The organism is Pseudoalteromonas sp. T1lg76, from assembly GCF_002964725.1.
GTDB lineage: Bacteria > Pseudomonadota > Gammaproteobacteria > Enterobacterales > Alteromonadaceae > Pseudoalteromonas.
The window spans coordinates 1-57,671 of sequence record NZ_PQCE01000035.1; the positions used below are offsets into that span (position 1 = coordinate 1).

Annotated in this window: 51 protein-coding genes, 1 other RNA gene and 1 pseudogene (1 of these 53 running past the window's edge); 15 read left to right on the forward strand and 38 right to left on the reverse strand. The window is 49.5% G+C overall.

What is annotated here, in order from left to right:
- Positions 1–258 precede the first annotated feature (258 nt).
- From purM to C2M35_RS13100, 3 genes are read left to right on the forward strand one after another with little or no spacing between them, the layout of a single operon-like run.
- Positions 259–1,311 carry a phosphoribosylformylglycinamidine cyclo-ligase gene (gene purM / locus C2M35_RS13090; RefSeq protein ID WP_105265535.1) on the forward strand — a complete coding sequence of 351 codons (1,053 nt, stop codon included), beginning with the start codon at positions 259–261 and terminating at the stop codon, positions 1,309–1,311.
- Positions 1,311–1,982, forward strand: a complete 672-nt coding sequence (gene purN, locus C2M35_RS13095) for a phosphoribosylglycinamide formyltransferase (protein ID WP_105265536.1) — start codon at positions 1,311–1,313, stop codon at positions 1,980–1,982. The genes purM and purN overlap by 1 nt, the downstream gene beginning before the upstream one ends.
- Positions 1,915–2,715 carry a DUF3108 domain-containing protein gene (locus C2M35_RS13100; protein ID WP_105265537.1) on the forward strand — a complete coding sequence of 267 codons (801 nt, stop codon included), beginning with the start codon at positions 1,915–1,917 and terminating at the stop codon, positions 2,713–2,715. The genes purN and C2M35_RS13100 overlap by 68 nt, the downstream gene beginning before the upstream one ends.
- Before the next feature lie 51 nt (positions 2,716–2,766).
- Here C2M35_RS13100 and C2M35_RS13105 read toward each other — a convergent pair whose 3' ends face one another.
- The 6 genes from C2M35_RS13105 to C2M35_RS13140 all read right to left on the reverse strand — a co-directional run bounded on the left by C2M35_RS13105 (position 2,767) and on the right by C2M35_RS13140 (position 7,964).
- Positions 2,767–3,381, reverse strand: a complete 615-nt coding sequence (locus C2M35_RS13105; protein WP_105265538.1) for a hypothetical protein — start codon at positions 3,379–3,381, stop codon at positions 2,767–2,769.
- Positions 3,381–4,001, reverse strand: coding sequence for an RNA polymerase sigma factor (locus C2M35_RS13110; RefSeq protein ID WP_105265539.1), 621 nt, complete (start codon positions 3,999–4,001; stop codon positions 3,381–3,383). The genes C2M35_RS13105 and C2M35_RS13110 overlap by 1 nt, the downstream gene beginning before the upstream one ends.
- 58 nt (positions 4,002–4,059) lie before the next feature.
- On the reverse strand, positions 4,060–4,743 hold the full coding sequence (locus tag C2M35_RS13115; RefSeq protein ID WP_105265540.1) for an energy transducer TonB: 684 nt from the start codon (positions 4,741–4,743) through the stop codon (positions 4,060–4,062).
- Between the two features lie 1,535 nt (positions 4,744–6,278).
- Positions 6,279–6,482 carry a helix-turn-helix domain-containing protein gene (locus C2M35_RS13130; RefSeq protein WP_234000067.1) on the reverse strand — a complete coding sequence of 68 codons (204 nt, stop codon included), beginning with the start codon at positions 6,480–6,482 and terminating at the stop codon, positions 6,279–6,281.
- Positions 6,483–6,784: 302 nt separating this feature from the next.
- An RNA gene (gene ffs, locus C2M35_RS13135) (signal recognition particle sRNA small type) lies at positions 6,785–6,881 on the reverse strand.
- Between the two features lie 240 nt (positions 6,882–7,121).
- Positions 7,122–7,964, reverse strand: coding sequence for a DUF3014 domain-containing protein (locus tag C2M35_RS13140; protein WP_105265541.1), 843 nt, complete (start codon positions 7,962–7,964; stop codon positions 7,122–7,124).
- A 147-nt stretch (positions 7,965–8,111) separates the two neighbouring features.
- Between C2M35_RS13140 and C2M35_RS13145 the strand changes: the two genes are divergently transcribed.
- Complete coding sequence (locus C2M35_RS13145) at positions 8,112–9,251, forward strand: patatin-like phospholipase family protein (RefSeq protein WP_105200514.1); 1,140 nt, start codon at positions 8,112–8,114, stop codon at positions 9,249–9,251.
- Between the two features lie 16 nt (positions 9,252–9,267).
- Here the strand turns inward: C2M35_RS13145 and C2M35_RS13150 are convergent, their stop codons facing one another.
- From C2M35_RS13150 to lpxB, 7 genes are all read right to left on the reverse strand, one after another.
- Entirely contained in the window at positions 9,268–11,235 is a 1,968-nt protein-coding gene (locus tag C2M35_RS13150; RefSeq protein WP_105265542.1) for a monovalent cation:proton antiporter family protein, read from the reverse strand.
- 195 nt (positions 11,236–11,430) lie between these two features.
- Positions 11,431–11,811 carry a hypothetical protein gene (locus C2M35_RS13155; RefSeq protein WP_105200516.1) on the reverse strand — a complete coding sequence of 127 codons (381 nt, stop codon included), beginning with the start codon at positions 11,809–11,811 and terminating at the stop codon, positions 11,431–11,433.
- A complete protein-coding gene (gene tilS / locus C2M35_RS13160; protein WP_158677983.1) occupies positions 11,769–13,103 on the reverse strand; it encodes a tRNA lysidine(34) synthetase TilS in 1,335 nt (444 codons plus the stop codon). The genes C2M35_RS13155 and tilS overlap by 43 nt, the downstream gene beginning before the upstream one ends.
- 64 nt (positions 13,104–13,167) lie before the next feature.
- Entirely contained in the window at positions 13,168–14,124 is a 957-nt protein-coding gene (accA, locus tag C2M35_RS13165; RefSeq protein ID WP_105200518.1) for an acetyl-CoA carboxylase carboxyl transferase subunit alpha, read from the reverse strand.
- A gap of 16 nt (positions 14,125–14,140) precedes the next feature.
- The gene (gene dnaE / locus C2M35_RS13170; RefSeq protein WP_105265544.1) at positions 14,141–17,632 is read right to left on the reverse strand and encodes a DNA polymerase III subunit alpha; all 3,492 of its coding nucleotides are present in this window, start codon (positions 17,630–17,632) and stop codon (positions 14,141–14,143) included.
- Between the two features lie 3 nt (positions 17,633–17,635).
- A complete protein-coding gene (gene rnhB / locus C2M35_RS13175; protein WP_105265545.1) occupies positions 17,636–18,232 on the reverse strand; it encodes a ribonuclease HII in 597 nt (198 codons plus the stop codon).
- The gene (gene lpxB, locus C2M35_RS13180) at positions 18,222–19,379 is read right to left on the reverse strand and encodes a lipid-A-disaccharide synthase (protein WP_105265546.1); all 1,158 of its coding nucleotides are present in this window, start codon (positions 19,377–19,379) and stop codon (positions 18,222–18,224) included. The genes rnhB and lpxB overlap by 11 nt, the downstream gene beginning before the upstream one ends.
- A gap of 284 nt (positions 19,380–19,663) precedes the next feature.
- On the opposite strand from lpxB, the gene C2M35_RS13185 reads away from it, so the two are divergent.
- Genes C2M35_RS13185 through cydC form a run of 5 tightly spaced genes read left to right on the forward strand, consistent with a single transcriptional unit; the run spans position 19,664 to position 26,003 of the window.
- Positions 19,664–21,238 carry a cytochrome ubiquinol oxidase subunit I gene (locus C2M35_RS13185; protein ID WP_105258380.1) on the forward strand — a complete coding sequence of 525 codons (1,575 nt, stop codon included), beginning with the start codon at positions 19,664–19,666 and terminating at the stop codon, positions 21,236–21,238.
- Positions 21,235–22,374, forward strand: a complete 1,140-nt coding sequence (gene cydB, locus C2M35_RS13190) for a cytochrome d ubiquinol oxidase subunit II (protein WP_105215531.1) — start codon at positions 21,235–21,237, stop codon at positions 22,372–22,374. The genes C2M35_RS13185 and cydB overlap by 4 nt, the downstream gene beginning before the upstream one ends.
- A gap of 9 nt (positions 22,375–22,383) precedes the next feature.
- Complete coding sequence (gene cydX, locus C2M35_RS13195) at positions 22,384–22,509, forward strand: cytochrome bd-I oxidase subunit CydX (protein ID WP_105190793.1); 126 nt, start codon at positions 22,384–22,386, stop codon at positions 22,507–22,509.
- A gap of 4 nt (positions 22,510–22,513) precedes the next feature.
- Positions 22,514–24,292, forward strand: a complete 1,779-nt coding sequence (gene cydD / locus C2M35_RS13200) for a thiol reductant ABC exporter subunit CydD (protein WP_105265547.1) — start codon at positions 22,514–22,516, stop codon at positions 24,290–24,292.
- The gene (cydC, locus tag C2M35_RS13205) at positions 24,285–26,003 is read left to right on the forward strand and encodes a thiol reductant ABC exporter subunit CydC (protein ID WP_105265548.1); all 1,719 of its coding nucleotides are present in this window, start codon (positions 24,285–24,287) and stop codon (positions 26,001–26,003) included. Before cydD ends, cydC begins: the two co-directional genes overlap by 8 nt.
- Positions 26,004–26,115: 112 nt before the next feature.
- On the opposite strand, the gene lpxA is transcribed toward cydC, so the two are convergent.
- From lpxA to rpsB, 13 genes and pseudogenes are all read right to left on the reverse strand, one after another.
- Complete coding sequence (gene lpxA, locus C2M35_RS13210) at positions 26,116–26,886, reverse strand: acyl-ACP--UDP-N-acetylglucosamine O-acyltransferase (RefSeq protein WP_105200526.1); 771 nt, start codon at positions 26,884–26,886, stop codon at positions 26,116–26,118.
- A 2-nt stretch (positions 26,887–26,888) separates the two neighbouring features.
- A complete protein-coding gene (gene fabZ, locus C2M35_RS13215; protein WP_105200527.1) occupies positions 26,889–27,341 on the reverse strand; it encodes a 3-hydroxyacyl-ACP dehydratase FabZ in 453 nt (150 codons plus the stop codon).
- Positions 27,342–27,362: 21 nt separating this feature from the next.
- Complete coding sequence (lpxD, locus tag C2M35_RS13220) at positions 27,363–28,388, reverse strand: UDP-3-O-(3-hydroxymyristoyl)glucosamine N-acyltransferase (RefSeq protein WP_105215539.1); 1,026 nt, start codon at positions 28,386–28,388, stop codon at positions 27,363–27,365.
- Positions 28,388–28,906, reverse strand: a complete 519-nt coding sequence (locus C2M35_RS13225) for an OmpH family outer membrane protein (protein WP_105258376.1) — start codon at positions 28,904–28,906, stop codon at positions 28,388–28,390. Before C2M35_RS13225 ends, lpxD begins: the two co-directional genes overlap by 1 nt.
- Positions 28,907–28,916: 10 nt before the next feature.
- Entirely contained in the window at positions 28,917–31,388 is a 2,472-nt protein-coding gene (bamA, locus tag C2M35_RS13230; RefSeq protein WP_105258436.1) for an outer membrane protein assembly factor BamA, read from the reverse strand.
- 202 nt (positions 31,389–31,590) lie between these two features.
- A pseudogene (gene rseP, locus C2M35_RS13235) lies at positions 31,591–32,942 on the reverse strand (sigma E protease regulator RseP).
- Positions 32,942–34,141, reverse strand: a complete 1,200-nt coding sequence (gene ispC / locus C2M35_RS13240) for a 1-deoxy-D-xylulose-5-phosphate reductoisomerase (RefSeq protein ID WP_105258374.1) — start codon at positions 34,139–34,141, stop codon at positions 32,942–32,944. Before ispC ends, rseP begins: the two are co-directional and overlap by 1 nt.
- Positions 34,138–35,004, reverse strand: coding sequence for a phosphatidate cytidylyltransferase (locus C2M35_RS13245; RefSeq protein WP_105200531.1), 867 nt, complete (start codon positions 35,002–35,004; stop codon positions 34,138–34,140). Before C2M35_RS13245 ends, ispC begins: the two co-directional genes overlap by 4 nt.
- A gap of 16 nt (positions 35,005–35,020) precedes the next feature.
- Entirely contained in the window at positions 35,021–35,788 is a 768-nt protein-coding gene (gene uppS, locus C2M35_RS13250; RefSeq protein ID WP_442792518.1) for a polyprenyl diphosphate synthase, read from the reverse strand.
- A 100-nt stretch (positions 35,789–35,888) separates the two neighbouring features.
- On the reverse strand, positions 35,889–36,446 hold the full coding sequence (gene frr, locus C2M35_RS13255; RefSeq protein WP_105200533.1) for a ribosome recycling factor: 558 nt from the start codon (positions 36,444–36,446) through the stop codon (positions 35,889–35,891).
- A gap of 13 nt (positions 36,447–36,459) precedes the next feature.
- Positions 36,460–37,206 (reverse strand): UMP kinase, encoded by a 747-nt coding sequence (gene pyrH / locus C2M35_RS13260; RefSeq protein ID WP_105200845.1) that lies wholly within the window; start codon positions 37,204–37,206, stop codon positions 36,460–36,462.
- 209 nt (positions 37,207–37,415) lie between these two features.
- Positions 37,416–38,267, reverse strand: a complete 852-nt coding sequence (gene tsf, locus C2M35_RS13265; RefSeq protein WP_105265549.1) for a translation elongation factor Ts — start codon at positions 38,265–38,267, stop codon at positions 37,416–37,418.
- A gap of 111 nt (positions 38,268–38,378) precedes the next feature.
- A complete protein-coding gene (rpsB, locus tag C2M35_RS13270; RefSeq protein ID WP_105200535.1) occupies positions 38,379–39,107 on the reverse strand; it encodes a 30S ribosomal protein S2 in 729 nt (242 codons plus the stop codon).
- Positions 39,108–39,408: 301 nt separating this feature from the next.
- On the opposite strand from rpsB, the gene map reads away from it, so the two are divergent.
- From map to C2M35_RS13290, 4 genes are all read left to right on the forward strand, one after another.
- On the forward strand, positions 39,409–40,197 hold the full coding sequence (gene map / locus C2M35_RS13275) for a type I methionyl aminopeptidase (RefSeq protein ID WP_105200536.1): 789 nt from the start codon (positions 39,409–39,411) through the stop codon (positions 40,195–40,197).
- A gap of 30 nt (positions 40,198–40,227) precedes the next feature.
- Complete coding sequence (gene glnD, locus C2M35_RS13280; RefSeq protein ID WP_105265550.1) at positions 40,228–42,858, forward strand: [protein-PII] uridylyltransferase; 2,631 nt, start codon at positions 40,228–40,230, stop codon at positions 42,856–42,858.
- Between the two features lie 22 nt (positions 42,859–42,880).
- Positions 42,881–43,705, forward strand: a complete 825-nt coding sequence (gene dapD / locus C2M35_RS13285; protein WP_105258435.1) for a 2,3,4,5-tetrahydropyridine-2,6-dicarboxylate N-succinyltransferase — start codon at positions 42,881–42,883, stop codon at positions 43,703–43,705.
- 150 nt (positions 43,706–43,855) lie between these two features.
- The gene (locus C2M35_RS13290; protein ID WP_105265551.1) at positions 43,856–44,905 is read left to right on the forward strand and encodes a S66 peptidase family protein; all 1,050 of its coding nucleotides are present in this window, start codon (positions 43,856–43,858) and stop codon (positions 44,903–44,905) included.
- Between the two features lie 236 nt (positions 44,906–45,141).
- On the opposite strand, the gene C2M35_RS13295 is transcribed toward C2M35_RS13290, so the two are convergent.
- The 3 genes from C2M35_RS13295 to C2M35_RS13305 form a co-directional block, all read right to left on the reverse strand.
- A complete protein-coding gene (locus C2M35_RS13295) occupies positions 45,142–45,882 on the reverse strand; it encodes an HvfC family RiPP maturation protein (protein ID WP_105265552.1) in 741 nt (246 codons plus the stop codon).
- Positions 45,883–45,884: 2 nt separating this feature from the next.
- Positions 45,885–46,730: an HvfB family MNIO-type RiPP peptide maturase gene (locus C2M35_RS13300; RefSeq protein WP_105200540.1), complete on the reverse strand. Its 846-nt coding sequence runs from the start codon at positions 46,728–46,730 to the stop codon at positions 45,885–45,887.
- A gap of 78 nt (positions 46,731–46,808) precedes the next feature.
- Complete coding sequence (locus tag C2M35_RS13305) at positions 46,809–47,282, reverse strand: HvfA family oxazolone/thioamide-modified RiPP metallophore (protein WP_105215566.1); 474 nt, start codon at positions 47,280–47,282, stop codon at positions 46,809–46,811.
- Positions 47,283–47,468: 186 nt separating this feature from the next.
- Here C2M35_RS13305 and C2M35_RS13310 point away from each other — a divergent pair, with 186 nt between their 5' ends.
- Both C2M35_RS13310 and C2M35_RS13315 read left to right on the forward strand, forming a co-directional pair.
- Positions 47,469–48,428 carry a tRNA-dihydrouridine synthase gene (locus tag C2M35_RS13310; protein ID WP_105215568.1) on the forward strand — a complete coding sequence of 320 codons (960 nt, stop codon included), beginning with the start codon at positions 47,469–47,471 and terminating at the stop codon, positions 48,426–48,428.
- A gap of 259 nt (positions 48,429–48,687) precedes the next feature.
- Complete coding sequence (locus C2M35_RS13315) at positions 48,688–49,044, forward strand: TraR/DksA C4-type zinc finger protein (protein WP_105200543.1); 357 nt, start codon at positions 48,688–48,690, stop codon at positions 49,042–49,044.
- Here C2M35_RS13315 and C2M35_RS13320 read toward each other — a convergent pair.
- The 9 genes from C2M35_RS13320 to C2M35_RS13360 form a co-directional block, all read right to left on the reverse strand.
- The gene (locus tag C2M35_RS13320) at positions 49,031–50,011 is read right to left on the reverse strand and encodes a hypothetical protein (protein ID WP_158677984.1); all 981 of its coding nucleotides are present in this window, start codon (positions 50,009–50,011) and stop codon (positions 49,031–49,033) included. The two genes, C2M35_RS13315 and C2M35_RS13320, sit on opposite strands and share 14 nt — an antisense overlap.
- 69 nt (positions 50,012–50,080) lie before the next feature.
- Entirely contained in the window at positions 50,081–51,346 is a 1,266-nt protein-coding gene (locus tag C2M35_RS13325) for a tetratricopeptide repeat protein (protein WP_105265554.1), read from the reverse strand.
- A 13-nt stretch (positions 51,347–51,359) separates the two neighbouring features.
- Positions 51,360–51,977, reverse strand: a complete 618-nt coding sequence (locus tag C2M35_RS13330; RefSeq protein WP_105200546.1) for an energy transducer TonB — start codon at positions 51,975–51,977, stop codon at positions 51,360–51,362.
- Positions 51,977–52,378: an ExbD/TolR family protein gene (locus C2M35_RS13335; protein WP_105200547.1), complete on the reverse strand. Its 402-nt coding sequence runs from the start codon at positions 52,376–52,378 to the stop codon at positions 51,977–51,979. Before C2M35_RS13335 ends, C2M35_RS13330 begins: the two co-directional genes overlap by 1 nt.
- 14 nt (positions 52,379–52,392) lie before the next feature.
- The gene (locus C2M35_RS13340) at positions 52,393–52,917 is read right to left on the reverse strand and encodes a MotA/TolQ/ExbB proton channel family protein (RefSeq protein ID WP_105190820.1); all 525 of its coding nucleotides are present in this window, start codon (positions 52,915–52,917) and stop codon (positions 52,393–52,395) included.
- Positions 52,917–54,281, reverse strand: a complete 1,365-nt coding sequence (locus C2M35_RS13345) for a MotA/TolQ/ExbB proton channel family protein (protein ID WP_105200548.1) — start codon at positions 54,279–54,281, stop codon at positions 52,917–52,919. The genes C2M35_RS13340 and C2M35_RS13345 overlap by 1 nt, the downstream gene beginning before the upstream one ends.
- A 6-nt stretch (positions 54,282–54,287) precedes the next feature.
- The gene (locus tag C2M35_RS13350) at positions 54,288–55,058 is read right to left on the reverse strand and encodes a DUF3450 domain-containing protein (protein WP_105200549.1); all 771 of its coding nucleotides are present in this window, start codon (positions 55,056–55,058) and stop codon (positions 54,288–54,290) included.
- A 926-nt stretch (positions 55,059–55,984) separates the two neighbouring features.
- Positions 55,985–56,884 carry a class I SAM-dependent methyltransferase gene (locus C2M35_RS13355; RefSeq protein ID WP_105215574.1) on the reverse strand — a complete coding sequence of 300 codons (900 nt, stop codon included), beginning with the start codon at positions 56,882–56,884 and terminating at the stop codon, positions 55,985–55,987.
- 58 nt (positions 56,885–56,942) lie between these two features.
- Positions 56,943–57,671, reverse strand: the 3' portion of a protein-coding gene (locus tag C2M35_RS13360) for a TonB-dependent receptor (protein ID WP_105215576.1). The gene runs 1,851 nt beyond the window's last position; the window shows 729 of its 2,580 coding nt (coding positions 1,852–2,580); its start codon lies beyond the right edge, outside the window — the gene reads right to left on this strand; its stop codon occupies positions 56,943–56,945.

Genomic DNA, 57,671 nt, shown 5'->3' on the forward strand with positions numbered 1-57,671 from the left:
TCACCTCGCTAAGCTGCGAAGCATTGCTTCGGTCTTGCTCGCCTATGTTCATAGCGAGTAACACAGAGCAGGATGCGTTTAGATGAACCCACAGGGCAGCGTTTGTAGCGCATTTCTACTGTGTTGTTACATGTTTATGTAGAATAACTACACCACACATGTGACGCCTTGTACAAATCTGCTACAAACTGCTGCAGAAACAAACAACAAAGGTCAACAGACCCTGATCACCCCTAAATTAAATTTTGAGGAAACCCTGTGAGCGAACAAAAACAGTCTCTTAGCTACAAAGATGCCGGCGTTGATATCGATGCGGGTAACGCCCTAGTAGAACGCATTAAAGGCGTTGTGAAAAAGACCAAACGTCCTGAAGTGATGGGCGGCATCGGCGGCTTTGGTGCGCTATGTCAGCTACCGACTGGCTACAAAGAGCCTGTTTTAGTTGCCGGTACCGATGGTGTGGGCACTAAATTGCGTCTTGCAATCGACCTTAAAAAGCACGACACCGTAGGCATCGACCTGGTTGCCATGTGTGTTAACGACCTTATCGTTCAAGGTGCCGAGCCACTATTTTTCCTTGATTACTATGCCACCGGCAAACTAGACGTGGACACGGCTGCCGACGTAGTTACTGGCATTGGCGCGGGTTGTGAGCTTTCTGGTTGTGCCCTTATCGGTGGTGAAACCGCTGAAATGCCTGGCATGTACGAAGGCGACGACTACGACATGGCTGGTTTCTGTGTGGGTGTAGTAGAAAAAGAAGGCATTATCGACGGCACTAAGGTTGCTGCCGGTGATCAGCTTATCGCTCTTGCCTCTAGCGGCCCGCACTCAAACGGTTACTCATTGATCCGTAAGGTTCTTGAAGTATCTGGCGCCGACACCAACAGCGAATTTGAAGGCAAAACCCTAGGCGAGCACCTGCTTGAGCCAACGCGCATCTATGTTAAGCCGGTACTAGAGCTACTTAAGCAAGTAGACGTACACGCGCTTTCACACATCACAGGCGGCGGCTTCTGGGAAAACATCCCACGCGTATTGCCTGAGTCGGCTAAAGCCGTGATCAAGGGTGACAGCTGGCAGTGGCCTGCGGTATTCAACTGGCTACAAGACAACGGCAACATCGAAACCCACGAAATGTACCGCACCTTTAACTGTGGTGTAGGCATGGTGCTTGTGGTTCCTGCCGACAAGCTAGAGCAAAGCCTGAGCATTCTTAAAGATGCGGGCGAAAACGCTTGGCACATTGGTGAAATCCAAGATGCAGCCGCTGGCGAAGAGCAAGTTGAAATCCTTGGCGGTGCGCAATAATGACACCAGGCCAGGTACCTGCCCGACTCGTTGTACTTATTTCGGGCAGTGGCTCTAACCTTCAGGCCATCATTGATGCGGTTGCAGCGGGTACCATCCCCGCTGAAATCTGCGCGGTGATCTCTAATAAGGCCGACGCATTCGGCCTTGAGCGAGCTAAAAAGGCTGGCATCGAAGCAAAAGTGTTAGACCACAAGGCGTTTGCCTCACGCGAAGAATATGACGTGGCTCTGGGTGACCTCATTGAGAGTTTTTCACCCGACTGTGTTGTATTAGCTGGATTTATGCGTATTCTAACAGCTGGCTTAGTGCAAAAATTTAAAGGGAAAATGTTGAACATTCACCCTTCCCTGTTGCCTAAGTACCAAGGGCTGAACACCCACCAGCGTGCGTTAGATGCAAACGATAAAGTGCATGGCGTTAGCGTTCATTTTGTGACCGAAGAGCTCGACGGCGGACCTGTGATAGTTCAAGCACAGGTGGCCATCGAAAGTGATGACACGGCTGACAGCTTGGCGCAGAAGGTTCATGCACAAGAACATATTATCTATCCGTTGGTGGTTAAGTGGTTCAGCGAACAACGACTGAAAATGGAAGATAACTATGCAGTGCTCGATAACAACACCCTTCCAAGCCAAGGCGCCGACCTCAACGCGCACTTGGACAGCTAAATTATTGATTGCCGCAGTCCTTGGCTGCGGTATCAATCTTGCTCACGCCGAGCAACAAGACGCCAACCCCGCGCCGCAAATTACCCTCAACGAATACAGCGCCGAATACATAGTGACCCGTCAGGGAGAACGCCATGGTGCCGCGCAACGTAGCCTTACTCGCGTCGATGATAACCTGTATGAATTGAGCTACCACAGCGAAATTGAGTGGATGATCTTCTCCGACGAGCGCCAGGAAAGCAGCCGTTTTAAATTTGTCGACGGCACCGTATTACCCGTTGATTATGTGCTTGAGCGCACCGGGACAGGTCCGGATAAAACCTATAAGATCAGCTTTGATCACCAGCAACAGCAGGTGTTCAGCAACCAGTCCAAATACCCGCTCGAATGCACCTGGAACCAAAACTTCCAGGACGTACTCTCTTACCAGATCTCGCTACGTCAAGCGCTGAGCAAGGGCGAAACCAAGTTCAGCTACCCCATAGTGGATAAAAAAGGCAATGACCGAGAGTATCAATTCGAGGTGGTTGGCAACGAAACCATTACCCTGCCCATAGGCAATGTGGAAACCATTAAGGTGAAACGGGTGTACGACAACGATAAGCGCCAAGCCATTGCCTGGTTTGCACCGAGCATGGACCACATGATGGTGCGCATGTACAAGGGCAAAGACGGCGTAGAACAGTTCCAGGTGGAGTTGGCCAAATACACGTCGGGTACCGCAACCCACTAATCTGAGAACACACAACCAGGCGCTACACTTTAGCGCCTGACCTCTCTTACCTCAGCACTGCTGATGCTTGCCCGCTCCCTGTATTGCCACCAGCTGCCCGTTACTGTCAAAAGACAAGGCCAACAAGGTGCCGGATTGCAATTTCACTCCAGGGTGCTCTACTCGTTTCAACAGTTCCGAGCTCAAGGCGATCAACACCTGTTGCCGACAATCGGCCAACAACCAATCGCCTTTATTTTGCACTAAACGCACTAAACGAACCGGCTCCGTTTCACTGCCAAGCGCATAGGCCTGGTGTTGCACCCGCAGCTGATTTGCCAGCTGCAGCTCGGCTTGATCTATGCTGCGCAATTGCGCTGGCACCGTGTCGCTGATGCGCATGCGCTGCTCGCCACCGGCGAGGTCAAAAATTTCCATGCGCGTATAGCTCTCAACACTATACAGGGGCGCATGCTCTTGCTTTGCCGCCTGCCAGGTGACCGACACCAGGGTTAATAAGGCCACACAGGCCATCAGCCACTGACCCTGATGCCACCAGCTACGGCAATTACGGGGGCTCGAATCGAGGGCCGACAACAAGGCTTTTTTCTCCTGTGCCTGCAGGGCGCTTTGTTGTTTTTGCTGTTGCTGCCATTGGGCCAGTTTGTCTGATCCGCGGTTTGCCATTACTGTGCTCCTTTGACCATGGTGGCGGCGATTTTTGCGCGTGCATAACGCAATCGGGTTTTTACACTCTCTTGGGCGCTGGCGGTGATCTGGGCAATTTCCTGCAAACTAAAACCCTCGAGTTGCAAGGTTAAAACCTCGCGTTGTAAGTGCGGCAAATCTGCTATCGCCGCTGTTAATTGCTGCTCGGTGGCGGCCATGATCAGTCCCTCTATATGCTGGGCGTCGAGGTGCAAATTAGGCTCTTGCAGACATTCTTCTACCGGTAGATGACGCTTTTGCCTGCGGGCATAATCAATCACCTGATTGCGGGCCAGGCTAAATAACCAGGCCTTAAAACTGCCCTGCTGTTGCGGACTAAAGCGTTGTGGCTGGGCCAACCAGCGCAACCACACCTCATGCAATAAATCGAGCGCCAATTGCCGCCGCGTATGACTATCCTCACTTAAGGACACTAACTGGGCCTGCAAAAAATACAGTACATCGTCGCTTAGCCTGAGCACCAAGACATCCCGTGCCTTGGCGCTGTCGGCGGCCAGTTGCGCCAATTGCTCGTCACTATAGTGGCTATAGTTTGGCGACAAGGGCGCAAATATCCGTGTGGCAACCGCTTTTAGCATCTTCACTCCTTAAATCGGCGACACCCTGGGCTCAAATCCAGGGTGGCGCCCTAGGCGACTAATTTTGCAAGTTAAAGTCTAATCTTACCTGTTGATTGGGCTGGCTCCTAGCCACACCCTCCACAACCTTAGGGCTAAACTTCCATTTACTCAGCGCCTTAAGGGCCTCACGATCAAAAATCCGCTTGGGCTCGGCGCTAATTACCTTAGCATTGATAACCTGACCGGTTGGGGAAATATCATAGCTCAGTATGACATAACCTTCGATCCCCTCACGGGCGGCGGTCGCTGGGTATTGCGGCGGTACCCGCACCAAGGGCATGGCGGTATCGCGAGACATGGATGAAAATTCCCCCAAGTCCGACATCTCGGTGCCCACATCCGGCAATGTCGGCGCTAACGTCAGCACCTCACCACCTGGGTCGGCAACCAGGCTTGGCCTTGATTCTGGCCTTGGCTCAACCTTAGGTGGCACCGGCTTGGCTTTTTTGATCACCTTGGTGTGCTTGGGCGGCTCCATGATTTCCACAATGACATCGTCAAACACCTCAATGGGCGCACGTTGCTCTGCGGTCAACAGCGACACCATAAAGCTAAAGGTCGCCAAAGTGATCGCCGCAGCGGCTAAGGCAAAGGCAACCGCCTTAAAACCTGGTGCAATCAGATTATGGCTGGGCTCAAAACCCGGTTCGTATGTGCCACTCTGGTGAGCGCCATGAGTAATATTCAATGTATTTTCCATGCTCTTTCCCCTTAAAAACTGACACCCTGACAAGTAAGGTGCTTACTAAGAAAACGCATGGGGGTATAAAAAGGGGTGAAAATATTTTTAAGACTTTTGCATAGAGCATGCCCTACCCTTACTTGGGTTGAGCTTAAACACAGTTCACACAGCAATTCGTATTGATAGAAGCGTTGAAATTAACACAACAAGGAATTATCCAACGAAGGCATACACAACAACAAACACCATAATTGACCAAAATATAATCTCCTGGAGTTTGTAAGCCATTTTATCCTTGTTGAGTAGAGGCAACACCCATACCAAGAAATAGCCAGTAAACCCACCCACCAGCAAAGGCAATATAATAAGTATATCCAGCAATAAAGGGTCACACGTTGGAAAGAAATCGAGTATAAAAACTGGAGAAATGACACTAAGCAAAAAAATAAAATAGATAAGTGAGTGGGTACCAATGGAAGTATTACATTGAGGGCAACGTAACTTCCTAGGCTTACTTAGTACATCCCAATACTTAATTTCTGTGTAATCACACTCTGGACATTTCATATCCTTTTTCGCGCCCCCATTATTTATTGGTTTTTACTAAAGGTGTTTGTAATTAATCTTAGACCTTATTCGAGTAGGGTTCGGTTGTTTGAAGTGAAAGTTGTCATAAAGCCCATGCCAATTTCAGGCACTTCAGAGGTATTAGTGAAGTAAAAGATGACAAAAACTTTCCCCTGTCCCAATAATGACCTTCGGATGACTCTTTTGTGCCAAAAGCGGACGGTGAGAACGCAAAGCTTTGGGGCGGCTGAAGCGCAGCGTAAGCCGTCCCAGCCACGATAGTGGCAACAACAGCGCCTTGTTATGTGTTTTTACCATTATTTTTTTTACTAATCGTTGATTTAGCTAACGTGACAATTGCGATTAACCCCAGACCCAATAGCACTGCTAGTAGAGTAAAACTAAACTCCTCCCGCGCTTTGAAGATCAGTATTAAGTACACAACTACTATGCAAGCCAAAAATATATTGCTGATTAAACCAACGTATTTTTTCAAAACAACTTTGTCCATGATGTTCAGCTTGAAACACATAACAATTTAATATCGAGCGATTGGGTCGTTTTTCTGCCGCAATCTGTCTCGCTTTTGTCCTATGACCATTGATAGCAAACTTAGGAAGTGCTTGCCAGCATTGAAGTTACGCTACGTTGCTATAAACGTGGACACGACAAAAACGACCCATTGGATCGTTTTCCTGACTATGGGAGAAACTCATCGATTATGGATGTATAAACAGTAAGTTAGGTGGAAGCATGAACGTTAGCTTTTCGCTCAAAATCACCCTTAGAGCATTTATGTTAACTCATTGTGGGGCAGAAATGCGTTAGCCGAACGTCGGCTTTGTAGAATTGAGCAAGTTGCACTAGATGACTGTGAACGTCTCTAGATCGCTCTTTAGTGACATAAAGCAACAGACAAAAATCGGCACCATGAGGTGCCGATTTTTTGATTTAAACTTGTTGCTGCTTTAGTCGCTGTACTTCTTTTAGCGGTGGTAAACCAAACAGATGACTGTACTCTCGAGAGAACTGAGAGGGGCTTTCCCCACAACACCGCTCGATTGGCTTGCATCAAGGCCATTGATTAGCGTTTGCTCTCTCGCCTCTTGCAAGCGTAACGTTTTCAAATACTGCAACGGACTAGTGCCTGTAGTACTTTTGAAATGCTGCCTAAATGACGACGCACTCATATGAGCTTGTTGTGCTAACTCGCTGTGCGTATGCGATGACCTATTGTCTACTGATAGTCTGAATTTTTCGGTAGCAGGGGGTGCGCGATATTTTTAGGGTATTCCTGTTGAGTGAGCAGTTGCTATATAGAGAGAAAGTGAAAAACGTGCGAGAAAAAAGCAAGCCTAAGATGTATGCGGCGATGCAAAACGTGAGAAACATTAAATAAGGATATTTCTCAATTCAAATTTATGTCAGTTTTAAATTAAAACTTGCAGATTTACACTTCAAAAAGCAAGGGGGAGAGAAAGTTGGGTGGTAGCCTTACCAGCCACATCTCGGCACACACATCACACGCTGTGGCTGCTCCCTTCCGGGCCTGACCAGGTTCACATGCTAGTGTTGCGAGAGGACCAATAAGGCCACCATAGTGGGCCTCTTTGGGCGCAGGAGGGATTATCCCGACTTTAACGGCGAGATTCAAGGGAAATCCGTGAATTGCCCAATAAATACAGGTTAACTGCCTAGTAAACAAACAGTTGGTTGTCTGTTAGGCACGAGTTTAGGTTATTGGGCCAGCCTGATGGCCAGCCCACCTCTGTGCTATTGTGCTATCGAGAATCGAATGGCAGTGCCACCCGCTCTCTTATTACCGGCATTTAATCAAGCTGGGTGCGTAACTCGCGTAACACCCCTTTCACCTTGGCCACGTTTTCCGGGCCCATGCGCAGTAATTGCTTTTGCGCCGGCGGCAGGTTCTCCCATTCTGAATAGGCGTACTTATAGGTAACCGAATCGCGCAACAACGGAATTTGTGTGGTCATCTCCGGCGTTGCCAGTACCAGGTCGATGGCCTGCACCAGGCGCTGCTCAAAGCTGGTACCCGGCTCACCTACTTCACCATAAGCTTCGACAAAAAGTGGCTCGAAGCGTTTATAAAGCGCCAAAAGCTGCTCGCTGTCCAGGGCCGTAAGAATGGCCACATAAGGGTCATAGCGTTTAAAACTTTGCGGGTCCATGGTCAGCACATCGCCTTCAACTACGCTGAACGGCTCTTGCAGTTTAGTCACCGGCGAGTGATTAGTGGCAACGCGACCGGCGGCGAGGTTATTAACAAACACCACTGTGCGACGAATTAAATCATCATTAACCAATAGTTCGGCACTGCTGGCGGCCAAGGATTGCTCTACGCGCTCGCTGACTTGGGTATCACTCTCATCCAGGCTTGGTAGGGGCTCTTCCATTACCGGCTCAGGCTCTGGCTGAACGGGCTCGGGCTGAACAGGCTCAGGGGTTGGCTGCGGCTCTAACTCGGGTTCGGGCTCTTGCGGCTCAATAACCACCTCTTTGGGCTCGGCAACAGGTGCCGGCTCAGTCGGTTGCTGCTGATTACTGAGGGCGATAACCACGACAATCATCAACACCACAACAACGATGGCGGCAAATAACAGGGTATTTCTGTTCGGTGTTTTCGTGTCTTGTTCGGGGGGCTGCTCTTTCATAGGTGCTCCGTTAACATAACCACGGTTTCAGCAAGGGCGGTGGCCATCAGTGGCAGTGCCAACATTGACAACGCGCTTGCCTATACGTTTCTTTTTACTGAAGAATCTTTTACATTAAAGCTAGGTCTCCATTTAAGTGCAAATAATATGCGAAAGCAAACTAATTGCGGTCAAAAAGGCACAGCATTGTTTTTAAGCGGCGGTGGCGCTCGTGCGGCTTATCAGGTGGGGGTGCTTAAGGCCCTCACTCATAGCCTACCGCGTACCGCCCCGCTACCGTTTCGTATTATCACCGGCACCTCTGCCGGGGCAATCAATTCCGTGGCATTAGGCTGCTGGGCGTCCTGTGCCCACTTGGCCAGCCGCAAGCTTGATGCTGTGTGGAGCCAATTTCATACCTCGGACGTCTACCGCAGTGACTTTGCCCATGTTTTTGGCCATATCCTTCGCAACATACTTACCAGCTTTCGCTCCGGCCATGCCAACCATGCCCCGGGCAGCCTGTTTAATAACGCGCCTCTTAGGCGCCTGCTGGCCGACGTCCTGCCTATGGAGCGCATCGACCGCAATATTCACCGCGGGATCATAGATGCCTTGGCGGTCACCGCTTCGAATTACAGTAACGGCGATTCCATTACCTTTTTTCAAAGCCATAACGCCGAACCCTGGCAACGGGTGAGACGCCAGGGACTAAAAACCCGTATCCATATGGAACACCTGATGGCCTCCAGTGCCATCCCCGTGGTGTTCCCCAGTGTAAGAATTCGACAGCAATATTATGGTGATGGTTCCATCCACCAAATGTCACCGCTTTCGAGTGCCATTCACCTTGGCGCCGATCGCATTTTTGTTATCGGTGTCGAGGCCCCGAAAGATGAAAACCGCAAGTATGCCCCGCATTATCCGGGTATCTCACATATTGCCGGCCACCTGCTAGACAGTGTGTTCGCCGATACCCTGCAGGCAGATCTGGAACGCGTTGAACGCATTAACCGTACCCTAAGCCTGCTAAAAGACCGTGAAGACCACAAAGAGCTCAAGCATATCGACACCTTTGTTATTAATCCCTCGCACAACTTTAATACCATAAGCAGCGAATATTACGACGATATGCCCCTCGCCATTCGCCTGTTACTGCGTGGCTTTGGTGTGAAGCGCTACAGCGAGTCAAGCTTACCCAGCTACCTGCTCTTTGAGAAACGCTATACCCAACATTTGATCGACCTCGGCTACCAGGACGGACTCGATAAATTACCCGAGCTGCGCCACTTTTTGAGTTTGGATTAGCTCAAGCATGAATTGATCAGGCTTCGCTACCATTGAGTAAGTAACGCTCGGCACGCTCCACCCGGCGCGGCTTGCCCTTAAGCACCAGCACATCCTGACCTTGCAATACAGTATCGGCGCAAGGGTCGTCAATTTCCTCACCATGGCGGCGCATAGCCGCCAGACTAACGCGGCGCAGACCCAGATTTAATTCGGCAATGGTTTTACCCACAGCATAGGCGTTATCCCCTAAGGCCATCACATGCAGATACTCTAAACGGTCGCTGTGAAGCTCTCTGTGTGGGGCCTCATCACTAATATAAAAGCTATGCAATAGGGAATAACGATTTTCCCGCTCCTGACTCACACGCCGTAGGATCCGCTTCATGGGTACGCCACTCATAAATAAAACATGGGAAGAGAGCATCAGGCTCGCCTCGAGCGACTCGGGCACCACCTCGGACACGCCGCATTCTTTAAGCTCTTCAAGGTGCGCATCATCCGGCATGCGCGCTAAAATTTTAACCTCAGGAGCCACCTCTTTAATCACTTCGGTCACTAATTTGACCTTAGCCAGATCGGTGAAGGTGATCACCACGAGGCGCGCATTGGCGGTGCCCGCACGCTGGAGAATCCCCTTTTGTGTGGCATCGCCGAACATCAAGGGATAATTGGCCAAACGCCCTTGCTGCACCAGGTAGGGGTCTAAGTCTATAGCCACAAAGGGCAGCGCTTCGGCACGTAAAAAACGGCTGATATTTTGACCGACTCGACCAGAACCGCAAATGATCACATGTTCGCTCTGGCGCTCATCGACACAATTGATCTGATCCGGCTCGCTTGAAGTTGCAAAGAGGCGGTGCACCCAGCGCGGCGCGCAGTCGATCAGATAAGGGGTGATAGCCATAGACAACACGCCCACAGCAATAAGCAAGGACGCTAACTCGGTAGCCAAAATGCCATGGGTTTTCGCCAAGGCCACCAGCACAAAGCCAAATTCACCCATTTGACAAAGCATGATGGCGGCACTGAAGGCATCGGTTTTACGCTCCCCCAAAAGCTGGGCTATCAGCGCTAGAATCACCCATTTAAGCAACATCATGGCCACCAGCACCGCAAGCACTATATGCAGATTTGAGAACACATACAGCAGGCTCAGCTGCATGCCCACGGTAACAAAAAACAAGCCCATCAGAATGTCGCGAAATGGGCGTATATCGCTTTCCAGTTGATGCCGGTATTGGCTCTCACCAAGCATCATACCGGCCAAAAAGGCTCCCAGGGCCATAGACAGACCAAACCAATAGGTCAATCCACCGGCGAACAGGGTTACCAGCAAGGTGGTGAGTACAAAAAGCTCTTCATTGCGCATCCGCGCCACTTCATTAAAGATAAGCGGCAACAGCCACTTGCCTATGGCCCACAGCAAGGCGCAAACCAAGGCGCCCTTGCCGAGTGCAAAGGCCAGGCTATAAAGTAACGATTGCTCTGTGTCGTTTGCCAATAAAGGGATGGCGATCAGCAAGGGCACCACGGCCAGATCCTGAAATAACAAGACACCCACCGCCAACTGGCCGCGACGCTTTTGCAACTGACCACTGTCTTTAAGGCATTTCACCACCACGGCGGTAGACGACAATGCTACCAGGGTCGCCACCGCAAAAGCACTTAGGGTATCGAAAGAAAATAACCACAGGCAGAAAAAGAAAACGCTCGAGGTCACCAGCACTTGCAATAAACCAACGCCAAATACGATATTGCGCATCGCCAACAAGCGGGGAAAAGAGAACTCCAGGCCCAGACTAAAGAGCAGAAATACGATGCCGAGCTCGGCAATGCCATGCATCTGTGAGCCGCTGGCAAGCCAGTCGAAACCGTGGGGACCGGCCATAATTCCGGTGACCAGATAGGCGAGTATCACCGGCAGACCCAGGCGTTTAAACAGCCATACCAGCACCACAGCGCTGACTAACAAGCCAATAACTTCGATAAACAGCTGCTGCATGGCGCTCCTGTAACGTCAACACCCGACCAACCAATGACCCTTCACTAACTATAGCAAGGCGTTGTTTTATGGCTAGTTTGAATTACAGGCACAGTTCTAGCATGGAAATGCTAGACGAAGTTAGTCTTAACAGCGGTACATACTGAGCGCGCCGATAAGGCCTTAACAGGCCAAATTCAGTGCTCGCAACACCTATCACGGCGCCCCGGGTTTATCTGCCGTGCCATTGACGAGTTTAAGCGCCCATAACGACGACCAAAAACCACAAAAGAACGTCAAAATAAGCTGAAACAGGGAAATAAAGTTTGGCAACTCTGCGAAGATCACGGCCAGCAAGGGCACCAACAAGCCAAGAATAAAATAGATGCCGCCCTTACCCAGCCAATAGGCGAGTAACAAAACACCGCAACCGACTCCGGCAATAAGCGCAATCACCAATACAGACCACATTGGCCCATAAACACCGACCACCACAGCCAGCAAAATCAAGGTAACCAGCGTAGCCAAGGGTGCTTTTTGCACCAAAGATAAACCTACATGAGGGGGCTTTGGGGAAGAGTTGGTTTCAATTGCCATTGCAATCCTTGTTGTGCCAAAAAGTCGTAATTATAAAAGTAACCCACCACTGCCACTAGGGTATCGCCATAAAAAATAAGCGGGATACGTTGGCGCTCCCAGGGCGGTACCTTAAGCTCTTTGAGCCAGTGACTTAGTTTATTGCCATAGGGTTTGTGCTGTGGACGAATACGGGCATTAAGCACACCAAAGCGCACCCAGACCTGCTCATCGGCATTTGGCGCTCTGACTCCCTGCCCCGGCTCACAGGTTAAAACACGTGCATCTTTCAGGGTAAGGGCGCCTGGGCAACTTAGTTGCTGTGCCAATAATTCGACTTGGTTTTCAACCAAGTACAGCTGCTCATTAAAGCGACGTACACTCACCTCAGCGCCACTATGAGTGCGCAGCGATAAACTCGGCTGACTATCGGCACGGGCACTTAACAGCTGCTCGCACAGGCTTTGCAGCTGCAATTGCGAAGGCATGGCCACATCATGGCTTTGCAGCCAGTAGCGCAACACATTATTGGCACGAGCCGCGCCTAAGGCCATTAATGGCGCCAGGCTTAGCTGCTGCGGATTAACAGCCAATTGAGTTAAGTCTTGGGCGGCAATCTCATCAAGCAGGTGCTGCTGTTGTTGCAGTAACTCAGTGGTTTGCGCCACCTTAGCGCTAAAGCCGGGGAAACGTTTGTTAAGTAGCGGCAAGACCTGGTTACGCAGAAAGTTACGGTCGAAGCGGCTGTCATCATTAGACTCATCGTGAATATGCTCAAGGCCATGACTTTCGACATAGTGCTTTAATTGCTTGCGACTAATACCCAGTAAGGGTCTAAGTAAAGGACGTTGTTGCCAGTAGCTTAGCGCCTGCATGCCGCCAAGTCCCTTGAGACCAGCGCCTCGCTTCAAGCGCAGGAAGAAGGTTTCTACCTGGTCGTCACTATGCTGACCCAAAAGCAGCGCATAGCCTGCAGGCAAGGCCATATCCATGGCTTGATAACGAGCCTGGCGCGCCTTGGCTTCAATACCCAGCCTGGTTTTATCCGACAGGGTAACCCGCTCGTTATAAAAGGCAATACCACGCATCCGGCATTGCTCGGCACTAAAGGCCAGCCAATGTTCGGCGTTAGCACTTAAACCATGATGGATATGAATGGCACACAAGGGCATACCCTTGTCCTTGGCATAACGCTGGGCAAGCTCAAGCAACACCATGGAGTCGAGGCCGCCGCTCAGAGCAACCGCCAAGCCTTGGCAGTCGGGCAGCTCATTAAGGAGGTGTGCTAATTGTGTGGCAAAGCGTGTATACATAAGGCTGGCCATTAGGCGATATTAGACTGGCATTAAAAAAGGCCGACTGAGCGGCCTTTTTTGCTTAACAGTAACCGAAGCTCATTAAGCGTTTGTAGCGCAAGTCCAGCATTTCTTCAACGCTGTTTTGACGCAGGTCGGCCAGGTCACGCTTAAGCTGTGCCTTCAGGCTCTTGGCCATGGCATCGTAGTTGCGGTGCGCGCCGCCTAACGGCTCTTCGATAATGTTGTTGATCAAATCCAACTCTTTAACGCGCTGCGCGGTTACACCCATGGCTTCAGCAGCCAATGGTGCTTTCTCAGCACTCTTCCATAGGATTGATGCACAACCTTCTGGAGAAATTACCGAATAAGTGCTGTATTGCAGCATGTTAACGCGGTCACCCACACCAATGGCAAGGGCACCACCTGAACCACCTTCACCGATCACGGTACAGATGGTTGGTACTTTCAACGCTGCCATTACTTTTAGGTTACGGGCGATGGCTTCACTTTGGCCACGCTCTTCCGCGCCTACACCTGGGTAGGCACCCGGAGTGTCGATAAAGGTGAAAATTGGCATTTTAAAACGCTCGGCCATTTCCATCAGGCGCAAGGCCTTACGGTAACCTTCCGGCTTTGGCATACCAAAGTTACGTTTGATCTTTTCAGCTGTGTCACGGCCTTTTTGCTGACCGATAACCATAACCGGCTCACCATCTAAACGCGCTACACCACCAAGAATGGCCGGATCGTTTGCAAATGCACGATCGCCCGCGAGTTCGTCGAACTCGGTAAAAATACGCTCGATGTAATCACGTGTGTAAGGACGCAGGGGGTGACGAGCCAGTTGCGAGACCTGCCAGGCACCTAGTTCAGAAAAGATTTTATTAGTTAGTTCAACACTTTTCTCTTTTAGGCGACCGACTTCTTCTTCCAGCCCTAAATCCAGCTCGCCCGCTCGACTGACGTGACGTAGCTCTTCAATCTTCGCTTCCAATTCGGCAATTGGCAGTTCGAAATCCAAATAATTGAGACTCATGCGCTCATTAACCCATTTAATTAAATTCTAATTCTATATTTTGTGCCGCCATCAGGGATAACTTATGAATTAAGTCATCCGCAGGCGTCACACACCATTGTGTTCCTAGTTCCAGCTCAGCCAAGGCATCTGGTCGCCGGTACAGTATTTTTACCGGACAGGTGCCAAACTTATACGGTTCCAGCACTTTTTCCAACTTTTCGAAGAAGTTGTCGTCAACTTGTGCCATATCCACCGTCATTTTCATCGCTTTAATGCGTTTTTCACGGGCCTCGGCGAGGGTACAGACGTCTCGGGCGGTCATTGTAATGCCGCCAGAGAAGTTATCAAAGCTGACCTGTCCAGTTATCACCAAGATATTGTTGATTTGCAGCAATTCTTGGAACATTTCAAACTGTTCTGGGAATAAGCGTACATCAAGACGGGCACTCTTGTCATCTAAGGTGATTAATCCCCAGCGTTTATTCTTCTTATTTATCAAAGTTCGGGCGCTGATCACCAAGCCCGCCGCCGTGGTTTGCACATCTCGCTCGGTCGGCGTCAGATCGACGAGTTTACCGCTAGTATAGTGCTTAAGTTCGCCACGATACTGATTTATTGGGTGCCCGGTTAGGAATAATCCCAGTGTTTCACGCTCACCGTCAAGCCATTGATTATCGGTAAAGTATGGCACTCGTTTAAAGGCTTGTTCAACCTCTTCCGGCTCAGTGGCAAGCAGGCCAAAGAGATCGCCCTGACCGAGTTGCTCAGCCTTATTGTGCTGCTCGGCGGATTTAATCGCCTCGGGCAATGAAGCCATCAAGATGGCGCGACCACCCTGCACAGGATCCGGTCCCAGCTTATCCATGGCACCGGCCATAATCAGCTTTTCGATAACCCGCTTATTAAGGCGTTTTAAATCAACTCGGGCACAGAAGTCGAACAGATCCTTAAACGGCCCTTCCTGCTCACGGGCGCTCAAAATCGCTTCTACCGGGCCTTCACCCACGCCTTTGATCGCACCTATGCCGTAGACAATCTCGCCTTGCTTGTTCACGGTAAACTTATACAGGCCGGCGTTTACATCCGGTGGCAACAAGGTGAGCTTCATGTTTTCACATTCGTCCACCAGGGTAACGATTTTATCCGTGTTATCCATATCCGCCGACATTACCGCAGCCATAAATTCGGATGGATAATGGGTTTTCATCCACAGGGTCTGATACGACACCAGAGCATACGCGGCGGAGTGTGATTTGTTAAAACCATAACCGGCGAATTTCTCTACCAAGTCGAAGATTTTCATCGCCAGTTCGCCGTCAACGCCATTTTGTATCGCCCCTTCTTCGAAGGTCGAGCGCTGCTTGGCCATTTCTTCCGGCTTCTTCTTACCCATGGCTCGACGTAATAAGTCGGCGCCACCGAGCGAGTACCCGGCGAGAACCTGGGCGATTTGCATAACCTGCTCCTGATACAGGATTACGCCATAGGTCGGCTCCAAAATGGGTTGCAAGCTGGTGTGCTGGTACTGGGCATCTGGGTAAGAGATTTCCTCGTTACCATGCTTACGGTCGATAAAGTTATCTACCATGCCCGATTGCAGTGGCCCCGGACGGAACAGGGCCACCAGGGCTATCATATCTTCGAAGCAGTCAGGCTTAAGACGGCGAATAAGGTCTTTCATACCGCGGGATTCGAGCTGGAATACCGCCGTGGTTTCGGCGCGCAGCAAGAGCTCAATACTGGGTCTGTCATCCAGCGGAATGGCATTGATATCCACCGGCGCTTTGCCCTCACGGGCGAGACGCTCATTGGTCATATCCAGGGCCCACTGCAAAATAGTCAGTGTACGCAGACCCAGGAAGTCGAATTTAACCAGACCGGCGGTTTCTACATCGTTCTTATCGAACTGGGTAACCGGGAACTTGCCCTCTTCATCGCAGTACAGGGCGGCAAAATCTGTGATGGTAGTCGGTGAGATTACAACACCACCGGCGTGTTTACCGGCATTACGAGTACAGCCCTCGAGAATACGGCACATGTCTATCAGGTCGCGTACTTCCTCGTCACCATCATAGGCTTCGGGTAAACGCGGTTCGATTTCAAATGCTTTGGCCAGGGTCATACCCGGATCGCCTGGGATCAGCTTGGAAATTCGGTCGACGAAACCATAAGGGTGACCCAGCACCCGGCCCACGTCACGAATAACCGCCTTGGCCGCCATGGTACCAAAGGTGATAATCTGGGATACCGCATCGCGGCCATACAACTTGGCTACGTGGTCTATTACCTCATCGCGGCGGTCCATACAGAAATCGACGTCGAAGTCGGGCATGGAGACCCGCTCTGGGTTTAGAAATCGCTCGAATAGCAGGTCAAACTGCAACGGATCCAGGTCGGTGATCTTCAGGGCATAGGCCACAAGTGAACCTGCACCCGAGCCCCGCCCCGGGCCCACGGGAATATTGTTATCTTTGGACCACTGGATGAACTCCATTACGATCAAGAAGTAACCGGGGAATCCCATTTGGTTGATTACATCGAGCTCGATTTGCAAACGCTCGTCGTATTCACCGCGGCGCTCGGCACGCACCTGCTCGTCAGGGAATAAAAACTGTAAACGCTCTTCAAGGCCGTCGCGGGATACCTTAACCAGGAAGTCCTCGATTTTCAGCGAACCCGTGGGGTAATCCGGCAAGAAATAGGTGCCCAGTTGCACTGTGACGTTACAGCGCTTGGCAATTTCCACCGTGTTTTGCAGCGCCTCGGGAATATCGCTAAACAGCTCGGTCATTTGCTCGGGCGTTTTTAGGTATTGCTCCTGCGAGAAGCGCTTGGGTCTGCGCTTATCTTCCAGGGTGTAACCATCATGGATGGCCACACGAATTTCATGGGGCTCAAAGTCATCCGGTTTTAAGAAAACCACTTCGTTGGTGGCCACCACAGGCAGCTGATGCGCATAGGCGTGCTCAACCGCCAGGTGTAAATAAGTTTCTTCGTCGGCGCGCGAGGTGCGGATCAGCTCTAAATAATAATCACCGGGAAAATGGGTGCGATAAAACTGGCTGATCTCTTCGATAATACCGGCGTTGCCCTTAAGCAGTGCCTTACCCAAGTCACCGTCTTTACCACCGCTGATAATGATCAGGCCTTCGCCATGCTCCGCCAGCCAGTCTCTGTCGACCATGGCACGGTGCATCACATGACCACGCAAATAGGCCTTGGAAATAAGCAAGGTGAGGTTTTTATAACCTTGATTGTTTTTCGCCAGCAGCAATAAACGACAAGGCTCGTCGGGAAATTCCGGGGTATTGAGCCAGATATCGGCACCGACTATGGGCTTAATGCCGGCGCTATGGGCAGCACCATAAAAGCGCACCAGGCCGCATAGGTTCATTTGATCGGTAATAGCCAGAGCGCTGAGTTGCAACTCCTGCGCCTTGGCGACTATGGGCTTGGTTTTAGCCAGGCCATCGACCATGGAAAAGTCACTGTGAACCCGTAAATGAACGAACTGAGGTGCTGCCATTGCTTATTGTCCTCGCTCGGCCAGTACCCTTTGTACGGGCTTAAAACTTTTTCTGTGCTGCTCAAGGGCACCATGCTCGGCCAAGGCTTCAAAATGCGCCTTGGTCGGATAGCCTTTATGCCCGGCAAAACCGTATTGAGGATACTGGGCATCAAGCTCGATCATTTCCTGATCGCGCGCCACCTTGGCCAAAATGGATGCGGCACTGATCTCTGCCACCAGCGCATCCCCTTTCACCACGGCCTGCGCCGCCATATCGAGCTCTGGCAAACGGTTACCATCAACAAACACAAAGTCGGGGGTAATATCCAAACCGGCTACGGCGCGACTCATGGCCAGCATGGTAGCGTGGAGAATATTGAGCTCGTCAATCTCTTCCACCGTGGCGCGGGCAATACAGTAACTCAGGGCTTTTTCTTTGATTTCTTCGCTCAGTGCCTGGCGCTTTTTATCGCTTAGCTTTTTCGAGTCGGTCAGACCGGCAATGGGCTTTTTGGGGTCGAGGATCACCGCGGCGGTGACCACATCGCCCACTAAGGGTCCGCGCCCTACTTCATCGACACCGGCAATATATTGTACGTCTGGGCGATTAATTTGCATCGATAAGCTCCAATACGGCTTTGGCCGCCTGACGGCTGGCATCACAACGAATATTCTGATGGATTTCGGTAAAACGAGCGATTAAGGCGCTGTTATCACCGTACAGACGCGGCTCCAGCGCCGCACACAAGGCGTCGACATTGCATTCATGTTGCAAATACTCGGGCACCAATTCTTCATCGGCCAGCAGGTTCGGCAGCGAGAAATACTTGATGGTAAAGGTAAAGACGTTTTGCACCATCCAGTAGGTCATAGGTTTAAGCTTATAGCCCACCACCATGGGCTTTTTATACAACATGCCTTCCAATGAGGCGGTCCCGGAGGCCAGCAAAATGGCGTCGCTGGCCTGCATGGCTAAGCTGGACTGACCGTCAAGCAGAATGGCCTTAAGCTTTGGCGCATGCTCCTGTTGCAGTGCTAAAAACTGCTCCTTACGCGCTTCATTAACCAAAGGCACCACCACCTTTAAGTCCGGATTTTGCTGTTGCAAACGCTCAGCGGTTTGCGCATAGGTAGGGGTTAGCAAGCCAACCTCGGAGCCTCGGCTGCCGGGTAGCAAAGCAAGCACCTTATCCTCAGGAGATAAACCTAATTGCTCCCGCGCCTGGGTATTATCCTGTTCAACGGCAATATCATCGGCCAGGGTGTGACCGACAAAGGTGCAGGGCACCTGATGCTCATCGTAAAATGCTTTTTCAAAGGGTAACAGGGACAACACCAGGTTAGTGGCTTTGGCGATTTTATGAATACGTTTTTGTCGCCATGCCCACACCGAAGGGCTGACATAATGCACAGTCGTGATGCCCGCTTCTTTAAGCGGCAGTTCAACACGCAGATTAAAATCCGGCGCATCGATACCGACAAACACATCCGGCGGGTTAGCGATAAAATGCTGCACCAGTCCTTTGCGAATACGCAGCAGGCGAGGCAAACGCGAGAGCACCTCAACCAAGCCCATCACAGACAACTCTTCCATATCAAACAGGCTGTCACAGCCTAGCGCCTGCATACGCGGGCCACCGATGCCGACAAACTCTGCATCCGGGTGAGATTTCAAGATCGCTTTCATCAGGCCTTCGCCGAGAATGTCGCCCGACATTTCTCCGGCAACAATACCGATACGTAGAGGTTTAGCTGCTGCGCTCATCTAAAGGGGGTTTCCCATATACCACTGTTATTATTAACAGCCTAGTCTACCCTGTTTAGGGTGTGCTTAAAACCTTAGCGGAGCACAAATCCACGGCGCTGAAAAATAGCCGATTTTTTCATCCCTTGGCACAGAGCGCAAGCCGGCTGTTTTTTCATCGCAATGAATTTTTTTATAAATTAGCAACTGCTAATGTGTGGTTGACTGTTAACCAATAAGTACGGATACTATGCAAGCTTTCAGTTATTACTGAAAGTTCAAACATCTTACATTAGGGGTAAACCATGATAGATGAATCCTTTGTAGACATATCCCGTCTGCAATTTGCAATAACGGCCTTCTATCACTTTTTATTCGTGCCACTGACGTTAGGGATGACATGGATTTTGGTGATAATGGAATCCGTCTATGTGATGACAGGGCGAGAAATATATCGTGATATGACCAAGTTTTGGGGCAAGTTATTCGGTATCAACTTTGCGCTTGGGGTCGCCACCGGACTGACCATGGAGTTCGAATTCGGTACCAACTGGTCCTACTATTCGCATTATGTCGGCGACATCTTCGGCGCGCCGCTCGCTATCGAAGGCCTGATGGCTTTCTTCCTCGAATCCACCTTTGTTGGCATGTTCTTCCTCGGCTGGGACCGTCTGACCAAGGTGCAACACCTGGGTGTTACCTTTCTCATGGCCATAGGCACCAACCTCTCGGCGCTGTGGATCCTTATCGCCAACGGCTGGATGCAAAACCCAGTGGGCTCAGAATTTAATTACCAAACCATGCGCATGGAAATGCAAAGCTTTGGCGAGCTGGTCTTCAACCCGGTTGCCCAGGTGAAGTTTATTCATACCGTGTCCGCCGGTTATGTCGCCGCGTCCATGTTTGTGCTTGGGATCAGCGCCTATTACCTGCTTAAAGGGCGCGACGTGGCTTTTGCCAAACGCTCGTTTTCGGTGGCCTGTAGCTTTGGTTTAGCCTCGGTGCTCTGTGTCATCTTGCTCGGCGATGAGTCCGGTTATGAGGTCGGCGAGGTGCAAAAGGTTAAACTGGCCGCCATTGAAGCGGAATGGGAAACCGAACCCGCCCCCGCCGCCTTTACTCTGTTCGGTATTCCCGACTCAGAGGCACAGGAAACCCACGCTGCGGTTAAAATCCCCTATGTGATGGGCATTATTGCCACCCGCTCCCTGGATGAAGAGGTCACTGGTATCAAGGAATTACAGCAGCAGCACGAGGTACGGATCCGCAGCGGCATGATTGCCTATCGCTATCTGGAAAAGTTGCGCAATGGTGATACCCGCCCCGAGATCGTTGCCGAATTTGACAAGTACAAGGCCGATCTCGGCTATGGCTTGTTGCTTAAGCGCTATCGCGATGATGTCTATAACGCCAGTGAAGAAGAAATCGCTATGGCGGTGAAGGACTCGATCCCTGCCGTCGGTCCGCTGTTCTGGACCTTCCGCGTTATGGTGGCCTGTGGGATGATCATGCTGTTTATCTTCGCCGCTTCTTTCTATTACAACGCCAAGCGGGTGATTGAGAAAAAACGCTGGCTGCTTAAGGCCGCCTTATTTGCCATTCCCCTGCCTTGGATAGCCATAGAAACAGGTTGGTTTGTGGCGGAATTCGGTCGCCAACCCTGGGCAATTTCCGAAGTGCTGCCCACCTTTATGGCCACCTCCAGCCTGACCTTTAATGATGTGCTGATCTCCCTGACCGGCTTTATTATCTTCTACACCATACTCGCCATTATCGAGGTGTGGTTGATGCTGCACTTTATTAAACAGGGTCCCAGCTCGCTGCACACCGGCAAGTATTATTTTGAACGCCAGGCCGCCCTTAAGGAGACTCAGGTATGATTTTCGATTACGAAACCCTTAAACTGATCTGGTGGCTGTTAATTGGTGCCCTGCTTATCGGCTTTGCCATCACCGATGGCATGGACATGGGCGCCGCGGTCTTGCTGCCCTTTGTCGCCAAAAAAGATGTCGAGCGCCGTGTGGTAATTAACACCGTCGGCGCACACTGGGACGGCAACCAGGTCTGGCTGATCACCGCCGGTGGCGCCTTATTTGCAGCCTGGCCCATGGTGTATGCAGCGGCTTTTTCCGGCTTTTACTTCGCCATGATGCTGGTGCTGTTTGCACTGTTTTTCCGCCCCTTGGCCTTTGACTATCGCTCCAAGCTGGATAACCCGACTTGGCGCAACCGTTGGGACTGGGCACTCTTTGCCGGCAGCTTTATTCCCGCACTCATTTTTGGTGTCGCCTTTGGCAACCTGATCCAAGGGGTGCCCTTGCATATAGATAATCTTATGCGGGTCAGCTATTTGGGCTCTTTCTTTGCCCTGCTCAACCCCTTTGCCCTACTTTGTGGCCTTATTAGCGTGACCATGTTGGTCGCCCATGGCGGTCTCTGGTTGCAACTGCGCACCGTAGATCCGGTCGCCTCACGCGCCGCTAAATTGGGTCGCCTGGCATTGATCCTAGCTCTGGTGGGCTTTGCCATTGCCGGAGTCTGGTTAACGCAAATCGAGGGCATGCAAATTATCACCATGGCCGAGCCCGGTAGCCATGCCGATCCCTTAGCAAAAACAGTGAAAACAGGCACCGGTTTATGGCTCGATGGCTACCAGCAGCGGCCGTGGAGTATGGCCTTCCCGGTACTGGCTTATGTGGCTGGCGTATTGGCTCTACTTTGCTCTTGGCGCAACAAGGCCGGACTGGGCTTTATCCTCACCAGCTTAATGCTGGTTGGCATTATTATGACTTTTGGCGCCAGCCTGTTCCCCTTCATCATGCCTTCAAGCCATGATGCCAATATGAGTCTGACCATTTGGGATGCGGTTTCCAGCCATATGACCCTTAACATCATGTTTATCGTGGTGGCACTGCTGCTGCCCATAGTCCTGAGTTACACCACCTGGTGTTATGTGAAGATGTGGCGTCGAGTCAGTCATGAAGAAATCGAAAACAACTCTCACGGCAGCTATTAAGGAGGCATTATGTGGTATTTCGCTTGGATATTAGGGGTACTCTTTGCCGTTGCTTTCGGCGTAATTAATGTGATGTGGTATGAAATGCAACAGCACACCGACAGTATTGCAGACGACGAGCAGGAGCACTTCTAAGCTCATGAACCCCCAACCAAATCGCGCGCAGCAACTCCAGCTGCGCGCCTTTTTAAAGGAATTTACCCGCCCCCATAACCGCCCTTTGCTGCTAAGCATATTTTTGGGCTTTAGCAGTGGCGTGTTGATGATCATCAGTTGCTATGTGCTGGCGCAGTTGTGCCATAAGGTGATGTTTGCCGGGCAAGACTTAGCCGAGCAGACACAAGCCCTGTACTTGCTGGCGGGATTAGGTCTACTGCGGGCGCTCTTGATAGGAGCCAGTCGCGCCATGGCTGAGCGCAGTGCACTCAATATCAAGCTGGCGATGCGTGAAGCCCTGTGGAAAGCCTTGGTCAAACAGCAAGAAAACGGCTCAGCGAGCCGCCCGGCATCGGAGTGGGTACTCACCCTCAACCAGGGTGTTGAAGCTCTGCACGATTACTTCGCCAAATACCTGCCGGCGGTAGCCTATGCTGGGCTTATTCCCTTTGCCATTATCGCCGTGGTATTTCCCATCGACTGGAAGTCCGGGCTTATTTTTCTTATTACCGCGCCGCTTATTCCATTTTTTATGATCCTCATTGGCTATAAGGCGCAAGCGCTGAATGAGCGAAATTGGCAAAGCCTACAGTATATGGGGCAGTTCTTTTTTGACCGCCTAAACGGCCTGACTCAATTAAAACTATTTAACAGCGCCCAGAGCCAGGTTAAACGCGTTGAGCAGATGGCGGATCAGTTTCGTATATCGACTCTGTCGGTATTACGTATCGCCTTTATTTCCACCCTGGCGCTGGAATTTTTAGCCACTATCAGCATTGCCCTGGTGGCCGTGATCATCGGCTTTCGTTTGTATTTCGGCACCCTGGATTTTGCCACGGGTTTTGTGGTGCTCTTGTTGGCACCTGAGTTTTATCTGCCACTGCGTCAGTTGGGGCAGCATTACCATGCCAAGCTCAAGGGTCTGGCCAGCGCCGACTCCATGCTGGCGCTTTTGAGCACACAAGAGCTGCAGCAAACTCCCCTGCCAAAAAATACGCGGGATAAGGCCAAGCTAGCATCTATCACCAAGTTAGAAGTGCAGGATTTATCCCTGCGACTTGATGAGGGCGCCAATGCGGTGCTAAAAAATATCAGCTTTAGCACCGAAGCTAACGGCATACTCGCCCTGGTAGGCCAAAGCGGCGCCGGCAAATCCACCCTGATGGACTGTTTGATGGGCTTATATCCGCAAGCAAACTCAGCCATACGCATCAATGGCATACCGTTAACGGATATCGATATTGCCAGCTATCAAGAGCGCATTGCCTGGGTCGCGCAAACGCCCACCTTATTCAGTGGCACCCTGGCCGAGAATATTGCCCTCGGCAGCGAATCTATCGACCTTGAGGCTATACGCGCGCTTTGTAAAGAGCTGGATTTGGACGCCTTTATCATGGCTCTGCCCCATCAGTACGATACAAAAATCGGCGAATTGGGCCAGGGTCTATCCGGCGGTCAGATACAACGTTTAGCCCTGGCCAGAGCCCTATTACGGCAACCGGATGTGATCTTTTTAGACGAGCCCACGGCGGCGCTCGATAAGCTTAGCGAACAAAAGGTGCAGGCCTGTCTTGAGCGCATCAGCGCACACACCCTGGTGGTGATCATTGCCCATAGACTCAATACCTTGAGCCAAGCCAATCAGGTCCTGGTACTTAAACAGGGTGAGCTGATAGAACAAGGCAGCTATAACGAGCTTGCCGCCGATACTCATTCACAGCTTGGCTGCATGCTTAAGGCACCGGAGGTGGTTTATGGCTAATTGGCGCTTTCTTATTTCCCTCATTCGCCCCCACCTTGGCTGGGCGCTGTTAGGTCTATTTTTGGCTTTTCTTGCCCTGGCCGCCAATATTACCCTGCTGGCCGTTTCCGCTTGGTTTTTGGCGGCCATGGCCGCCGCGGGTTTACAAGGGATGACCATGAACTACTTCACCCCGGCGGGCATTATTCGCTTCCTGGCCATCGTTCGTACCGCCAGCGGCTACGCCCAGCGCCTGGTCAATCACAACACCACCTTTTTAATACTTAAAACCCTGCGGGTGCGCATTTTCGCTGCCCTCACCCAGGCTTCCTTGCAGAGCTTTACCAGTGTCGGGCAACGCCTGTCACAGTTGCAGGAAGACGTTGAGCAACTCGATGAATTCTATATCGGCGTTCTGGTACCCCTGTTATTGGCTGTCATGGCCTTACCCTTAATTGCCTGGGTGCTCGGCAGCTACAGCCCTGTGCTGATGCTGGTGACCCTTGCGGCCTTGCTCATTACCGGAGTCATCTTGCCCGCCTGGCTTAGTCGTAATCTAAAAGGGGTCGGCAAACGCACCCAGGATGCGCAAAGCAAGTTAAGTGAATGCCTGGTAGAGGGCGCGCGCGGCTTAAAAGAGCTGCATTTGGCGGGCGCCGCACAACAATATTGGCAAGATCTGGATAAGGCGCAGCGCACCTTGGCGCAGGAGCAACAAAAGGCACATCGCTGGTTTGCCACCCATCAGGGGCTGTCACTGCTTATCAGCCAGCTGACGATAGTTATGGCACTTGTGGCCTTGATCCCACTGGTCAATAGTGGTCAGTTGGCACAGGTTGAGCTGGCCATGCTGGTGCTCTTAGTATTAGGTGCCTTTGAGTCCGTGTTAATGCTGCCCGATGCCATGCTAAAACTGGAGCTCACCTTGGCCAGCGCCGGGCGCATTCGCGCCCAACTAGCCGAAGTGGATAAAACGCCAACACAGGTGCAACAAGGAAAAGCGCACGCCGAGCTTATCTTTTCCCTCGACCGAGTTTGCTTTGCCTACCCAAATCAGCCCCCTGTTTTTCAATCCTTGTCCCTGGACATAAAGCGAGGTGAGAAGCTGGCCATAATAGGCAGAAGCGGCGCCGGCAAGTCCACCTTGCTTGGCCTGCTAACGGCGCAGCTCCAGCGACAACAGGGAACGTTTTTGGCGTTTGATACTCACGTAGAGATGCTCGACGCCGCTTGGCTTAATCAAGAGTTGGGCGTGCTGAATCAATTCAGCCACACCTTTAGCGCCACCATTAAAGAAAACCTGCTTCTTGCCAAGGAGGATGCCACTGATGAAGAAATCTGGTCGGCGCTCGAACAGGCGCAACTGGCGGCCACGGTAAAGCAAATGATTAAGCGCCTGGACACCCAAGTAGGGGCCACCGGACGCCAGCTGTCCGCCGGCGAAGCCAGACGTTTGCACCTGGCGCAACTATTTTTGCGCGACCCACAAGTGCTGATATTGGATGAACCCACCCGCGGCCTGGACGGTGATAATCAAAGCAAGGTCTTTGATGCGGTCTTAACCCTGACACAAAACAAAACCCTGGTCATAAGCACTCATGAAACTTCACTGCTGAGTCATATGGATAAGGTGCTGTGGATGGACGAAGGCCAGATAAAAGCTGTGGCTAGCCACAAGGAGCTATATCAGCAGTATGAGGAGTATCGTGCCATCAGCCAGTTGCTTAACTAGCGAAACAGCCGCAATCATATTTACACAGGCATAAAAAAAGCGCTAACCGGGTTTACCAACCGAGTTAGCGCTTTTTCATATATTTCTGCTCTGCTAGTTTGCAGCTCTTAAACTAACGAATAATGCCGCGCGTAGAGCTGTTAACCAAGTCGATCATAGGCTGAATGGCTGGGAAGTTAGCCACTTCCTCTTGCAGCTGTGCCAGTGCTTCATCGGCCTTCAATCCCTTTCGGAATAGGGTCTTATAAGCACGGCGCAGGGCCATGATTTCGTCAGATTCAAAACCACGACGCTTCAAGCCTTCGGTATTGATAGCCACCGGGCGCGCAGGCGTGCCGATTGTAGTCACATACGGTGGCACATCCTGGTTTACTCCCGAGTACATGCCGATAAAGGCATGAGCACCCACTTTACAGAACTGATGCACGCCTGAGTTACCCGCTAGGATCACCCAGTCACCTATGTGCACGTGGCCCGCGACACTGGCGTTATTCGCAAAAATAACGTTGTCGCCAATCACTGCGTCATGCGCAACATGGGTATAGGCCATAAACAGGTTATTGCTGCCAATCTTGGTGATACCCTGATCCTGAATGGTGCCACGGTGAATGGTGGCGCATTCGCGAATAATATTGTTATCACCTATGATAAGCTGCGTTGGTTCATCCTTGTATTTTTTATCCTGGCACGCCTCGCCTACCGATGCGAATTGAAAGATGTGGTTGTTTTTGCCGATTTTAGACGGCCCTTTTACTACCACATGAGATTCAATAATAGTACCTGCACCGATTTCAACGTCATTGCCTATATAGCTATAAGCGCCAACTTGAACATCATCAGCAAGTTTTGCACCGGGTTCGATAATTGCGGTCGGATGGATCACGATTAAAACTCTCTTCTTGCACACATTAGTTCGGCGCTGCACACGACTTTATCGTCAACGCGTGCTTCGCCGTAGAATTTCCACATATTGCGGCGCTCTTTTAAGAACTTTACATGCAAGTGCATGGTATCGCCAGGTAATACCGGCTGCTTAAAGCGCGCATTGTCGATGGCTGCAAACAAGTATAGCTCGTTCTCACCACGATTTTCTGTGGTTTTAAAACCCAATAGACCTGTCGCCTGGGCCATGGCTTCAAGGATCATCACGCCTGGGAAAATTGGCTGCTCAGGAAAGTGACCGGTAAAGATCGGCTCATTGATGGTCACATTTTTGATTGCATGCAGGCTTTCACCCGGGGTGTAATCTAACACCTTGTCCACCAACAGCATCGGATAACGGTGCGGTAGTAAACTCATTATCTCTTGAATATCTAAGCTATTTAACTGATTAGCCAACTTCTTTTCCTTAAAACAAAGTTATTCTTGTGACTTAAGCTCGGCCTCAATGGCCTTTATACGCTTATTCATGTCACCAATATTGCGCAGGTGCGCTATGGTACGACGCCACTCTTTATTCTTGCTGTGCGGCAAGCCCGAGGAGTAAATACCCGGCTCGTTGATGCCACTGGTAACCATATTCATACCGGTTAGCACCACCTTATCGCAGATCTCTACATGACCTGTGATGGCACTGAGACCACCTATCTGGCAATAACGACCTATTTTGGTACTCCCCGCCACCACGGTACAGCCGGCAATAGCGGTGCCTTCGCAAATTTCCACATTGTGGGCAATTTGACACTGGTTATCGATAATCACGTTATCGTGGATAATAGTGTCGTCGATAGCGCCCCGATCTATGGTGGTACTGGCGCCAATCTCAACGCGGTCGCCGATTATAACAGATCCGACCTGAGGGATCTTCACCCACTGGCCACGCTCATTGGCATAACCAAAGCCATCGGCACCAATCACCGTATTGGCTTGCACTAAGCAGTGTTCGCCCAACTGCACCTGATGGTAAACAGTCACGTTATTCCACAGCTTAGTATGGGCACCGATTTGCGCATCTTTGCCGATAAAACAATGGGAACCAATTTGCGCATGCTCGCCAATCACTGCACCGGCTTCAATCACCACGAGTGGGCCGATATTGGCGCTGGCGCTGACCTTGGCATCCGGGCTAATCACCGCACTGGGATGAATCCCCTGAGCCGCAGCCGGCGTGCTGTCGAGCAGCTGTGCCAACTTAGCATAGGCCACATAAGGGTCCTGGCAAATCAGTTTGTTGCCGGCGAAGTGCTCGGCATCGGCGGCACTGAGGATCACAGCACCGGCTTTCGTATCGGCCAACTGGCTACGATACTTTTTATTCGCTAAAAAACTAATATGCGCCGCAGTTGCTTTTCCAAGCGTCTGTATGCCAACGACTTCAAGGGTGCCGTCACCAATAAGCTCGGCACCTAAGTGTTGGGCGATGTCAGCTAAGCTTTTTGCCATCATTACTTCTTACTTACGCGCTCAACCACTTTTTCTGACAGGTCAGTCACTTCTTTAGGATTGAAGTAGATAGTACCGTCTTTAACCTTCACTTCGTCGAAATCACCATCTTTGGCAATTTCTTCAATAGCCGTAATAATGGTTTTCTGTAGCTTGGCCAACTCTTGGTTTTGACGTTGCTTGATTTCTTGCTCTAGCGGACGACCTTTTTCGTTAAACTGCTTTTGCATGCTGTTGATCTTGTCACCTAGCGCTTTCTTCTGGTCTTCGCTCATGGTTGGCGCTTCACGCTGAAACTTTTCCATTTCAAAACGGATATCGCCCTGCAGCTTTTCAAGTTCTTGACGACGCTCAGAGAATTCACTTTTCAATGTATTGTCGATAGCCGCAGTTTGTGGCACCTGAGAGTAGATGGTTTGCATATCAACAATACCAACCTTATGCGCCAAAGCCTGTACCGAAGTACCCATGGTTAGTGCCGCTAATACTACTAGTGCTGTGTTTTTAAATAGTTTGTTCACAGAAAACTCCTTAGAAAGTGTTACTAATGTTAAAGCTAACAGTTTTCGTCTTATCATCTTCTTCTTCTTGCAACGGATAAGCAAAACTAATTAGCATTGGCCCCATAGGCGAGATCCACTGGATTGAAAGACCAGTTGAGACCCTGAAGCGACCTGGATCGGAATAATCATCCAAGCGCGCACGCTCATCGGGCTGAAGGTTTTGATAACGGTCAACGTTAAACTCTGTATCCCATACGTTAGCCGCATCGACAAAGAAACTGGTACGAACGGAACTGCTGTTCTCGTCGTCTAAAAACGGTGTTGGTACTATCATTTCAATACCTGCCACCGCCTTGGCATTACCACCGATACGACCGGCAAGTTGCAGAGTATCAAACTCCTCGGCACCACCGATATTGCCGGTAGGCGTACCATCAGGCAAGGTTGTGCCTGGGATATTTTGCGGTGAACGAATTACCGCACGTGGCAAGATGGTATTACGGTCAAAGCCGCGTAATTCCTGCTCGGTAATGCGGAAGAACTCCTGCACAGGGAGAACCTGCTCATAGCCATTGGTTTCGCCATAACCATTACCATATCCCAGCGCCGCACGGGCTGAGAATACCCAGCGATGGTCATCGCTCACCGGCCAGTAATAACGCGAGTTATAGTTGATCTTAAAATAAGTCAGATCTGAGTTCGGTGTGGTTGCCGACAGGTTTAACGACTGGCGAGAACCGGCCGTTGGGAACATACCACGGTTAACGGTCACACGAGACCAACCGGCGCTTAGCTCATACTTGGTGAACTCAAAACCAGCATCCGGATTTTCCGGGTCCAGGAAGGTTTCACGCAGCACGCGCGTTTGCTCGTATTCGGCCAAATCAGATAGTTCTTCTTCTATCCAACGCACACCAAAGTTCAAACGATTAACCGCGTTAATAGGGAAACCAATATTGGTACCCAGACCATAGCTCTTCGATTTATAGTCGATCAGGCTAAATTCGCCGGCATCATAGTTACGATAGAAGATACTCGAACCCTGAGAGACGCCATCCGGCGTAAAATAAGGGTCGGTATAAGACAGGCTGACGCTTTCTGAACCACGCGAGGTGTTGATATTAAAGGCCACTTGGTTACCAGAGCCAAGGAAGTTTGACTCACTCACACCAATGTTAAACTGCAGGCCGTAGTAGGAACCGTAAGCCAAGCCAGCGGTAAAGCTACCGGCGGATTGCTCTTTCACGGTAAAGCCAACATCGACCTCGTCATCTGCACCGGGTACAGGTTTAACATCGAACTCCACGCTTTCCATATAGGGCAAACGTTGAATTTGTAATTTTGAGCGCTCAAGGTTTTGGTTTGACAGCCAGGCACCTTCAAGCTGAGTCATCTCACGACGAACAACCTCATCGGCGGTACTTTGGTTACCTGAGATATCGATACGACGTACATAAACACGTTTGCCCGGGTCAACGGACAACACCAGTTGTACTTCTTTGGTTTCGTCGTCGATTTCCGGAATAGTACGTACCACGGCATTGGCATAACCAAAGCGGGCCAAATAACTCTTAATAAATTCTTCCGACGAAGTCACCACAGAGCCATTGTAAAGCTCCCCAGCCTTAAGTGGGAGCACGCTGCGGATCAGCTCTTCTCGGCCAAGCAGGTCACCGATAAAGTCAAAGCCCTTAACCATGTACTGCTCGCCTTCGGTGAGGTTAGCGGTCACATACACGGACTCACGCTCAGGACTTACCGAAACTTGTGTTGAGTCGATATTAAAGCGCAGATAACCACGGTCGAGGTAGTAGCTGCGAATTTTCTCTAAATCGCCCTCAATAGTCTGCTTCTGGTAACGGTCCGATGACATAAAGCGCCACCAAGGTAAGTCCTGTTTTGACTCCACCAGGCCCAGCAGCTCTTCATCCGGGAACAACTCGTTACCAACGATATTAATTTGGCGAATTGAGGCAGCTTCACCTTCATCAAACTTGAGTTTAAGGCGCACTCGGTTGCGCGGCAGACGAATGACCTCAACGTCAATCTTGGCGTTGTATTTACCTATACTGTGGAAGAATTCGATCAAACCCTTTTCCACATTATCCAAAACCGTTCTATCTAAAGGCTCACCGGTACGGATATCTTGCTGATCTAGGCTCTCGGTCAGCTGCTCGTCTTTAATATCCTTGTTGCCATCAAACTCAATAGCACTGATGGTAGGACGTTCGGTCACCTTAAAGATGATTTGATCGCCATCGCGGTACACTTCGATATCATCGAAATGGCCAGATTTATACAGGGATTTAATGGTTTTCGATACCGTATAGGTATCAATTTGGTCACCCACGTTAATGGGGATATGGGTCAGCGCGGCGCCTAAAGCTACTCGCTGCAGACCTTCAACTTTTAAATCTTCTACGATAAAGGATTCTTGGCCCAGGGCGGCGAAACTGGCCCCTAATAAACTCGTTACTGCCAAATGTTTTTTTATAGCCATTTTATTATCTTTGTCCTTTACTACAGTGTCTTCACCCAAACGCACTATTAGAGTTCGTTTTGCGCACGGCTGTTTTGGTTTGGGCCATCGGCTGCGTTTAATACAGCCATCTTATCATTGCTGTTTGGCTTACACAGCAGTTTCTTTATGCATCCGGCTCAGTTTTTACCCATAAAACAACCAAGCCGGCAGTAACCTCTAGTTACAAGCGCGCAATATCGTTTAACAAAGCAAACGCAGTAAGCGCCAATAATAAGGTTGCACCAATGCGAAAACCAATTTCTTGTGTCTTTTCAGAGACTGGCTTTTTACGAATAAGTTCAATTATGTAATACATTAGATGACCACCGTCGAGCACCGGCAGAGGCAATAAATTAAATACCCCTAGGCTCACACTGATCAGCGCTAAGAAACTTAAAAACGCGACGAAACCGTAGCTTACGCTAGTTCCTGCCCCAACCGCAATGCCTACGGGGCCACTGATATTTTTAATCGATACCTGACCTGTGATCAGGTTGGCAATCATTTCAAAGCTCAGGCTGACCATTTGCCAGGTTTTAGTCACCCCAAGGCCAATGGCCGTAATCGGATTGTAACTGCGGGTCACAATTGCATCTTCAGGCCAAGGTTCTACCACAGGCACCACGCCAAGATAACCGCGACTCAAACCATCTTCCATAGGCCTATTCGCTGGGGTTACTGTCACATCCATGCCGCTTTTGTCGCGAATGATATGAAACTTCAGCGGCTGCTCCGCAGAGCGCTCGATTTGTTGTACCAAGGCCGGCCAGGACTTAATCAGCTTGTCCTCAACACTGACCAAGAGATCCCCTTCTTGTAAACCGGCTCGCTGCGCCGGAGAATCCGGAGCCACCATGGCCAAGGTTAAGGTTGCATCGGGACGAAACGGCACTATACCAATAGATGCCAGCGGCGACTGGTCGCGCTGTTGCAGGCTCCAGCCCTCAAGATCCAGCACCTTAATGCTTTGCATGCCCGACGGCGTTTGTATTTTCACATTAACGCTTTCATCACCCAGGTGCTGCATTAATGCCAGAGTTACTTCCTGCCAATCCTGAGTTTGCTGGCTACCCACCTCAATAAGCTGGTCGCCTTCTTTTAAACCCGCAACCTGAGCACGGCTTTGTGTGCCAACATCGCCAATAATAGGCTTCACTGATTGCACGCCGATGACATACATCAGACTCAGGGCGAAAATAGCGAATAAGAAATTGGCCAAGGGCCCGGCACTGACGATGGCAATGCGGGCATAAACGGATTTGGCATTAAATGACAGGTGACGCTCATGCTCGGCGACCTTATCGACGCGCTCGTCGAGCATTTTTACATAGCCACCAAGAGGGATCATGGCACCACATATTCGGTGCCTAATTTATCGTACCAACGCAGCAGTGGCTTACCAAAGCCGATGGAAAAGCGCAGCACCTTAACGCCAGCCTTGCGAGCCACCCAGAAGTGGCCGTATTCGTGCACTGTGACTAGGATACCCAAGGCAAGGATAAAGGAGCCCAGGTGCCACAAAAATTCAAACATTAGTTTGCCCTACTCTTAATTTGCTGCTGTGCCACGCGTCTTGCGTCGCCATCGCACTGCAAAATTCCCTGTAAACATTCATCATATTGGGTCGACATGGCCGCCAGGGTATCGGCATTGACCGCATAAATATCGGTAAAGCGAATATGCCCGGCTAAAAATGCCGCCACCGCTTCTTCGTTTGCGGCGTTAATTATGGTGGTCGCACTTTGCCCCGCTTTACAGGCCTCTATGGCAAGGCGCAGGTTCGGGTAGCGATTAAAATCCGGGGCATGGAAGCTGAAGTCTTTCATGGTGCTAAAGTCCAGGGGCGCCACACCGGCATTAATACGCTGCGGGTAAGCCAAAGCGTGGGCTATGGGCGTGCGCATATCCGGTTGCCCCATTTGCGCGAGCACAGAACCATCGCTGTACTGCACCATGGAATGGATCATACTCTGCGGGTGGATCACCACTTCGATATCGTCGGCGCTGGCATTAAAGAGCCACTTGGCTTCGATAAATTCCAAACCCTTGTTCATCATGGTCGCAGAATCGACTGAGATTTTCTGGCCCATGGACCAATTTGGGTGTGCGACCGCTTCGGCAACGGAAATATCGGCAAAGGTGTCCAGGGCGCGCTCACGAAACGGGCCACCCGAGCCGGTTAATAAAATTTTAGTCACCCCATGGGCCGTCAAGGTGGCGTCATGGTGGCCTTGAATGGCCTCGGGCATACATTGGAAGATGGCGTTATGTTCGCTGTCGATGGGCAATAAGGTGGCGCCGTGGTGGCGTACCTTATCCATAAATAATTGCCCCGACATGACCAAAGATTCTTTATTTGCCAACATCACTACCTTGGCCGCTTCAATGGCGTACAAGGTTGGAATTAGCCCGGCGGCCCCTACTATGGCGGACATCACCATATCAACATCGCTGTGTTGGCAGAGCATGGCCATATCCTGCTCATAGTCCACGACCTGGGTGGCACTTCCAAGCGCATTTAGGCGCTCGGCCAGCTGCTTGTTTGCATCAGCGCAGGAAAGGGTCGCAAATTGCGGCTTATGCACAACACAGTCGCTCACCATTTGCTCAAGGTTACGTCCGGCGACCAGGGCAAAGACCGAATATTGCTCTTGATTGCGGGCAATCACATCCAGGGTACTTTGGCCAATAGAGCCGGTAGAGCCTAAAATGGTGACGCTTTTGCTGCTCATAGAGTCATGGTCCAGGCGTAAAACACCACAAAAATAGGTGCCGCTGCGGTCAGGCTGTCGATTCTGTCAAGAATACCGCCATGGCCGGGTAAGCACTTACCACTGTCCTTCATGCCTGCCTGACGCTTAAACATGCTTTCCAGCAGATCGCCCACCGCAGAAAAGGCAGCAACAATCACTGCCATCAGTGCATAAGGCGCCCACATACCAGGCTCGATATCTTTAAAATAACAAAATACCAAGACGAAGATGGCAGCGCTTAGCAGGCCGCCGACAAAGCCTTCGATGGTTTTATTCGGGCTAACCTTGGGCATCAATTTGTGTTTGCCAAAGTTTTTACCACAGAAATAGGCGCCGATATCGGCACACCAAACAATACCTAATACCGCCAGGATCAAGTAGGAACCAAACTGGCTCGACTCGTCATAGTTGGCGCTGCGCAGCACACATAACGCCAGCCACAAAGGTGCCAGGGTTAATATTCCGGAAATGCCACGCATTAAATAACCCTGCGACCAGGCATCGCTGAATTTAGGGTAACGTACCACCAAAATGGTGGCGACAATCCACCAGGCCAGCGCCAGGGTGAAAACATAATTGATATCCGGCAGCATTTGCCCTTGCTGCCACAGTGCGGTGATCGGCCAATGCCATTGCATCAGAGCCACCAGCACACCGACCAAGGCCACATAGATAAGCCTTTTGCCGCGATTACAAATTCCCATTAACGCCGACCATTCGTAGGCGCCTAATAATACGATGCCGCCGGCACAGTAACTAAACCAATCCAGAGGGGCTAAAAACACTAATGCAAGGGCCAGTGGCGCCAGCACCAATGACGTGATAATTCGTTGTTTAAGCAAGTCTTATACCTTCAACTTAGGGCTGAGCGTGTGAGAGTAATTGTTTTATTTGTTCGCCGGTACATCCGAACCGACGTTCTCTCGATACATAGCAGGCAATGGCCTCTGCAAACACCGACTCATTAAAGTCGGGCCATAGCGTAGGCGTAAAATAAAGCTCAGCATATGCCGCCTGCCAAAGCAGGAAGTTACTGATGCGCAGGTCACCGCCGGTGCGTATCAATAAATCCAGTTCACTTTGTTCATTAAGACTAATATGCTTTGCCAGCGAGTGCTCGTCAACGTCATCCGCTGTTATTTCACCTGCCGATACCTTAAGCGCCAACTGTTTAGCGGCCTGGGCGATATCCCAACGACCACCATAGTTTGCGGCAATATTTAGCCGTAAACCGCTGTTATTGGCGGTTAACGCTTCAGCTGCAGCTATCTTCTCTTGTAGCTTTGTGGAAAAGCGACCTAGGTCGCCGATAATGGATAATTTAACGTTATTTTTATGCAGTTTTTTCACCTCGCGGCCAAGAACCATTAAAAACAGTTCCATCAGCGTGGTGACCTCTTCTTCCGGACGTCGCCAGTTCTCACTGCTAAAGGCAAATAAGGTGAGCGACTCTATGCCCAATTTGGAGCAAAATTTCACTGCTTCTCTAACCGCATCAACCCCTTTTTTATGGCCGTACACCCGCGGGTGACCCTGAGCTTGCGCCCAACGACCATTGCCATCCATGATAATTGCCACATGTTTGGGCAATAATTGCTGCGAAATTTGTTCTGCGTCTAAAGCCATGTAACTCAAATTATCCACAAAAAAACGCCGCCTAGTATACCCTAGACGGCGTTACAAACCTAATGGCAATTTATGAGCAAATTGCTCATATTTAGCACATTTAGAATTCCATCAATTCTTCTTCTTTGGCGCTCAGCTGTGCGTCCATTTCCTTGATGTACTTGTCTGTTAGCTTTTGGATAGCATCTTCGCCTTGGCGTGCCTCGTCTTCAGAGATATCTTTATCTTTTAATAGTGTTTTGATATCACCGTTAGCATCACGACGGATGTTACGCACCGCTACACGACCGCTTTCAACTTCACCACGTACGATCTTGATAAGGTCTTTACGACGTTCTTCCGTTAGTGGAGGAAGAGGAACGCGGATTACCGTGCCCGCTGACGATGGGTTTAGACCCAGATCAGAAGTCATAATGGCCTTTTCAACCGCTTGTGCTAAAGAGCGGTCGAATACGCTGATCGCCAGCGTACGCGCGTCTTCGATAGTTACGTTAGCAACTTGGTTTAGCGGCGTATCAGCACCGTAATAAGAAACGGTGATACCGTCTAGCAATGCCGGGTGAGCACGGCCGGTACGGATTTTAGATAGTTGGCTGCCAAGTGCGGCTACACTTTTTTGCATGCGCTCTTGCGCACTTTTTTGAATGTCGTTTATCACGCTAGTATCCTACTTATTTTGTCTCACTAGAGGCTTCAGAAGAAATCAAGGTTCCCTCTTCTTCACCCATGATCACGCGCTTAAGCGCACCAGGTTTATTCATATTAAAGACACTGATTGGCATATTGTGGTCGCGCGCCAGGGTAAAGGCGGCCAAGTCCATCACTTTCAGTTCTTTTTCAATTACTTCATTATAGGCAAGATGACGATAAAGAGTGGCTTCTGGGTTTTTCACCGGGTCATCACTGAACACACCGTCTACCTTAGTGGCTTTAATTACTGTGTCGGCTTCGATTTCGATACCGCGTAAACAGGCCGCGGAATCTGTGGTAAAGAATGGGTTACCTGTACCGGCAGAGAAGATCACCACACGGCCCGACTTCAACAAGCTGATCGCCTCAGCCCAGTTGTAAGCATCACATACGCCATTTAGAGGAATGGCAGACATTAAGCGCGCATTTACAAAGGCGCGGTGCAGGGCATCACGCATTGCCAGGCCATTCATAACCGTAGCCAGCATACCCATGTGGTCGCCAACAACACGGTTCATACCCGCTTCCGCCAACGAACCGCCACGTAGGAAGTTACCGCCACCGATAACCAAACCCACTTCTACGTCGAGCTCTACCAACTCTTTAATTTCTTGTGCCATGCGGTCAAGCACTTTAGGGTCGATGCCGAAGCCCTCTTCGCCCATTAAGGCTTCACCACTTAGTTTGAGTAGAACACGTCTAAAAATAGGTTTGCGATTAGTATTCATATTTTCCTGGCCAATAACGAATTGAGATAAAAAATAACCGCGCCTATGTGGGTACATAAGAGCGCGGTTATTCTAATTAATTTTGCTGAGCGACGCAAAAGCAAATCATGGCTTTTGCTCACTTAAGGCCGCCGTTTCCTCTACTAAATGCAAAGAGACACGGACTGATAAAAAGTTCGCCACAGCATGCTTATACAAGCTTAAAGAAATTACTCGCCTTTAGCAGCAGCGATTTGCGCAGCTACTTCAGCAGCGAAGTCTTCTTCTTTCTTCTCGATACCTTCACCTACTTCTAGGCGAACGAAAGCAGATACTGATGCGCCACGCTCTTTAAGCATTTCGCCAACAGTTTGCTTAGGTTCCATGATGAAAGCTTGACCAGTTAGAGAGATCTCGCCAGTGAACTTCTTCATGCGGCCAACAACCATCTTCTCAGCGATTTCAGCTGGCTTGCCTTCGTTCATTGCGATTTCTACTTGAACTGCTTTTTCTTTTTCAACTACGTCAGCAGGTACGTCTTCTGGGTTTACGAACTCAGGCTTAGACGCAGCAACGTGCATGGCAACGTGCTTAAGAGTTTCTTCGTCAGCTTCACCAACAACAACAACACCGATACGGTCGCCGTGACGGTAAGAAGCTAGCGTAGCGCCATCGATGTACTCAACGCGACGTACGTTGATGTTTTCACCGATTTTAGCAACTAGAGCAACACGCGTTTCTTCGAACTGAGCTTGAAGAGTTGCGATGTCTGCTTTTGATTCAGCAGCAGCGTCAAGTACCTGGTTAGCGAAACCTAGGAAGTTTGCATCTTTAGCAACGAAGTCAGTTTGACAGTTAACTTCAAGAAGCGCAGCGAAGCCGTTGCCTTCTTTGATAAGGATTGTACCTTCGGCAGCGATGTTACCCGCTTTTTTAGCAGCTTTAGCAGCACCGCTCTTACGCATGTTCTCGATCGCTAGATCGATGTCACCGTTAGTTTCAGTTAGTGCTTTTTTACAATCCATCATGCCAGCGCCAGTGCGCTCGCGTAATTCTTTAACTAGGGCAGCAGTTACAGCCATGGGAGTTTCCTCAAATCAATGTTTAGAGCAAGTGACGATGCGTCACTTTGAATTAAGAATATCAAGTCTTCACCACTTTAGGATGAAGACTTGATGACAAGCGAGTCGCGATTACTCAGCGGCTACGAAATCGTCTTTTTCAGCTTGAACGGCGATGTTGCTTTCACGGCCTTCAATAACAGCAGTAGCAACTGCGTTAGTGTAAAGCTGGATTGCACGGATCGCGTCGTCGTTACCAGGAACGATGTAGTCAACGCCATCTGGGTTAGAGTTAGTATCAACGATAGATACTACTGGAATGCCCAGGTTGTTCGCTTCTTTGATAGCAATGTGCTCGTGATCAGCATCGATAACGAATAGTGCGTCAGGAAGACCGCCCATATCCTTGATACCGCCAAGGCTCTTTTCAAGCTTAGCCATTTCACGAGTAAGCATTAGCGCTTCTTTCTTAGTTAGCTTCTCAAACGTACCGTCTTGGCTTTGAGTTTCAAGATCTTTAAGACGCTTGATTGACTGGCGAACAGTTTTCCAGTTAGTAAGCATACCACCTAACCAACGGTGGTTTACGTAGAACTGGTCACATTTAACTGCCGCTTCTTTTACTGCTTCGCTTGCAGCGCGCTTAGTACCAACGAAAAGTACTTTACCTTTGTTAGATGCAGCGTTCTGGATGAAGTTAAGTGCATCGTTGAACATAGGTACAGTTTGCTCAAGGTTGATGATATGAACCTTGTTACGCGCACCGAAGATGAACGGCTTCATCTTAGGATTCCAGTAACGAGCCTGGTGACCGAAGTGTACACCCGCCTTAAGCATGTCGCGCATTGAAACGTTTGCCATTGTATTTTCCTCTATAATTTTGGGTTAAGCCTCCACATATCCCATAGCACCAACACCGCGGAAAGTTTCGTAAAATCATTCCTAAGTGCACCCAAGTGTATGTGTCGATATGTGTGTGTGTTAATATTAAATGGTTATGTCTTCGTTACAGACAAACCACTCGCAGTAAGTTTAATTTTACCGGCGGTGATTTTATTTGTAAAAAGACGGCGCGCTTTATACCATATTAGCGACCAAGACTCAAATTTTTGTGCACTATTTGTGCGCAGCAAATATCTTTAAAAACCGAATTGGAGCATCAATGACTGCAGTGATCAAAACCCCGGAAGAAATCGAAAAAATGCGCGTTGCGGGCCGTTTGGCCGCCGAGGTACTGGAAATGATCGGCCCTTATGTAAAGCCTGGGGTGACCACTGATGAGCTCAACACCATTTGTCACGACTACATAGTGAACGAGCAAGATGCGATTCCTGCGCCGCTAAACTACCATGGTTTCCCTAAGTCCATCTGTACCTCGGTGAACCATGTTATTTGTCACGGTATTCCTAACGACAAGCCGCTTAAAGAAGGCGATATCATCAATATCGATGTCACAGTAATCAAAGACGGTTATCACGGCGACACTTCCAAGATGTTCCATGTCGGCCAGCCAACGATTCAAGGCAAGCGCCTGTGTGAAGTGACCCAAGAAAGCCTCTACCTGGCCATTAAAATGGTTAAGCCGGGTGCACGTTTGGGCGATATCGGTGCTGCTATCCAAAAATATGCCGAAGGCTTTAGCTACTCCATAGTGCGCGAATACTGTGGTCACGGCATAGGCAAAGACTTCCACGAAGAGCCGCAGGTGATGCACTATGGCCGTCCGGGCACGGGCGAGACCTTAAAAGCCGGCATGTGTTTAACCATAGAGCCCATGGTGAACGCCGGTAAGCGCCAGTGTAAACTGCTTAAAGACGAGTGGACGGTTATCACCAAGGACCGTAGCCTGTCGGCGCAGTGGGAGCACACCCTGCTGGTTACCGACAACGGCGTTGAAGTGTTAACGCTGCGCAGCGATGAAGATCTGCCGCGAGTGATTGAGCACAGTTAACGAACCCGGTTAATAAGCAAGGATAACTAAGTGGCCCTACCGAATAAGTTAAAAGACCTGCTTGAGCAGGCGAGCAAATTGGATGAATACAAGGCCTGTAGCCAATACTTTTATAAATGGCTCGGCAATCAATTTGATAAACAACCGGTAGGCTCGCTTATCCGCGCCCGCGCCGAATACATAGACCGCTTACTGATCAAGCTGTTTCACAGCTGCGATCTGGCCCATGAGCCGGAGCTCGCTTTGGTTGCGGTCGGCGGTTATGGTCGCGGCGAATTACATCCCTATTCCGATATCGACTTTCTGCTTTTAGTACGCAACGACCCGGCCCCTGAGCTGTGCGAAAAAATCGGCCAATTCGTCACCCTGTTGTGGGACTTGAATCTTGAAATTGGCCACAGCGTACGTACCCGTGAGCAAGTTATTGAGCAAAAGAAAGAAGATGTCAGCTTCGCCACCAGTTTGCTGGAAAGCCGCCTTATCTTTGGTAACCATATCGAGTTTGAAAAGCTCAAAGAGCATATTTTGCAAACACCTGTATGGGGCTCAGACGACTTCTTTATCGCCAAGCGCCAGGAGCAAGACCTGCGCCATCGCAAATGTCATGGCACCGCTTATAACCTGGAACCCAATATCAAGGAAAACCCCGGTGGCTTGCGCGATTTGCAAACCATTATCTGGGTGGCGAAAAAACACTTTCAGGCCGAAGCTCTTGAAGAGCTGATCAACCACGGTTACCTCACCCACGAGGAATACCAAGAGTTGCTCGAGTGTTTGGAGAACCTTTGGAATATTCGCTTTGCCTTGCATTTAGCCGCCGGGCGCAACGAAAACCGCCTGTTGTTCGACCATCAGCCCCATGCCGCCGAGATTTTAGGTTTCGGCAGTGACGGTAAGGCCTCGGTCGAGCGTATGATGAAACGCTTGTTCCGCATTATGAGCCGGGTGCGCGAGCTCAACCAGATGCTGCTGGCTTATTTTGAGCAAAGTATTTTACCGGACCAACGCCAATTGCCCGTGGTCGAGCTCGACCGTAACTTTGAGCGCATTGGTCACCAAATTCGGGTAAAAAACCCTTCGGTATTTTTCCGCCGCGACCAGCTTTTAGCGCTGTTCGAGCATATTGCCGATCACCCGGAGATCACCCATATCTACCCCAGTACCATACGCACCATGCGTCAGGTGCGCCGTCGTTTACTCGGTGATTTACAGGACTACGCAGCTTGTCGCGACGCCTTAATGCGTTTGGTCAAGCACCCCAATGGCATGGGTCGCGCCTTTACCCTGATGCATAAGCACGGCATTTTAGCGGCCTACTTGCCACAATGGCGTAATATATTTGGGCAGATGCAGTTTGATCTCTTCCACGCTTATACCGTGGACGAGCACACCCATAGACTGATCAACAATATCTACCAATACGGCGATAAAACCCGTATCAGCGATTTCCCCATTTGCAGTGAAATCGTCACTCGCATGGATAAGCCGGAACTCCTGTATCTGGCGGCAATTTTCCACGATATCGCCAAAGGGCGCGGCGGCGATCACTCCGAACTCGGTGCCGTGGATGCCCTTGCCTTTGCACGCTTACATCAGTTGCCCACTTCCGATGGCAGGTTGATTGCCTGGCTGGTTGAAAATCACCTATTGATGTCGGTTACGGCGCAGCGTAAAGACATTAACGATCCGGATGTGATCAATGAATTTGCCGGCAAGGTTAAAAATGAGCGCCAGCTCGATTACCTCTATTGTTTAACCGTGGCGGATATTCGCGCCACCAACGACAATTTGTGGAACGATTGGAAAAACACTCTGCTGCGCGAACTCTACCTGCATACCCAAAGGGCACTGCGTTTAGGCTTGGAAAACCCCATGGATATGCGCGACCAAATTCGCGATAAAAAACAGCAGGCTAAGCAAAGGTTAATCAACCTGGGTTATGATGAGGGGCAGATTGACCTGCTCTGGAGTCGCTTTAAGGCCAATTATTTTACCGCCTTTAGTGAGCAGCAAATTTCCTGGCATTGTGAGCACTTGCTAAGCTCCGAGGACCTGTCTCAGCCCAGTGTTACCGTCTCCCCAGAACCCATGCACGGCGGCACCCAGGTCTTTGCCTACAGCCCTTACAGTGCCGCGCTATTTGCGCGTCTGGTCAGTGTTATCGGCTCGAAGAAAGCGCAAATTCAACATGCCCAGGTGATGACCACCAAAGACGGCTATGTGATATTCAGCTTTGTGATTTTAGAGGTTAATGGCGAGCCATTAAGCACAGGGCGAGGCACAAGTATAAAACGGGCGCTGGAGCTCTTTATGCTCGATCCCAAGAAGAAGATCCGCATTAAAAAGAGTCGTTCACAGCGCTTTAAAGACTTTAATATTAAGCCCAAGATCATATTACGACCTCATGCCCATGCGGATCGCAGTCTAATAGAAATTCAGGCGGTGGATATTCCTGGATTATTGACCAAAATAGCCCAGGTATTTCAACGTCACCAACTGCATATTCATGCCGCCCGCATCACCACTGTAGGCGAGCGTGCGGAAGACTTTTTCGTCGTTTCCAACAACGACTACAAGGCCTTGACGGATGAAGAGCAAGTTAAGATCCATCAAGCGCTTAGGAAGAAACTAAACGCCGACAATGAAGCAACAACCGCTTAGTCGGCGCACTAACGAGGATAATATGGCAGATTTAAAAACCATTATTGAGCAGGCGTGGGATAACCGCGACGCCATTAGCCCAAGCAGCGTATCGAGTGAAGTCAAAGACGCCATTATCGCCGTACTTGAGCGCCTGGATAAGGGTGAAGCCCGCGTTGCCGAGAAGATCTCCGGCGAATGGGTGGTGCATCAGTGGCTGAAAAAAGCAGTATTGCTATCGTTTCGTATTCGCGACAACCAGGTGCTTGCCGACGGTGCCAATCAGTATTACGACAAGGTACCGCTTAAGTTTGCCGATTACACGCCGGAGCAATTCCAGCAAGAAGGCATGCGCGTAGTGCCAAATGCGGTAGCTCGTAAAGGCAGCTATATCGGCAAGAACGTAGTATTAATGCCTTCTTACACTAATATCGGCGCCTATGTCGATGACGGCACCATGGTTGATACCTGGGCTACCGTAGGTTCATGTGCGCAAATCGGTAAAAACGTGCACCTGTCTGGCGGCGTGGGTATCGGCGGCGTGCTTGAGCCACTGCAGGCCAACCCAACCATTATCGAAGACAACTGCTTTATCGGCGCACGCTCGGAAATAGTTGAAGGCGTCATCGTCGAAGAAGGTGCGGTAATTTCCATGGGCGTGTATATCTCGCAAAGCACCCGCATCTTTGATAGAGAAACAGGTCAAATCCACTATGGTCGCGTGCCTGCCGGTGCCGTTGTGGTTCCTGGCTCTATCCCAAGTAAAGATGGCAGCCACAGCCTGTATGCCGCTATTATCGTGAAGAAGGTCGACCAACAGACTCGCGAAAAAGTTGGCGTTAACGCCCTACTACGTGGCGTAGAATAAGCTCTTCAAAAGCCTCCACAACCCGTGGAGGCTTTACCACTTCTATTAATTTATTCCATCCAACCTATAAAATTTGAAATATATACTTCACTGGGGTAATCATAGAGTCTGCAGCTCTTGGCTACAGTACGCATCCTGTGAGGTAGATAAATGAACAAACGTACCTTTTTAAAAACCTGCTCCCTCCTTGGAGCTGGCTTGCTGGCCAGTACCGGGGCACAGGCTATTGGTATACCTAAATTGGGCGCTCAGGCCGTTATCAAACCCAAGGCGTTAAAAAAAGGCGGCACAATCGCCATTGTCAGCCCTTCTGCGGCGACCGTAGAGCTCAAAGAGCTGACCTTGGCGCGTCAGCTGGTAGAGGCCCTAGGATATAAGGTTAAGCTGGCCGAGCATGTACTTGCTCGCCGTGGCCATTTGGCGGGAACCGATGCCCAGCGTGCGGCGGATATCAATGCCCAGTTCGCCGACCCCGAAGTCGATGCGCTCTTTTGTCTGCGCGGTGGCTCAGGCGCGGCCCGAATTCTCCCCTTACTCGACTACCCAAGTATCGCTGCCAACCCCAAACCCTTATTGGGTTACTCAGATATTACCGCGTTGCATAACGCCCTGCTCTCCCAAACGGGCCTGATAAGTTTTCACGGCCCCAATGCCACAAGCGATTGGAATCCATTTAATGTGCAGCAGTTCCAACGTCTGTTTGAACAGCGCCAGCGCATGCACTATATGAATTTACCCCGCGGTGAGGACGAGCTGGTAAACAGCCGCTATCTAACGCAAACCATTAATCCGGGGCGCAGCAGTGGCCGCTTAATTGGCGGCAATTTAACCGTGCTCACGGCCTTGGCAGGCTCTCCCTATTTACCTAGCTTTGATGGCGCGATTTTATTTTTGGAAGACACCGAGGAAGCTCCCTATCGTATCGACAGAATGATGAGCACCTTAAAGCTGATGGGCGCGTTGGATAAGCTCAGTGGCTTTGTGTTTGGCGATTGCAACCTGTGTAAACCTAATTCTGGTTACGGGTCGCTGAGCCTGGATGAGATTTTCGCAGATTATATTAAGCCGCTGGGCATACCGGCCTATCGTGGGGCCATGATAGGTCATGTGAAGCAACAGTTTATCTTACCCGTGGGCGCTCGGGTTACACTCGATGCCGATGCAGGCTCCATCACCCTGGCCGAGTCGGTGTTTAGCTAAGGGTTTTTCAGGCACAAAAAAGCCCCTAACGGGGCCTTGTGCAAATATTTTCTTAGGCTGAAATGGCGGTTACCCAACCTAGAATTGCATTAAGACAACCAATACCTACGAATACCGCGAGAAATGCAGCGAAATATTTGAAGTTGAAAGGGTCTTTAAAATCACCTTTATGCGCCATAGTAATTACCTCTTAAACACGACAAAAAACGGCGCATATAGTAATCTAATATCGGCTATCAATCCAGCGTTAGCACTATGCTTCTTTGTGCTAAGTCCGCCAGAATCTGCTGTGCCCCAGCTTGCAGTTGGGCTTCACTGAAGCTCGGTGCCTGCTGTTTGAGCAGGGAACATAAAGCGCTAAGGCTAATACCGGGATGTTTATCGAGAGTATCGAGTAACAGCGCGGTCATGGCATTGAGGGCCAAAAATTGCACCTCATCATCTCTATCACGATAAACACAAATATAGCTTGGCACCTGATCTGGGGCAGTCGGTTGGTTATCAACCGAAATGGTTTGCACCGGATAGTGATAACAGACCACCTGCGCACATTCACTTAAATATAAGGGCTCATCCTTTACGGCGGCGATGGCACGATATTGGCCCTGCACCTTAGCAGTAGCCACAGCAAGCTCGACCCATTCATAATGAGCCAGCTCAAGCAAAAACGCGGGATCGCTGGCCTGAGGGGTATATTCTTGCGCTAGAAAATCCACAAACTCTTTTGAGATATCAAGAAAGTATGGGGATTGCGCCTGATGTTGAGCAAAAAAGGCGCGCACCAGCTGCTGCCATTGCTGAGGTTTATAAAGGCTATGCAAGACAGGGAAGCCACTTTCTAAAAAGCCGTTGACGTTATTAAAAAACAGCTCACGGTAGATTTTCATGCGCCGCTCTTCGATATCCTCAGGCTTGGGGTTGGCCTGTGGATCGCGAATATAGTCACTGAATTGCTTTTGCACCTGTTTAAACTGCATCTTTAGGCTCGCTGCTGATTAACTAAAAAAGGCTTTTGCAGCTCGGCTATGGTATCGAGCTCGGTTATTAACTGTGGCAAGGGCGGAATATTAAAGTCACGCTCAAGCAGGGTTGGGTGCACACCATGACATTCATAAGCCTGCTGTAGCAGACGCCACACCGGATCTATGACATCGGCACCATGGGTATCGACAATTAAATCTTCGGCCTCATTATAGTGACCTGCCACATGGATATAGGCGATGCGCTCACTGGGCAAACCTTGCAGAAAGGCTGTGGCGTCATAGCCGTGATTTACCGAGTTCACATAGATGTTATTTACATCCAGCAGGAGCTGACAATCGGCCGCCGCCAACACTTGGTTAGTAAATTCCAATTCCGTCATTTCTTGCCCGGGCGCACCGTAATAAGAAACATTTTCCATTATCAGCGGTCGCTCTAAAATATCCTGCACTTGACGAATGCGCGCCGCAACATAGTCTACCGACTCACAGGTAAAGGGAATGGGCATAAGATCATACATATGGCCACCGGCGGAGCAATAACTTAAATGCTCGCTATACATACGAATATTGTGCTCATCAAAGAAGCGTTTCAGGGCCTTGAGAAAACTAATATCCAGGGGGTCCGGCGAGCCTATCGATAAGGAAAGGCCATGGCAAATAAAGGGGTGACGCTCGGTCAAGGCTTTAAATTGCTTACCCAGCTTGCCGCCAAAGGGCAACCAGTTCTCGGGCGCGACTTCCATAAAACCAATTTGCTCGGGAATATGGGTGAGCATCTCCTCTACCATCTCGCGACGCAGCCCAAGGCCAACCTTACCTATGTCTGTGGCATGGGATTTCATCTCGTACTCCTAGGGGGTTCCTAAAAACACAAGCCGCGTGTGACAGCGGCTTGCATAGGTCTGACTTTACCTCAGTGCTTATGCGCTGTGGCCGCCACATTTACCTTCTTTCTCGGCTTTGCCTTCACCGCACTTGCCTTCTTTCTCGCCTTTTTTGGCCTTGCCTTCACCGCATTTACCTTCGCCACACTTACCTTCTTTTTTGGCCTTGCCTTCGCCGCATTTACCTTCGCCGCACTTGCCTTCTTTTTTGGCCTTGCCTTCACCGCATTTGCCTTCGCCGCACTTACCTTCTTTTTTGGCTTTGCCTTCGCCGCATTTACCTTCGCCACACTTGCCTTCTTTTTCGGCTTTCTTGGCTTCACCGCAGCGACCTTCTTTTTCAGTCTTACCTTCACCGCACTTGCCTTCACCGGCATCTAACTGATAACCAGCTACCATTTCTTGCATTTCGAATGGATTTGCCTGGGCATCGGTTGCTGTCATTGCAGCACCACCGGCAACAACTGCGCCTAAGGTCAATGCAATTGAATTTTTCTTTAATGTGTTCATGCTCTTGCTCTCTCTGTGTTAGTAGCTGTCAAAATAAGTAGACCCGACTTAATGGCGGATGCTTTCACTAAGATTAGATTAATTTTGTAATCAGATCACAGACTTAAATATGAACTGATAATGCTATTTTATCAATAGCCTAGTTCAGGTTAGAATACGCGGCCGAAATTTCCTATAAGGTCAAACATGAAACTTATCCTCGCACCCATGGAAGGCGTTGTAGATTTTAAAATGCGCCAGCTGCTGACCGACATTGGTGGCTTTGACCTGTGTGTGACCGAGTTTGTTCGTGTTGTTAACCAGCGCCTACCTCGACGCGTGTTTATGCGTTATTGCCCAGAGTTACACAATGGCGGCTATACCCGCGCCGGCACACCAGTGCGCATCCAACTGCTTGGGCAAGACCCATATTATTTAGCTGAAAATGCCGTTAAAGCGGTCGCTTTGGGCTCCCACGGCATAGATTTGAACTTTGGTTGTCCGGCCAAGACGGTTAATAAAAGCAAGGGCGGTGCCGTGCTTTTGAAAGAGCCTGAGCAGGTCTATCAAATCGTTAAGGCAGTGCGTGATGCGGTGGATAATGAGCATATTGTTACCGCCAAGGTTCGACTTGGCTTTGACGATGACTCCCTAAGCAGTGAGATTTTCGATGCCGTAGCCCAAGCCAAGGCCGATGGTATCGCCATACATGCGCGTACCAAACGGGACGGCTATCGCCCACCGGCCTACTGGGACAAGATAGCACCTCTGCTGGCCAGAAATACCAATATGGAAGTGGTGGCCAACGGCGAGATTTGGGATCTTAAAGATGCCCATAACGCCCGCATCCAAAGCCAGTGTCAACACCTGATGCTGGGCCGCGGAGCCTTGGCCATGCCCGACCTGGCGGCCTGGATAAAAGCAGAAGATTTAGGGCAACCCCACCGCCGCTTGAGCTGGCATGATGTTATCTATCATATAGTGCACTCATCCATGCATGACGATGAGCTGATGTCAAAACGCTACTTTGCCAATCGCACCAAGCAATGGTTAGGATACTTAAAACGCACCTACAGCCAGGCCGATGCCTTGTTCGAAGATATCCGTCGCCTGCATGATAAAGATGAAGTATTGGCGGTGTTAAAACACCATAGTGAGCAAGCGTAATACCAATTCTGTTAAGTATGTGATCAGAGATAGCGCTGGGTAAATGATGTGATAACAAGGCGGAACTTTCCTTATGTAGTTACTCTACATAGAAAAATTCCAACACAGTTAGCATGATATTTAGCCCGCTAGAATGATTAGCTACTTAAGTGAATTGGTATAACTCACTCTTTTTCGCCTTTAGTTGATCACGGTCATATCGACACAGCCATTTACTGGCCACAATAAAAGCTACCTAAGTAAAACAGTGGATTGTGCCATGACTATCGAGACGCTCGACTTTGAATCGAAAGTAGAGGTGTTACTCGCGCAAGTGCGTGAAGAACTTTTAAATCGCTTGCGCTATTCCACCCTCAGCCATGAGAACGAGATATATCAAACCTTGGCAGCGCACCCTGAATGGGATTGGGTAGCGCATCTTCGCGATAAATCCGGACCCACCTATAAAGATCTTGTGGATAGACTGGAGCGGTTAGAGGCAACCCAGTGTCAATTCGATCTCGGGCTATTCGGCTTTTGCAGCGATTGCGAAGAGCCCATTGAGGCGGCCCGCCTTTTAGAAGACGTGACCACCCAACGCTGCGAGCAGTGCGAGGCACATCTTAAAGCTCGTTAAGCACGCCTGCATAAATAAAGCTTTGCCCTGGGTGGGTTAAAACCTGCATCAAGATGCGCGTTGCCACCCCGGCATCTATTCCCTTCTTGGCCAAGGCGGTATAGACAAAGTGTTCGTTCCACATATGAGCATGTACGCCTAAGTCAACCTCCATCCATATTAACGCCATGCGGCGCTGTGACGGGCTCAGAGACTGCTCTTTAGCCCATCCCCTTAGGTCGCCATAGTTTTGCCGCCAATCAAGGTCTGGGAGCAGCTGGGCACTGTCTCTGCTTGGCAAAGGCTGCACATCCGTCTCTTTTAGGCTCTTTTGCTTGCCTTGAATATGAGTAAACCACTGGATTGGAGAGCGCACCTGGCCGCTATAATAATTAATTTTTGCCTGATACCACTGGGCACCATTGGGCAACTGGGACAAACCCAGTTGATTGCGAGGCGTATACTTGTCTAAATAAGCCTCCAGGCTGGTAATGGCCATGTTGAGCGCAGGCTCTGTACCCTTGTCTTTAAAATGCCCTAACTGGGCCTGCATATGCGCTACTTCAACGGCATTAAGGAAGATTTTACTCTCTTTCGCCAGCTCCAGGGTGTGCTCAACATAAGTCAACCACCCGGCCAAGCCGTGCTGCCACTGAGGGTTTTGGAAGGCAGTAGCATCGACATCTATTTTTGCCGCCATAGGCCAGGGTTGATAACGGCGGACAAAGCGTTCTTCGGTGATTAAATAGTCCAAGGTTTGCGCTTGCGCTGGGGTTAACTGTGAGCGGGCTATGGCCTTGTAGATATCATGACGTTGCTTTAGATACTGCTCGGTATAGGGCCAGAGCTGGCTGGTATCGCTTGATTCGCCACTGAGTCTGGCATTGAGCTGCTGCAAGGCTGCAATAGCCTGTTGTGAATTTAAGTCAGGCGCATCCGAGCACCCTGCCAATAACAATAAACCTACCGATAAAATTCGCTTGATCATAATCCGCTCAATGCTGTTATAAATATAAAAAAAGCCCCAAATGGGGCTTTTTATGATCACATGCTGTGATTAAAGACTTACGCCGTTGCGCTGCGCCTTATCCTTAATGAAGGTCTTCCAGCTGCGAGCAAACTTACGTGTACTTGGATCTTCCGCTGCTTTGGAGATCGCTGCATACGCTAGCTTGTATTTCTCTTGCTGTAAGTAGGCTTCGGCCAAATCAGAGTAGATAGCACCCTTTTTCTCCGAACCTAAGTCAAGCGCCTTGTTTAATAAGGCTACCGCCGAATCAAACTGCTGAGCTTGTAAACGCAATGAACCCGCCTTACGGAAAAGCTCAGCATCGTTATCAAACTTTGCTGCTTCTTCGTAATACTTAGCCGCTGTCTTAACGTTTTTCGCATTATGATAGTAGCTGGCAATTGCCGTTAAATTAAGCTTAGTACGCTCAACCTTACCCTCATTTACCGCTTTTTCCATATGGAAACCGGCTTTGTAAGGTATACCAACGAAAGAGTATAGCTGGGCCAATACTTTATAGTCGACTTCTGACTCTAAATAGCCGTTATCGTAAGCTATATCCATGATATTAAGACCTTTTTCATAGTCTTCTACCTGCATATAGAAACGACCTAGGTTAGTCCAAGACTTTTTGTCTTCGGGCCAACTTTTAACCATACGCTCACCAACTTTTACTACGTTCTTGAAATCTTTCGTCTCGTAGTAAGCACCCATAAGCAGCGAGAATGGAGCCTTTTTAGGCTCATTGTTCGCATCTAGCTCAATGGCGCGCTCAGCTGGTTGTACTACGTCTTTAAACTGACCAAGCTCATAGTTAGCCTGCGCAATACGCGTATACACTGTGGCATCTTCTTGACCGGTAAAGTCCATCCACTCTATGTAGGCTTGTTTCGCTTCTTTGTACTTTTTGGTGTTAGCCAATAAGTCACCAATCAGCTTCATTGACTGCTCTTGGTCGTTGAAGTTAAGCACATCAGGCTTAACCGCATCGCGAATGTGCTTGATCGCTAACTGAAAGTTGTCTTTTTGCGCGTACAGCTGACCTAAATAACGGTCTACCGTAGCTTTATCGAACTTATCAGAAGGGTCTAGCTCTTTCAAAACAGCAATGGCACCGTCGATATCTTCCGCTTCATAAAGCTCAAAGGCTTTAACCACTTTTTTACCGACGCGCTCACCCATGACCTTGGTCTTAGCGTTTTTGCGCTTTTCGATCTCCGCATAGTTCGGTGCAGCCAACGCTGAAGTGCTGACTACGCCGCCTGATACGGAAATTAGCAGAGCGAGTGCAGTAACTTTCGATAGATTTTTCATCTCTACACTCTCCTTACTGGTCTTGGTTCAGTTTAAAGTCAAGCTGTACTGTGATGCCAGGCTGCTTCATTGGCTTGCCATCAACAACTTTTGGCTTGTACTTCCATTTACGCAATGCGCGCACAGCTTCGCGGTCAAAGATACGTTTAGGCTCTGCATCGATAACCTCTACGTCTTCTACACCACCTAGCTCGTTAATGGTGAATGAAAGTTGTACCCAACCTTCTTTACCATCACGTGCGGCTTGCACAGGGTATTTAGGTTCAATTCGCACAAGAGGTGTAGCATCACCATCTCGGCCAAACGCACCTGGGCCACTTAGTCCACCGGCAGAACCACCCACGTTAACACTTGGCATATTAAAGCCTAGTGCGCCAGCATCAGGGTTGCTGTTGTCTGGCTGTGGCGGCTGCGGCTTAGGCGGCTGCTTAGGCGGAGGAGGCGGCGGTGGCGGTACACGTTTGCGCTCCTGAACCTTGGATTCAGGTGGATTCGTCATAATTTCGACAACGATCTTCTCTTTCTCGTTAGCGGCGCGTCCGTCTCCTCCGGAGATCAGATACGCCATGAAAAAGAATAAGCCGAAAGTAACTGCCCCACCTGCAATCAGTGAAAACAGAAAACGAATCATTACTTTTCTCCAGCGATGGATATCTTATCGATACCTGCAGCTTTAATTTGGTCCATTACCTTCACAACAACACCGTGCTTCGCTTCTTTATCCGCTTGGATAATTACGATTTCGGTTGGTTGCTCTGCTAATAGACGTTCGATATTTGCAGCTACACGCTCGGCATCTACCTGACGCTTATCCATCCAAATTTCACCATTAGAGCGGATAGCGATGAAGATATTTGCATTTTTCTTCTGAGTCGCTTGCGCTGCTTCAGGTTTATTTACATCAATACCAGCTTCTTTAACGAACGAAGTAGTTACGATAAAGAAGATAAGCATGATGAATACGATGTCTAGCATCGGCGTCATATCGACCGCTGCTTCTTCTTCTTCACGAAAACGTTGTTTACGTGCCATATTCAAATCTCTCTCTAGTGATGAGGCAAGCTATCGATCAGCTTTTCTTTAGCCATTTTTGCACGTGCTTCAAGACGTGTACTAAAGAATACACCCGATAGTGCCGCAACCATTCCAGCCATTGTTGGGATTGTTGCCATTGAAATACCTGATGCCATTAGTCGAGGGTTACCAGTACCTTGGGTTGCCATGGTTTCGAAAACCGCGATCATCCCCGTTACTGTACCCAGTAGACCGATTAACGGACATACAGCTACCAATGTCTTAATCAACAACATGCGCTCATCTAATTTTTCAGACGCTTCAGAAATCCATGCATCGCGGATTCTGTGTGCGTACCAAGACGTAGTGTCTTGGCGGGCGTCCCACTTGGCTACGATTCCTTTTTTCATTTTCGGAAACTCAGCAAGTAGGAACCAATAGCGCTCAATCATTAAAACCCACATGAGGAAGAGTGCTATCGCGACCACGTATAAAACCTGGCCGCCTGTGCCAACAAAATCCCTGATAGATTCCCAAATCTCCATCAGGACTAGCATTAGGCTTTCTCCTTCTCCGCGTGAGCAGCGATAATACCAGCGCTTTGCTCATCAAGAATGTGGATGATTGATTTACTACGACCGGCAACAACAGCGTGTACTAGGATTAGCGGAAGTGCCGCGATTAGACCTAGGGCTGTAGTTACTAGAGCCATTGAGATTGAACCAGCCATGATCTTCGGATCACCTGTACCGAATAGAGTGATCTGCTGGAAGGTATTGATCATACCAACAACGGTACCAAGTAGACCTAGTAGTGGTGCGATAGCAGCCAAGATCTTGATGATGTTGATACCCATTTCGATGCGAGGCGTTTCACGTAGAATCGCTTCATCAAGCTTAAGCTCAAGGTTTTCAACGTCTTGGTTTTTGTTGTCTTGGTAAACTTTAAGGATACGACCAAGCGGGTTACCTTCAGAAGGAGCGCTGGTGTTCTTAAGTTGACTCTTGATCTTACCTGAAGTGATTGTTAGGTCTACTAGACGAACAATCGCGATTAGGAAACCAATCACTAGTAGAATAGCGATGATGTAACCTACTTCACCACCTTGGTGGAAACGCTCTTCAGGAGTTGCTTTTTGCGTGTTTAGACGCAAGATTGAACCACGAGTTGGGTCAACGTAGAAACCAGTGTACGCGTCTGCTGAAGTACCGATAAGTGACTTAGCAGTGTCAAGTACGTAACCGTCTGGTTGACGACCTAGTGGTTGAATCGACTGAGTGTCGCCTGAGTAGATCAGGTAACCTTCGTCTGTGATCAGGTTGAAGTTACCGATACGAGTTACTTGCTTAGTTGAGATTGAACCATCAAGCTCAGAAACTTCAGCTTCGAAAGAAGATACTTTCGCAGACTCGGTCATTTCAGTTTGTAGGGCAATCCAAAGCTCTTCTAGTTCACGAGTAGTTGGTAGCTCTTTAGCCGCCGCTAGTGAACGAAGGATCTCAGCACGTCCAGGCTTTTCAGCACTTACTAATGATGCTTCGATTGAACCGATAGTTTCTTGTGCCGCACGACGTACAACACCGAACATTTCACCTAGGGTACCTTTTGCATTTTCAAGTGCAGTTTCTTTTTCCGCTAGAGTGATTTCGTTTTGTGCGTATTCTTTTTGCAGACGCTCACCACGTGCTTTTTCAGCAGCTAGTTCACGCTTTGCAGTGTTAAGAAGCGCTTGCTGGTCAGCACGAGCCGCTAGGAACTCTTGCTCACGTTGCTTGTTTAGCTTGCCTTCAGAGATACGCTCTTTCTTTACTTGCTCAAGGATTTGGTCAAGTACTTGCGTGTTTGCGTGGGCATTAAGCGCAGCACCGGCAGAAACAGAAAGTACTGCTGCAACAGCAAAACCTTTAAATAGTTTCTTCATTATCTATTACTCCGCGCCGAAGATTGGTAGTTTAACAAGATCCGGAGCCGCTTGCTTACGGGCCATACGGATTGTCTCTTTGATAGGCTTCAAGAATTCGTCGCCTAACTCTTCCCATTGCTTAGTAGTGTTGTTCCACACCCAAGCGTTCTTCTGGTCGAAAGATTGTGCTACATAAGCGATACGACCCAGACGCGCGAAGTCTACAGAGATATCACGACCGTCGATGTTCAGGCTACCTTGGTTAGCAACCATAGTCGTGCTGTAGTCTTTCTCTACCATGTAGGCTTCAAGAACCTGACGGAACTTCTCAGAAGTCGTCACAGAAGCGCTAGTCATGATGTCGCGAAGCTTCTCAACACGCTCCATACGCTCTTCAGTGTCAAACGGAACGTCCGCTTTGATGAATTGCTCAAGCGTATCGATCATGCGATACATCAAAGGCACAACGTTTTGTTTTGTTTTGTCGATACCAGCGATCTGACGCTCCAAAGACTCGATTTGTGAGTTTTGGTCATCAACAAGACGCTGAACGTGGTCGTTATAGACCTTCATGATTTCTGTTTCATCTACAGTAGAGCGGTAATCGGCGATTAGCTCTTGTGTTTGACCATAGATGTTGTCGATTTTAGTTTGAGACTTAACAGCAGCCGTTTGAATAGTTGCACCAGCTTTGTGCAAGTCATTCAACGGATCTGCCATCACATTGTTGCTTGCAAGTGCAGCTGCGCCAACCAACGCAGAAGCTACAAGACTCTTTCTGATTTTAACAGACATAGTTCCCAACCAATTAAGTAATGTTACTTTTTGAATTTTTATCGGCCCACCTAAAGTGAGCCAACCTAGGTATCTTTATAGTGATACCAACTAGCCAATAATGCTAAAAGCTTCCGGTGCTGTCAACTTGATGTTCATCGCAATTTTCCTTGCATTCGTCTTATTTCTTCATATGAAACATAAAATTAACACACAACTTATCTATATAGCCCAAAATGCCTAGCCCCTTCTGCACTTTGGAAATAAAAAGTTAATATAAAAACCCTAACAATTGACATAAAATTTAAATTATTAATTGTCCTGTGACAGCAAAAATCCCCCTTTTTACGAGCAAATAGCCCCCCTACGCAGTGGCAGTTTTGAATATTAACCTTGCTCTTTAACCACTTTTTAGCAAGTCTTTGCACCGCTGCAAATTAAGGTTAGTCCATAGCTAAAAATAAAGCATGTATGCTTTGTACTAAGCATAAATATGCTAGATACGCTGATGAAAAGTAGTAATTAGCCTAATGGCTTTGAAAGCCAACATCCGTTGGCCGAAACTACAAATTTATTATTGTAGGTTATAGCCTGGCAGCGCAAGCTACTGCCCTAAGTCTTAGAGTTGCAGTGTTGTGGTTATGATATTTCGCGGTGCTGACGCTTCAGCACTTGGGGGAGCTATGGAACTAAGGCCTGCTTATATGAGCCGGGTGGTAATTTCCCCCTTCAACTCAGAGGCTGGTGTAATAACCAGGTGTAACCTCGCATTGTCACCCTGAGATACCTGGTGAAGACGAATGACAGAGGTAAGGCAAGATTGGCCTCGCCAACATACTCCCCTGTCATTTCGATTATGCTAGTACTTTGAGAAATCATTATTTTTAGCCCCAAGTTGACCCTACTGGACATCAAACTTCGGGCGCTAGGGTAGCAGCCTTCAAATATTAAGGCTTTTTGCCCAGATGTAAATGCAGTCCAAACTCACTGCCATCGACCACAACCCTTTCTATCGTATATTCGACCACACCGGAGTAAGGTTGTAACAAGGCCTCAAGCTTTTCCACGCTATGCGCTACTGAAAGCTGCTGCTGTAATCGTGTAACTGTCTGCTCAAGGTTGGTCGCTAATCTATCGAGCAAGACTATGGTGCGCTCAGCGGGAGCATCAATAATACGTAAAAAGCTTGCACATATGTCATCTAGCCAAGACTTCATCAGACTGTCCTTAGCTAAATTATTAAATAGGTTCTGAACCTCCTCGGCCAGCGACTGTCGCGCTCCAGAAGATGTTAGCTCTTGATAAACCTTCAAAAAAATCCCCGAATGAAAAACCCGTTCAATCGCCTTGATACCCTGTATCGAGTCCGCCGAGATGGCTGAACTTGCCGAGTGTATGATGAAATCAGCACTTCCCGCAGGCGCCAATAAGCCTATTAGGGAATCAAGTAGCGGTTTATTCAATGTTGCGTATTCAACGCCAAATTGACTGACCAAACGATTAAATGAACCTTGAGCATACGCCAGGTTGGCAATATCACAGCCTAAATTCCAGGTAATTCGTTTATATGCTTCATATTCGGCAGCAACGCTGGTCATATCTATGGCCACGGCATCGGTAGCATGAATATCTAGTGGCTTGTGGCTCTGTTGTGCATTGTCAGCCAAAAGTAAAGCGAGAGCACCTCGCCCACAGGCTAAATCTAGAAGGGTGTCACCATCATCATAGGTTGCCGCCTTGGCGCACCAAAACTCTTCAATTGCCTTAGGATAACCGTATTGCTGACCACTAAGACCAAAACTTGAAACCATGGATGTTTGGTGCCAAAAGTCTTCCCATTGCTTCATAAAATATCCCCATAAAAAAAGCGGCCAATGGCCGCTTAGATTAACTTGTTAAGCTAACTTAGAAAGTTTGCTTGTAGTTAAGGTATACAATACGACCGAAGCCATTGTATAGGTTGAAGTTGTAGTCACGACCGTCGTAGCCAATAAGAGGTGGCTCTTTAGCGAAGGCGTTTTGTGCACCAAGAGTGAACTTACCGTTCCATGGAGCGTTGTAGCCAACTTGTAAATCGTGAGTAACCCATGTAGGAACATGGCCTTCACCTTCACCGTCAACGATTTCTTCGTACTGAGAACCGATTACGTTCATGTTCCAAGCGATGTCGAAATCAGCGATAGAGTATGAAGTTGCTAGAGTAGCACGGTACTCAGGCACACCTGGATCTTCTACGAAGTTACGGCCGCCATCTGTGCTGTAATCATTGATCCAGCTGTAAGATAGGTTCGAACGTAGTGCACCAGCTTCACCGAAGTCAAAACGAGCACTTGCTTTGAAGTCAATACCGTTAGTTTCAAGCGTACCATCGTTACCGAAACCACGTACCACTTCTGAAATCGCGCCATTTGGAGCACGTTTAACTGTGAATGAAGGAGGTAGCGGGTCACCAGCAAGAGTTGAGTCGATGATTGTTTGAGAACTAAACGCACGAATACGGTCAGTTACTTCAATATCATAGTAGTCAATTTCGAAATCGAAGTTATCATTTAGTGTGTAAACAGCACCAAGTGAGATTGACTCTGATTTTTCTGACTGAAGATCAGGGTTTGCAATAACAATCGCGTTAATTTG

Excerpts from the sequence above, each read along its gene's own strand:
- purN (WP_105265536.1), top strand. The coding sequence starts at position 1,311 with ATGACACCAGGCCAGGTACCTGCCCGACTCGTTGTACTTATTTCGGGC.
- C2M35_RS13100 (WP_105265537.1), top strand. The coding sequence starts at position 1,915 with ATGCAGTGCTCGATAACAACACCCTTCCAAGCCAAGGCGCCGACCTCA.
- C2M35_RS13105 (WP_105265538.1), bottom strand. The coding sequence starts at position 3,381 with ATGGCAAACCGCGGATCAGACAAACTGGCCCAATGGCAGCAACAGCAA.
- C2M35_RS13110 (WP_105265539.1), bottom strand. The coding sequence starts at position 4,001 with ATGCTAAAAGCGGTTGCCACACGGATATTTGCGCCCTTGTCGCCAAAC.
- C2M35_RS13115 (WP_105265540.1), bottom strand. The coding sequence starts at position 4,743 with ATGGAAAATACATTGAATATTACTCATGGCGCTCACCAGAGTGGCACA.
- C2M35_RS13130 (WP_234000067.1), bottom strand. The coding sequence starts at position 6,482 with ATGAGTGCGTCGTCATTTAGGCAGCATTTCAAAAGTACTACAGGCACT.
- C2M35_RS13140 (WP_105265541.1), bottom strand. The coding sequence starts at position 7,964 with ATGAAAGAGCAGCCCCCCGAACAAGACACGAAAACACCGAACAGAAAT.
- C2M35_RS13145 (WP_105200514.1), top strand. The coding sequence starts at position 8,112 with ATGCGAAAGCAAACTAATTGCGGTCAAAAAGGCACAGCATTGTTTTTA.
- C2M35_RS13150 (WP_105265542.1), bottom strand. The coding sequence starts at position 11,235 with ATGCAGCAGCTGTTTATCGAAGTTATTGGCTTGTTAGTCAGCGCTGTG.
- C2M35_RS13155 (WP_105200516.1), bottom strand. The coding sequence starts at position 11,811 with ATGGCAATTGAAACCAACTCTTCCCCAAAGCCCCCTCATGTAGGTTTA.
- tilS (WP_158677983.1), bottom strand. The coding sequence starts at position 13,103 with ATGTATACACGCTTTGCCACACAATTAGCACACCTCCTTAATGAGCTG.
- accA (WP_105200518.1), bottom strand. The coding sequence starts at position 14,124 with ATGAGTCTCAATTATTTGGATTTCGAACTGCCAATTGCCGAATTGGAA.
- dnaE (WP_105265544.1), bottom strand. The coding sequence starts at position 17,632 with ATGGCAGCACCTCAGTTCGTTCATTTACGGGTTCACAGTGACTTTTCC.
- rnhB (WP_105265545.1), bottom strand. The coding sequence starts at position 18,232 with ATGCAAATTAATCGCCCAGACGTACAATATATTGCCGGTGTCGATGAA.
- lpxB (WP_105265546.1), bottom strand. The coding sequence starts at position 19,379 with ATGAGCGCAGCAGCTAAACCTCTACGTATCGGTATTGTTGCCGGAGAA.
- C2M35_RS13185 (WP_105258380.1), top strand. The coding sequence starts at position 19,664 with ATGATAGATGAATCCTTTGTAGACATATCCCGTCTGCAATTTGCAATA.
- cydB (WP_105215531.1), top strand. The coding sequence starts at position 21,235 with ATGATTTTCGATTACGAAACCCTTAAACTGATCTGGTGGCTGTTAATT.
- cydX (WP_105190793.1), top strand. The coding sequence starts at position 22,384 with ATGTGGTATTTCGCTTGGATATTAGGGGTACTCTTTGCCGTTGCTTTC.
- cydD (WP_105265547.1), top strand. The coding sequence starts at position 22,514 with ATGAACCCCCAACCAAATCGCGCGCAGCAACTCCAGCTGCGCGCCTTT.
- cydC (WP_105265548.1), top strand. The coding sequence starts at position 24,285 with ATGGCTAATTGGCGCTTTCTTATTTCCCTCATTCGCCCCCACCTTGGC.
- lpxD (WP_105215539.1), bottom strand. The coding sequence starts at position 28,388 with ATGATGGCAAAAAGCTTAGCTGACATCGCCCAACACTTAGGTGCCGAG.
- bamA (WP_105258436.1), bottom strand. The coding sequence starts at position 31,388 with ATGGCTATAAAAAAACATTTGGCAGTAACGAGTTTATTAGGGGCCAGT.
- ispC (WP_105258374.1), bottom strand. The coding sequence starts at position 34,141 with ATGAGCAGCAAAAGCGTCACCATTTTAGGCTCTACCGGCTCTATTGGC.
- uppS (WP_442792518.1), bottom strand. The coding sequence starts at position 35,788 with ATGGCTTTAGACGCAGAACAAATTTCGCAGCAATTATTGCCCAAACAT.
- pyrH (WP_105200845.1), bottom strand. The coding sequence starts at position 37,206 with ATGAATACTAATCGCAAACCTATTTTTAGACGTGTTCTACTCAAACTA.
- tsf (WP_105265549.1), bottom strand. The coding sequence starts at position 38,267 with ATGGCTGTAACTGCTGCCCTAGTTAAAGAATTACGCGAGCGCACTGGC.
- rpsB (WP_105200535.1), bottom strand. The coding sequence starts at position 39,107 with ATGGCAAACGTTTCAATGCGCGACATGCTTAAGGCGGGTGTACACTTC.
- map (WP_105200536.1), top strand. The coding sequence starts at position 39,409 with ATGACTGCAGTGATCAAAACCCCGGAAGAAATCGAAAAAATGCGCGTT.
- dapD (WP_105258435.1), top strand. The coding sequence starts at position 42,881 with ATGGCAGATTTAAAAACCATTATTGAGCAGGCGTGGGATAACCGCGAC.
- C2M35_RS13290 (WP_105265551.1), top strand. The coding sequence starts at position 43,856 with ATGAACAAACGTACCTTTTTAAAAACCTGCTCCCTCCTTGGAGCTGGC.
- C2M35_RS13295 (WP_105265552.1), bottom strand. The coding sequence starts at position 45,882 with ATGCAGTTTAAACAGGTGCAAAAGCAATTCAGTGACTATATTCGCGAT.
- C2M35_RS13300 (WP_105200540.1), bottom strand. The coding sequence starts at position 46,730 with ATGAAATCCCATGCCACAGACATAGGTAAGGTTGGCCTTGGGCTGCGT.
- C2M35_RS13305 (WP_105215566.1), bottom strand. The coding sequence starts at position 47,282 with ATGAACACATTAAAGAAAAATTCAATTGCATTGACCTTAGGCGCAGTT.
- C2M35_RS13310 (WP_105215568.1), top strand. The coding sequence starts at position 47,469 with ATGAAACTTATCCTCGCACCCATGGAAGGCGTTGTAGATTTTAAAATG.
- C2M35_RS13315 (WP_105200543.1), top strand. The coding sequence starts at position 48,688 with ATGACTATCGAGACGCTCGACTTTGAATCGAAAGTAGAGGTGTTACTC.
- C2M35_RS13320 (WP_158677984.1), bottom strand. The coding sequence starts at position 50,011 with ATGATCAAGCGAATTTTATCGGTAGGTTTATTGTTATTGGCAGGGTGC.
- C2M35_RS13325 (WP_105265554.1), bottom strand. The coding sequence starts at position 51,346 with ATGAAAAATCTATCGAAAGTTACTGCACTCGCTCTGCTAATTTCCGTA.
- C2M35_RS13330 (WP_105200546.1), bottom strand. The coding sequence starts at position 51,977 with ATGATTCGTTTTCTGTTTTCACTGATTGCAGGTGGGGCAGTTACTTTC.
- C2M35_RS13335 (WP_105200547.1), bottom strand. The coding sequence starts at position 52,378 with ATGGCACGTAAACAACGTTTTCGTGAAGAAGAAGAAGCAGCGGTCGAT.
- C2M35_RS13340 (WP_105190820.1), bottom strand. The coding sequence starts at position 52,917 with ATGCTAGTCCTGATGGAGATTTGGGAATCTATCAGGGATTTTGTTGGC.
- C2M35_RS13345 (WP_105200548.1), bottom strand. The coding sequence starts at position 54,281 with ATGAAGAAACTATTTAAAGGTTTTGCTGTTGCAGCAGTACTTTCTGTT.
- C2M35_RS13350 (WP_105200549.1), bottom strand. The coding sequence starts at position 55,058 with ATGTCTGTTAAAATCAGAAAGAGTCTTGTAGCTTCTGCGTTGGTTGGC.
- C2M35_RS13355 (WP_105215574.1), bottom strand. The coding sequence starts at position 56,884 with ATGAAGCAATGGGAAGACTTTTGGCACCAAACATCCATGGTTTCAAGT.